Source organism: Treponema sp. C6A8, from assembly GCF_000619925.1.
Lineage (GTDB): Bacteria > Spirochaetota > Spirochaetia > Treponematales > Treponemataceae > Treponema_D.
The window spans coordinates 115344-173014 of record NZ_JHVB01000006.1 but is presented as its reverse complement, the minus strand read 5'-3'; the positions used below and the strand labels follow the sequence as shown (position 1 = coordinate 173014).

General features: G+C 40.7%; 49 protein-coding genes (2 of these 49 cut by a window edge). 12 read left to right on the top strand and 37 right to left on the bottom strand.

What is annotated here, in order from left to right; translation table 11 throughout:
• The 11 genes from T530_RS0106755 to T530_RS0106700 form a co-directional block, all read right to left on the bottom strand.
• Positions 1–3003: the 5' portion of an insulinase family protein gene (locus tag T530_RS0106755; RefSeq protein ID WP_027728354.1), read on the bottom strand. Its footprint begins 3 nt before the window's first position; only the first 3003 of its 3006 coding nucleotides appear in the window; it begins with the start codon at positions 3001–3003; its stop codon lies off the left edge, out of view.
• Positions 3004–3060: 57 nt separating this feature from the next.
• A complete protein-coding gene (locus T530_RS13790) occupies positions 3061–5304 on the bottom strand; it encodes an LA_2272 family surface repeat-containing protein (RefSeq protein ID WP_197018249.1) in 2244 nt (747 codons plus the stop codon).
• A 78-nt stretch (positions 5305–5382) separates the two neighbouring features.
• Entirely contained in the window at positions 5383–6171 is a 789-nt protein-coding gene (locus tag T530_RS14730; RefSeq protein ID WP_051537874.1) for a hypothetical protein, read from the bottom strand.
• A 17-nt stretch (positions 6172–6188) separates the two neighbouring features.
• Positions 6189–6686, bottom strand: a complete 498-nt coding sequence (locus T530_RS0106740; protein ID WP_027728353.1) for an RNA polymerase sigma factor — start codon at positions 6684–6686, stop codon at positions 6189–6191.
• Between the two features lie 106 nt (positions 6687–6792).
• Complete coding sequence (nudC, locus tag T530_RS0106735) at positions 6793–7542, bottom strand: NAD(+) diphosphatase (RefSeq protein WP_027728352.1); 750 nt, start codon at positions 7540–7542, stop codon at positions 6793–6795.
• 23 nt (positions 7543–7565) lie between these two features.
• Positions 7566–8339 carry a DUF554 domain-containing protein gene (locus tag T530_RS0106730; protein ID WP_027728351.1) on the bottom strand — a complete coding sequence of 258 codons (774 nt, stop codon included), beginning with the start codon at positions 8337–8339 and terminating at the stop codon, positions 7566–7568.
• Between the two features lie 91 nt (positions 8340–8430).
• On the bottom strand, positions 8431–9246 hold the full coding sequence (locus T530_RS0106725; RefSeq protein WP_027728350.1) for a glycoside hydrolase family 16 protein: 816 nt from the start codon (positions 9244–9246) through the stop codon (positions 8431–8433).
• Positions 9247–9261: 15 nt separating this feature from the next.
• Positions 9262–10332, bottom strand: coding sequence for a histidine kinase N-terminal 7TM domain-containing protein (locus T530_RS0106720; RefSeq protein ID WP_027728349.1), 1071 nt, complete (start codon positions 10330–10332; stop codon positions 9262–9264).
• Positions 10333–10446: 114 nt separating this feature from the next.
• Complete coding sequence (locus T530_RS13780) at positions 10447–11814, bottom strand: MATE family efflux transporter (RefSeq protein WP_038073918.1); 1368 nt, start codon at positions 11812–11814, stop codon at positions 10447–10449.
• Between the two features lie 267 nt (positions 11815–12081).
• The gene (locus T530_RS0106705; RefSeq protein WP_027728348.1) at positions 12082–13041 is read right to left on the bottom strand and encodes a D-2-hydroxyacid dehydrogenase; all 960 of its coding nucleotides are present in this window, start codon (positions 13039–13041) and stop codon (positions 12082–12084) included.
• A 71-nt stretch (positions 13042–13112) separates the two neighbouring features.
• Positions 13113–13832: a putative ABC transporter permease gene (locus tag T530_RS0106700; protein ID WP_027728347.1), complete on the bottom strand. Its 720-nt coding sequence runs from the start codon at positions 13830–13832 to the stop codon at positions 13113–13115.
• Positions 13833–13911: 79 nt separating this feature from the next.
• Between T530_RS0106700 and T530_RS0106695 the strand changes: the two genes are divergently transcribed.
• Together T530_RS0106695 and T530_RS0106690 are read left to right on the top strand one after the other, a co-directional pair.
• A complete protein-coding gene (locus T530_RS0106695) occupies positions 13912–14451 on the top strand; it encodes a YcxB family protein (RefSeq protein WP_027728346.1) in 540 nt (179 codons plus the stop codon).
• The gene (locus tag T530_RS0106690) at positions 14448–15080 is read left to right on the top strand and encodes a YcxB family protein (protein ID WP_027728345.1); all 633 of its coding nucleotides are present in this window, start codon (positions 14448–14450) and stop codon (positions 15078–15080) included. The genes T530_RS0106695 and T530_RS0106690 overlap by 4 nt, the downstream gene beginning before the upstream one ends.
• A gap of 7 nt (positions 15081–15087) precedes the next feature.
• Here the strand turns inward: T530_RS0106690 and T530_RS0106685 are convergent, their stop codons facing one another.
• The 5 genes from T530_RS0106685 to T530_RS0106660 form a co-directional block, all read right to left on the bottom strand.
• Positions 15088–15876, bottom strand: a complete 789-nt coding sequence (locus T530_RS0106685) for a TIGR02757 family protein (protein WP_051537873.1) — start codon at positions 15874–15876, stop codon at positions 15088–15090.
• A gap of 38 nt (positions 15877–15914) precedes the next feature.
• Positions 15915–16457: a hypothetical protein gene (locus T530_RS0106680; RefSeq protein WP_156011568.1), complete on the bottom strand. Its 543-nt coding sequence runs from the start codon at positions 16455–16457 to the stop codon at positions 15915–15917.
• 249 nt (positions 16458–16706) lie between these two features.
• Positions 16707–16931 (bottom strand): hypothetical protein, encoded by a 225-nt coding sequence (locus T530_RS0106670; RefSeq protein ID WP_027728341.1) that lies wholly within the window; start codon positions 16929–16931, stop codon positions 16707–16709.
• Positions 16932–16990: 59 nt separating this feature from the next.
• Positions 16991–17503: a hypothetical protein gene (locus T530_RS0106665; protein ID WP_027728340.1), complete on the bottom strand. Its 513-nt coding sequence runs from the start codon at positions 17501–17503 to the stop codon at positions 16991–16993.
• 2 nt (positions 17504–17505) lie between these two features.
• Entirely contained in the window at positions 17506–17808 is a 303-nt protein-coding gene (locus T530_RS0106660; protein ID WP_027728339.1) for a hypothetical protein, read from the bottom strand.
• Between the two features lie 198 nt (positions 17809–18006).
• On the opposite strand from T530_RS0106660, the gene T530_RS13775 reads away from it, so the two are divergent.
• On the top strand, positions 18007–19161 hold the full coding sequence (locus T530_RS13775) for a glycosyl hydrolase 53 family protein (protein WP_051537872.1): 1155 nt from the start codon (positions 18007–18009) through the stop codon (positions 19159–19161).
• Here the strand turns inward: T530_RS13775 and T530_RS0106650 are convergent.
• The 15 genes from T530_RS0106650 to T530_RS0106580 all read right to left on the bottom strand — a co-directional run bounded on the left by T530_RS0106650 (position 19158) and on the right by T530_RS0106580 (position 36333).
• The gene (locus tag T530_RS0106650; protein WP_027728338.1) at positions 19158–20123 is read right to left on the bottom strand and encodes a carbohydrate kinase; all 966 of its coding nucleotides are present in this window, start codon (positions 20121–20123) and stop codon (positions 19158–19160) included. The genes T530_RS13775 and T530_RS0106650 overlap by 4 nt on opposite strands.
• Positions 20124–20216: 93 nt before the next feature.
• The gene (pgmB, locus tag T530_RS13770) at positions 20217–23210 is read right to left on the bottom strand and encodes a beta-phosphoglucomutase (RefSeq protein ID WP_051537871.1); all 2994 of its coding nucleotides are present in this window, start codon (positions 23208–23210) and stop codon (positions 20217–20219) included.
• Positions 23211–23462: 252 nt separating this feature from the next.
• On the bottom strand, positions 23463–25265 hold the full coding sequence (locus T530_RS0106640) for an amylosucrase (protein ID WP_027728337.1): 1803 nt from the start codon (positions 25263–25265) through the stop codon (positions 23463–23465).
• Between the two features lie 56 nt (positions 25266–25321).
• Positions 25322–26245 (bottom strand): carbohydrate ABC transporter permease, encoded by a 924-nt coding sequence (locus tag T530_RS0106635; protein ID WP_156011566.1) that lies wholly within the window; start codon positions 26243–26245, stop codon positions 25322–25324.
• Positions 26242–27306 (bottom strand): carbohydrate ABC transporter permease, encoded by a 1065-nt coding sequence (locus tag T530_RS0106630; protein ID WP_027728335.1) that lies wholly within the window; start codon positions 27304–27306, stop codon positions 26242–26244. Before T530_RS0106630 ends, T530_RS0106635 begins: the two co-directional genes overlap by 4 nt.
• 144 nt (positions 27307–27450) lie before the next feature.
• Positions 27451–28740 carry an ABC transporter substrate-binding protein gene (locus T530_RS0106625; protein ID WP_027728334.1) on the bottom strand — a complete coding sequence of 430 codons (1290 nt, stop codon included), beginning with the start codon at positions 28738–28740 and terminating at the stop codon, positions 27451–27453.
• 73 nt (positions 28741–28813) lie between these two features.
• Positions 28814–29821, bottom strand: coding sequence for a LacI family DNA-binding transcriptional regulator (locus tag T530_RS0106620; RefSeq protein ID WP_027728333.1), 1008 nt, complete (start codon positions 29819–29821; stop codon positions 28814–28816).
• 294 nt (positions 29822–30115) lie between these two features.
• Positions 30116–30532: a hypothetical protein gene (locus tag T530_RS0106615; protein ID WP_027728332.1), complete on the bottom strand. Its 417-nt coding sequence runs from the start codon at positions 30530–30532 to the stop codon at positions 30116–30118.
• A gap of 114 nt (positions 30533–30646) precedes the next feature.
• Positions 30647–31915, bottom strand: coding sequence for a beta-ketoacyl-ACP synthase (locus T530_RS0106610; protein WP_027728331.1), 1269 nt, complete (start codon positions 31913–31915; stop codon positions 30647–30649).
• 105 nt (positions 31916–32020) lie between these two features.
• On the bottom strand, positions 32021–33451 hold the full coding sequence (locus T530_RS14725; protein WP_027728330.1) for a GGDEF domain-containing protein: 1431 nt from the start codon (positions 33449–33451) through the stop codon (positions 32021–32023).
• Positions 33452–33603: 152 nt separating this feature from the next.
• On the bottom strand, positions 33604–34356 hold the full coding sequence (gene fabG / locus T530_RS0106600) for a 3-oxoacyl-ACP reductase FabG (RefSeq protein WP_027728329.1): 753 nt from the start codon (positions 34354–34356) through the stop codon (positions 33604–33606).
• Positions 34357–34484: 128 nt separating this feature from the next.
• Positions 34485–35111, bottom strand: coding sequence for a hypothetical protein (locus tag T530_RS0106595; protein ID WP_027728328.1), 627 nt, complete (start codon positions 35109–35111; stop codon positions 34485–34487).
• Between the two features lies 1 nt (position 35112).
• On the bottom strand, positions 35113–35616 hold the full coding sequence (locus tag T530_RS0106590; protein WP_027728327.1) for a 3-hydroxylacyl-ACP dehydratase: 504 nt from the start codon (positions 35614–35616) through the stop codon (positions 35113–35115).
• Between the two features lies 1 nt (position 35617).
• Positions 35618–35992, bottom strand: a complete 375-nt coding sequence (locus tag T530_RS0106585; protein ID WP_027728326.1) for a 3-hydroxymyristoyl-ACP dehydratase — start codon at positions 35990–35992, stop codon at positions 35618–35620.
• A gap of 89 nt (positions 35993–36081) precedes the next feature.
• A complete protein-coding gene (locus T530_RS0106580) occupies positions 36082–36333 on the bottom strand; it encodes an acyl carrier protein (protein ID WP_009107077.1) in 252 nt (83 codons plus the stop codon).
• A gap of 254 nt (positions 36334–36587) precedes the next feature.
• Here T530_RS0106580 and T530_RS0106575 point away from each other — a divergent pair, with 254 nt between their 5' ends.
• Complete coding sequence (locus T530_RS0106575; RefSeq protein WP_027728325.1) at positions 36588–37259, top strand: Crp/Fnr family transcriptional regulator; 672 nt, start codon at positions 36588–36590, stop codon at positions 37257–37259.
• Here the strand turns inward: T530_RS0106575 and T530_RS13760 are convergent.
• Both T530_RS13760 and T530_RS0106565 read right to left on the bottom strand, forming a co-directional pair.
• The gene (locus T530_RS13760; RefSeq protein WP_081773685.1) at positions 37219–37917 is read right to left on the bottom strand and encodes a 4Fe-4S binding protein; all 699 of its coding nucleotides are present in this window, start codon (positions 37915–37917) and stop codon (positions 37219–37221) included. The two genes, T530_RS0106575 and T530_RS13760, sit on opposite strands and share 41 nt — an antisense overlap.
• Positions 37918–37961: 44 nt before the next feature.
• Positions 37962–38741, bottom strand: a complete 780-nt coding sequence (locus T530_RS0106565; protein ID WP_027728324.1) for an RNA methyltransferase — start codon at positions 38739–38741, stop codon at positions 37962–37964.
• Between the two features lie 46 nt (positions 38742–38787).
• On the opposite strand from T530_RS0106565, the gene T530_RS0106560 reads away from it, so the two are divergent.
• The 4 genes from T530_RS0106560 to T530_RS0106545 are packed head-to-tail and all read left to right on the top strand — an operon-like array spanning position 38788 to position 41522.
• The gene (locus T530_RS0106560) at positions 38788–40152 is read left to right on the top strand and encodes a DUF763 domain-containing protein (protein WP_027728323.1); all 1365 of its coding nucleotides are present in this window, start codon (positions 38788–38790) and stop codon (positions 40150–40152) included.
• Between the two features lie 43 nt (positions 40153–40195).
• A complete protein-coding gene (locus T530_RS0106555; protein ID WP_027728322.1) occupies positions 40196–40909 on the top strand; it encodes an AzlC family ABC transporter permease in 714 nt (237 codons plus the stop codon).
• Complete coding sequence (locus tag T530_RS0106550) at positions 40902–41213, top strand: AzlD domain-containing protein (protein WP_027728321.1); 312 nt, start codon at positions 40902–40904, stop codon at positions 41211–41213. The genes T530_RS0106555 and T530_RS0106550 overlap by 8 nt, the downstream gene beginning before the upstream one ends.
• A gap of 18 nt (positions 41214–41231) precedes the next feature.
• On the top strand, positions 41232–41522 hold the full coding sequence (locus T530_RS0106545) for a hypothetical protein (RefSeq protein ID WP_027728320.1): 291 nt from the start codon (positions 41232–41234) through the stop codon (positions 41520–41522).
• Between the two features lie 56 nt (positions 41523–41578).
• Here the strand turns inward: T530_RS0106545 and T530_RS0106540 are convergent, their stop codons facing one another.
• Complete coding sequence (locus T530_RS0106540; protein WP_081773684.1) at positions 41579–43756, bottom strand: methyl-accepting chemotaxis protein; 2178 nt, start codon at positions 43754–43756, stop codon at positions 41579–41581.
• Between the two features lie 102 nt (positions 43757–43858).
• Here T530_RS0106540 and T530_RS14720 point away from each other — a divergent pair, with 102 nt between their 5' ends.
• Entirely contained in the window at positions 43859–46384 is a 2526-nt protein-coding gene (locus T530_RS14720) for a hybrid sensor histidine kinase/response regulator (RefSeq protein ID WP_051537869.1), read from the top strand.
• A 53-nt stretch (positions 46385–46437) separates the two neighbouring features.
• On the opposite strand, the gene T530_RS0106530 is transcribed toward T530_RS14720, so the two are convergent.
• The 3 genes from T530_RS0106530 to gyrB all read right to left on the bottom strand — a co-directional run bounded on the left by T530_RS0106530 (position 46438) and on the right by gyrB (position 53940).
• Positions 46438–48504 carry a GGDEF domain-containing protein gene (locus T530_RS0106530; RefSeq protein WP_027728318.1) on the bottom strand — a complete coding sequence of 689 codons (2067 nt, stop codon included), beginning with the start codon at positions 48502–48504 and terminating at the stop codon, positions 46438–46440.
• A gap of 990 nt (positions 48505–49494) precedes the next feature.
• Positions 49495–52005 (bottom strand): DNA topoisomerase (ATP-hydrolyzing) subunit A, encoded by a 2511-nt coding sequence (gyrA, locus tag T530_RS0106525; protein ID WP_027728317.1) that lies wholly within the window; start codon positions 52003–52005, stop codon positions 49495–49497.
• A gap of 15 nt (positions 52006–52020) precedes the next feature.
• The gene (gene gyrB / locus T530_RS0106520) at positions 52021–53940 is read right to left on the bottom strand and encodes a DNA topoisomerase (ATP-hydrolyzing) subunit B (protein WP_027728316.1); all 1920 of its coding nucleotides are present in this window, start codon (positions 53938–53940) and stop codon (positions 52021–52023) included.
• A gap of 163 nt (positions 53941–54103) precedes the next feature.
• Here gyrB and dnaA point away from each other — a divergent pair, with 163 nt between their 5' ends.
• The 3 genes from dnaA to T530_RS0106505 all read left to right on the top strand — a co-directional run.
• The gene (gene dnaA / locus T530_RS0106515) at positions 54104–55564 is read left to right on the top strand and encodes a chromosomal replication initiator protein DnaA (protein ID WP_027728315.1); all 1461 of its coding nucleotides are present in this window, start codon (positions 54104–54106) and stop codon (positions 55562–55564) included.
• Positions 55565–55813: 249 nt separating this feature from the next.
• Positions 55814–56938, top strand: coding sequence for a DNA polymerase III subunit beta (gene dnaN, locus T530_RS0106510; protein ID WP_027728314.1), 1125 nt, complete (start codon positions 55814–55816; stop codon positions 56936–56938).
• A 78-nt stretch (positions 56939–57016) separates the two neighbouring features.
• Positions 57017–57671: the 5' portion of a DNA replication/repair protein RecF gene (locus T530_RS0106505; RefSeq protein ID WP_027728313.1), read on the top strand. Its footprint extends 446 nt past the window's final position; only the first 655 of its 1101 coding nucleotides appear in the window; the start codon lies at positions 57017–57019; its stop codon lies beyond the right edge, outside the window.

Genomic DNA, 57671 nt, shown 5'->3' with positions numbered 1-57671 from the left:
ATTTATCAAGTCTGTAATTATCAGGTCATACATTTCCTGATTTTCATTAATCTGCTCTGAATTACCAAAGGTTATTCTTGCTCCGTCTTTTTCCAGCATTTCAAGAAGGCGGATAAATTCCTTTGCATCCTCAGTCTTTACCGATTTTACCTGCTTTAATTTTCTCAAAGCCTGATTCTGCTCGTAATCATTGCTAAGATAAGCCTTGATTTTCTTTGACAGGCGTTCAGAATTAGAAACCGGTTTTTGAATGACAGAACAAATCATAGTGATATAGCCGTCCAGTTCCTCCTGAGTTAGAGTAGAATAAACTTCCTTCATATAATCAGGAGCTTTTGAATAAATCTGGTAAGTGCTTTTTATTCCCGGATCGCGATAAGTCCAGTGATAAATTCCTCTTTCTTCAAGCTCACAGTAGGCCATATAAGCACCGTTCTTAAATCTCAGCTGAGGAATAAAGTACTTATCACCAAGCATTAGCGAAAAGACACAGTATTTTTCGTTCAGCTTATCACTAAAAGGACTAAGCGCCAGAGATTTGTAGCAGAAGTTTGCATTGCCAGGAATTACCACTGCAACATTTTTAGGCAGGGCTTCGTGAGTGCCAACTACATTCTGCAGGGGCAGCTCTTCCTGTCCTAAAGTTTTTGCAAAAGCTTTTCCGGCTTCTGCAAACTGATTAATCTGCTTTTTATCTCCGATGCAGACAAGGGTTAGATTCTGGCGATTAAAAACATACTTTAAGCCTGTTTTTATGCTGTCTGTAAGATTTTTAATCTCTGAATCATCCATAGAAGATACCTTTTCAAGGAATCTCCAATAGTCAAAAGTTTCTGCATACAAACTCGCAGAATAAGAAGGATTAGAAGCGACATGGGCCATCTCCGAACTAAGATTCTCGGCAGGCTTTTCCAGAACTTCCTGAATAGCTTCCTGCCGTTTTGATTTATATAATCTGCCGGCAATGCTTCTTATAGTGTCAAAATCATCAAGCTTAGTTTCTTTAAGCATTTCCAGTCCGATTTTCAGCGAAGAGGAAAGATTTTCATTCAGACAGACAATATTTGCCCCCGAATAAATGTCAGTTCCACCACTTTCATACTGACCGCTGAGAGGATAAAACTTTGTTTCGCTCTCGGCGCTGTAAACCGAAAGCATCATTTTTAATTCAAGCATATTGAGACTATGCTTTTGCGTTGGAAGGTTGCCCAGAAGGTCAAAGTAAAGCATAACCGGATGAAGATATTCCTGTGGCAATGTATTCAGTTTGAACAGTACCGAAGCCTTAACGTATTCCGCCCCGGGATTTTCACCGGAAAGCAGTCTGAAACCGTCAATATTCTGGTCTGAGATTTCTGCTTCTGCCGTTTCTTCCGGGATTTCTGCCGCGCCAACAACCTTCACCTTATCAATAAGACTGACTTTTTCATTTTCTGCCATCCACTGGTTATAAAGCCTGTTTTCTTCAATAAGAGACTCAATTTCTTTCTTAGACATTCCGGCTTTCATATCAGCAAAATACTTTTCCTCCTGGGCAGCCTTTTTTTCTGCCAGCCCGGCAACAGGTTTTGTGATTAAAACAATTCCCTGCTCAGGATTGGCAAAATATTTTTTGGCGCTTGCCTGAATTGTTTTTGGAGTAGAAGTTTTTCCGATATTCATCATCTTATTTCTGTATTCTATAAAATAAAGCGGATCATCACTTGCGGCCCAGTTTTTTACAATGCCGGACATTCTTTTTTCAAAATCAGAATTCTCTTCCTCCTGAATGCTCTGGACCTTCATATAATTTGCAAGAACCTTAATATAAGTGCCGTCTAATTTCTTTTTGCAGAGACTTTGCATAGCCTGGTCTATAATTGCCTTGATTTCAGCCCTGTCTTCTTCATTTATGTTTTCTACCATAAAATAGTAATAGGGATGGCGTAAAAAAGGCTCATAACCACAGTAGAAAGTTGAGCCCGGGAATTTTGCCTTCAAGGCCGTCTTTAACTCGGAAGACTCCTGCATGAGATAAACGCTGGCAATATAAAGGTCGTTAAAATCATTCTGATTAGCGCCTGGAAGAGTAAAAACATAGTTAAATATAGAAGAATTTTCAGTCTGATAATCTTTGCTGACAGGAAATTCCGCAGTAACTTCTTTTATCCCGCTGAAAGGCTGGTAATTTTTATCTGATAAATCTGTTTCGCTTCTGTCATAATTTGAAAAAAATGCGTCAAAATAAGTTAAAAAGCGGTCAATATCCAGCTTTCCATAAAGATAAATCACCATGTTGGAAGGCTTGTAATATTTTGCGTGGAAATCTTTTACGCTCTGCCAGCTTACATTAAGGACCTCTTCAGGCTTTCCGCCGTAATTAAAACTGTCAAAACTGCCGGGGAAAAGAGCTCTTTTTGATTCAAAATAATTAAAATTGCGTTTTTCAGCCAAAATACCCAGCATTTCATTATAAACTGCCCCGGTTGGTTTTATCTGACACTCCGGACTTTCCAGAACGAAACGGACAGCTTCCCGCTTAATTTCAAACTCCTGTTCCAGAATAATCGGATTGAAAACCCCTTCCATATAAACATCAAGGCTTGCAAAAAGCTGATCTTCGGACAGGGACGAAAGCGGATAATAAGTTACCAGCTGCTCTGTGAGCGCATTCATATAAGTCTGGTAGGTCTGCATGGACATCTGGAAGAATAAAGTTGAACTTGGATACTTTTTTGAACCGTCCAGGCAGGCATGCTCAAAAATGTGAGGAAGCCCCTGGTCGTCGTAGGCTCTGGTCTGAAATGCCAGAGTACAACCACGGTTGGTATCGTCATTTTTCAGCCAGACAAGATTGGCGCCGGATTTTTTGTGTTCGTAATGAAGGACTTCCGTGCCACTGGTATAAGCAGAAGTCTTAAGAAGATTAAAAACCTGCGTCTCTTTTTCCGAAATGCTTTGCCCTAAACACAATTCAGCAAAAAAGGCGCAGGTAAGTAATGCAATAGTTTTTGAATGTTTCATGTGTCTTCTCCATTTTTGTGATATAAATTAGACACATGAAAGTCAGAATAATGTTACTTATTTGATGATATATTTTACACCGATTTCAATTTCAGGATAAACAGTGAAGTCGTCATCAAACTTGATTTTAAGATTCTTTTCAAAATCATCATAAACATCGTTTGATTCGCCAAAACCCCAGATTAAATTAAGACCGATAAAGAAATTGATGTTTTTGGCTGGCTTAAATCCTGTTTCCATACGTATCTGCGGGATGAATATTTTACAGAAATTAATTCCATAGCTGTCTTCATGGTGAGAATCGTTGTAAACTGTGCGGTAGGCCTGAAGGTCAAAATTAAAGACTCCTGCCTGAAAGCGGGTTCCAAGTCCATAAATTAAGTGAGCTCTTGTTTCTCCATCATAATTATCAAACAGGAAATTTCCGCTGAAAAGTCCGCCTATCATGCCATAAAGATAACGTTTACCAGAATTCATCGTCAGACGGAAATTTCTGTTCGATGAAAATGAAGTACCAATTTCGATAATACCGTCATCACAAATATTTACAAGACCAAACTGAAAACCATGTACATCTTTTGCAACATTCACCAGACCAATCTGAACTCCATGAACATCTTTTGCAACGTTTACAAAACCAGCCAGCTGAGAACCACTGACATTATCAGCCTTGTTTACAAACCCTGCCCACTGAATACCAGAAGTATTTTTTGCACTGTTGAAAATGCCTGCAAACTGTCCGCCAGTAAAATCATTAGCAACATTAAATATACCGGCCCCCTGAATACCCAGATATTCTTTTCCTCTGTTAAAAATGCCGGCAACCTGGGCTCCCTTAAAATTATCAGCTTTATTAAAAATACCAGCTGCCTGAATACCCTTAAAATTGTCAGCCTTGTTAATTGCAAGTGCAGCCTGTGCACCATTAAAATCATGGGCACTGTTCAGACCACATGTAGCCTGAACACCATGTAAGTCATGGGCCGTATTTGCAACCAGTGCAGTCTGAACACCGTTTATAATATCTGCTTCATTAATTCCAAGAGTGACCATTACACCATTAACTCTGTAAACCTTGGAATGCAAAATAGAAATTGAAAGCGGCGTAATGATTTTCTTATGGAAACCACGGGTAATTTCATTAATTACAAAAGAAAACTCAATCGGGAAGAACATTGTATCTTCTGAGAGAGTACCTGAATCCCATTCATCGTCATCATCATCTTCGTCGTCTTCAGATGTCTGAGTGCCGTCTCCCCCGCGCAGGCGGTTGAAAGTGCCGCTTACCGGATGCAAGTTTCCCGGCCCAAGCTGATAAACCTTGCCCGATGTCAGAGAAAAGTTTCCCTGCATTGTCATTGTGTCTGTAATCAAAGTGGCATTGTAATCACCCTCTTCAAGCGCAAGGAAAAGAGCCTTTCCGCCAAACTTATTGATTTCAGAAATCAGCTTTCCGTTTTTTGTGCGAATAATAAGGCGACCGTTCAAATCGCGAGAAAGACTCAGCACGCAGTCAGAATTAGAAATATCAGAAAGTACAAGGTCTCCCGAACCTACAAGAGTAATATTATAGTTCGGATGCTGAGGCCCGGCCGATGTATTTTCAGTTTTAGAAAGAGTTTCATTAAAGGCATAGGAATAAAGTTCGTTCAATGTAACTTTTTTATCACCGGAACTGTCTGCCGCACCACGTAAACCTGTCAGCATGGCATTTGTAAAAAATGATGATTCAATTTCATCAGATTCCTGGGAAGATTCCTGTGACGAGCTTGAAGAAAGATAGGCATGTCCTTTTACGACCGTTGAATCATCCAGCAGGAAAGGCTTTTTCTTCTGACCGCCCTTTGTGCGGATAAAGTTTCCCGAATAGCAGGAATCAAGAATTACAACGTGCACATCACTCGGCACGTTAGAAATTGCTGTCTTAAGCCCTGAATAGTCGTAGGTGGCGTTACCCAAAAGCAGGGCATTTTCATCAGAATGACCAGAATAATAGAAGAGAAATTCCGAACGCTTGGAAGTTTCACGTTTTCGGCGGATTAAATCTGATATTGCTTCAATAGCCTGGTCCAAATCATCCTTTGTAGGATCAAGAAGAAGAATGGCATTTGTCTGAGGAACACCACCAATTTCCTTCATTGTTTTCTGAAATGCAATAGCATCAGATCCCGCATACATAAGCTGCTGATGTTCTCTTCCCCCGTTATTGGAACCAATATAAATTGCATAGCGGTCTACCCCAAAAGATTCAGCTTCCTGAGCCCCACATACAAAAAGGCAGGTAACCGCGAATAAAACCATTACTAAAAATTTCTTATAACATTTTCTCATTTTTCTAACCCTCTATTGCAATTAACAATTCTTCTATAAATCCTTCTATTATTTCTTCTTCAAAACAAAAATTGAGCCGTCGCAGTTTTTAGGAAGATATGAGCCCTTTTTCAAAAAGTCTATGCTGAAATCCTCAGCCTTAATATTCTTTATCTGCGAAAGATCAAATCCAGACTTAGATGCGACAAAAATAAAACACTCATAATCAGGAGCATCGTCCAGCGCATAAGAAAAATCAAGAGGAACTTCTTCTCCTGTTTTTGCAAGCTCATTTGCCTTCCAGCCGGCTTCCGGGAAGTGGCGGGTCACATTGCCATTTCCGTCAACGCTGAAAATCACTCCATATTTATACTGGCCCGGAAGATAGGTAATCTGAATCAAATCGTTTTCAGCAGCCGAATCGCCGTTATTAAGGCGAACAGCCTCATTTCCATTCTGGCGGTATAATCTTATCTGATGATGCTGCTCTCCGCCCTTTATGCGTTCAGTAGGAGTCTGCTTTCCACTATTCTTATAATTCAAAAGGACAGGTCCCGCAAGTAGAAAAAGAAATACAGCCGCAGAAGCATATTTTATAAATCTTGAGCCGACAAAAACTCTCTTTGAAGCAAGGCCTTTCCCCTGAACTTTAGAAAGACCCTTATTTTTCTTTACAAAAGCCTTTCTCAAAATGTCTTCAGAAGCCTTTTCTACAGGATATTTGGCAAGAATTTCTTCATTTGAAGCCTTAAGCTGGCTAAGAGCAGCCTGAATTTCAGATTTTCCATATTTTTCGTAATAATCTCTCTCGTCTTTTTCACCCAAAAGAATCTGTTCTAATAATAACTCTGGAATCATACGCACCCCTTCTACATCTACCCTTTAGCCATAATTTTTAGCGAATATTTCGTCAGTTCCGAAAGCCTTTTCCTGACCCCCGAAAGTGACATTCCCACCTGCTCCGCCGTTTCCTCAAGTGTAAGCCCGTCAACATAATGCAGCGTCGCTATAAGGGAATCCTTTGAATCGCGCCCGGAAAAAATATTTTCAAGAATCATTCCCGCTTCAATTTTTTCCTTTTCGATTTCAGAAAACTCATCAGCAATAACTTCGGAAATTACTTCAAAATCTGGCCCGGACCGCAGCTTTTCGCTTCTGATTTTGTTCAGGCAAACACGAGTTGCCGTCACATAAAAGAGGCTGGAGCACAAATCCTTGATTTTGCATTTTGTTTCCATAATTCTGAGGAAAACATCCTGCATGGCGTCCTGAGCTTTTTCTTCATCTTTTAAAATAGCCCTGCAGCGCCTTAAAACCATTGGAGCAAATTTCTGATAAATCTCCGAAAATTCACTGTTTGTTAAAGTTTTCATGAAATATCCTTTGCTATATTAGACACCTGAAAATACAAATTATGTCACTTTTTTTTAAGGAATAATTATAAAACTGTAAAACGAGGTTAAGTAAAATGTATATTAATTAAATTTCACCGTGAATAAGCTGATAAGCAATCGAACCAGGCTTTGGACTTGCCGGACAGTTATTTCGGTCAAACCACTGGGCATCAGAAAGTTCTTCCTTCTGCAAAACAATATCTCCGCTTTCGTATTCTGCAGTAAAACCAAGCATGATCTGGGCCGGGAAAGGCCAGCTCTGACTGCCGCGATACTGAATATTCTTTACGCGAAGACCGGTTTCCTCAAAAATCTCGCGGGCAACTGCATGCTCGGCAGACTCCCCGGCTTCAATAAAGCCCGCAATACAGGCATAAATATCCTGATTACGCTGAGTATGACGCGCCAGCAAAATCTTTTCGCCCTTAGTAACCAGCACGATAATGCAAGGCTCAATACGAGGGAAAAAGACATTTTTACAGGAAGGACAGATTCTTGCAGTCAGCAGGGGATGTTCATCAAGCTTCTGGCCGCAAAAACTGCAGAATTTTGCCGTAGCCCGCCAGTTCAAAAGGGATTTTGCCCTGAACATCTGGAAGCGGATTTCATCATCAGCATTTTCTGCAAAAAATTCCCGCATAGCCAGCACTTTGTAGGACGACCCCAGTTTTTCAGCCGAAGAAAGTCCCAGCACCTTAATTCCGGTATTTTTTTCTTCAAAATATTCCAGAAGCGGATTGTCAGCCTTAATTTTTTCCAGTTCAGAAAACTCCGGCAAAGTACCGTCCGCCTTCAAAACAATATTTGAATCACACAAAACAAAACATCTATCCATTTGAGGCCCCCTAATTCCTTAATCTAAAAAATCAGTCCCTTTACCAGCGGCTCGCAAAGCACAAAAATCACGCTGAAAAGCACCGCCGGCAGATAATTTGCAGTTTTTACTTTTTTCAAGCCCATCAGGTTAATACCAATCAGAATAATAATCGCGCCGCCGCTTCCCGTCAGTTCCGCCAGCATCTGCTCGCTCACATAAGGCGCAATCAAAACCGAAAGCAGAGTCAGCGCCCCCTGATAGACAAAAATCGTGATAATAGAAAAGGCCGTTCCAACTCCCATCGCAACCGCAAATCCAATCGAAACAAAACCGTCCAGCACCGACTTCAAAAAGATAATCGAATAATCCTTCTCAATTCCCGCCTTAAAACTGCCAACAATCGCCATGGCGCCCACGCAAAAAAGCACCGAAGCGTTCAGGAAGGCATAGGCAAAGTTTTTCTTAGGATGCCCCACTTCAAAAGTTGGATCCTGATCAGAATTTTCAGAGGTGGGGAAAGCCTTCCCCTTAAAATCCCCGGACTTAACAAAAATCTTTTCAAGCCACTTTCCAAAGGCAAGAATCTTTCCGTCAATATCCAGAAGGGTTCCGACAATGCCGCCTAAAATCAGCGCCAGTGCCAGATAGACAACATTCTGATACTTAAAGGCCATCTGAATGCCCATTACAAAAGAAACAAGACCACAGGCCAGCTGAATGGAATCAGTAACTTTTTGTGGAATTTTTCTGGCAAACAGAAGCCCCACAATCGAACCAATCAAAACCGTTGCGCAATTCACAAATACCGCTATCATAAATACTCCACTTTTGTTATTACCTAACTCAATTTACCGTGTCACTATTCTGCCTAAATCCGCGTGTCATTATCAGGCTTGACCCGATAATCTATTGGTAAAGCCTCACGTAGTCCACTTCCATCTGGCAGCTCTTCTGTTTTTCAGGAATATCGCCGCCAAGAGTACCGCCCATAGCAACATTCATAATAATGTAGAAAGGCTGGTCATAAGGCCATGCCTGCCAGGCATCAACTTCATTCCTTGGATTTTTGTATTCCGTCAAAAATTCGCCGTCATAATACCACTTGATAGAATCTTCTGTCCATAAAACAGCGTAAGTGTGCCACTTACGAACGTCAGCAATTTCGCGGTAATCACTGTTCACCGCATTTCCGCCGGAGCCAGCCTTACAATGCACAGTTCCGTAAGCCTTTTTGCCCCAGAAGTTTGTAGCATATTCCATTACGTCAATTTCACCGCTGCGAGGCCACTGACCGTAAGTCGTAAACTGAGGCATCATCCAGAGTGCCGGCCAGGAACCTTTTTCTACAGGCAGCTTTGCCCGGAATTCAACATAACCGTAAGTAAAGTTCTTCTTAAAAGAAGTAATAAGGCGGGCACTGGTCCACTTATTCTTTTCGTTTTTGTGGGCAACAATCTTTAAAGTGCCGTCACTGACGAAAGAGTTTGTCCGGTCGTTAGTATAATACTGACGCTCACCGTTTCCCCAGCCGCCGCCACCGGTGTTGTAATCCCAGAATTCAGGATTTGGCTCGGCATCCTGGTCGTCAAATTCATCAGCCCAGACAAGAGACATGTTTTCCTTTACATAGTCCGGCCGTAAATCCTTTTCAACTTCATTTCCACAGGAAGTTAAAAATCCACCGCCAATCACCAATGCTGCCAAAAATAATTCCTTTTTCATTTTTCCTCACAAACTTTACGCAATTGCATCTTTTAATGCGTGAGCGTATTTTCTGCTTACAAGAACTTCTTCCCCATTAAGCATTTTTACATACAAACGGCTGTTTAATGCCGGCCGTACCGATTCTATTTTCTGCACATTAATTAGATGCGACTTAGAAACCCTTATAATTCCCGCCGGATGCGAAATTTCTTCCACCTGATATAAGCGAAGCTTTACATTGTAAATTTCTTCCCTTGTATAGGCGAAAACCTGTTCCGCATCTGCTTCAAAATACAGAATTTCATTGAGCGGAAGCTTTATCCGCCTGTCGTAATCTCCAAAAGCTTCAATTTTTACAGGCGAAGATTTTTCTTCAGCCGGATTTTCTGTAACGACAACCGCTTCAGACAAATTCCTGACATCAAGAATGCCAAATGCAAAAATAGCAATCTCCAGGAAAAATGCACCCAGAGTAAAGCCCATAACCGACTCATCATAGCCGTGAACCAGATCACAAAGCTTTGCAATATAAGACAGAATTACCGTAAAAACCGCAATACTGACTGCAATAAACTGGCGTCGGCGGCAGCAATCCTTCTCTTTTATAATAGAAAGAATTAAAAGGCGGATAACCACAAAAACATAACCCAGGCAGATGGCATCATAAAAATAATGCATAATGCCCGGCGTCAGTTCAATATGCGGAAAAATTCCGTCCTGCACAAAGTTGTAAGACGAATAAAAGAGCGGATTAAAGCTCATCGTCAAAACCATAAAGTAAACAAATACATGAACATGAGCCAACAAGGAAGTTATTCTTAAATAGCGTTTTCCTGTACACAAATAAAGGCAGAATTTTAAAAGTGTAAAAGGAATCCAGGCTCTGCATATGTAAGTAAACTGCCAGATAAGCAGGGCTTCCCGCTCTGTCTGGGCATTCATAAGAGCAAGATAGCCGGCGTTATTTACTAAAGTTGAAATACAGTAAAAAAATAGCCATCCATGCGCTGGTTTAGACCATCTGCTGCTTATGTAGGCGCATAAAAATATAGAAAGTGCGATGCTGATATATTGAATTATTAGCAAAACAAAATAAAGTGACATTTTTTTTCTCTCTTTTTTATCCTTTAATTATCAATCTTAAAAGTCATCTTGTCCATATTTAGACCATAGAAGAGAGATAAAATGTCACTTTATAAAATTAGAACTTTTAATCAGCTAGGCAGATACAGCTTTTTTTAATTCCGGCTCCTGAAAAGAAGCGCAGATTTTTCTGTAACGCACGTAGTTTATAAGAGCTCTTACACCTTCATCACTCATTACCGCAAGAAAAACTCCCGCAATTCCAAGCTTAAGCCCAAATACAAAAAGGCTGGCCATACTGATTACAAAAACCGTTCCAAAAATCTGGGTAAAGAACATCCATCTTGTGTCGCCGCTTCCACGGATACAGTTACCAACAATGATGTTTCCAGACTTTGAAAAGAGATTAAAGCCAATCATCAAAAGGAAAATTGCCGAGGTTGTAACAATCGATTCATCCTTTGTGAATACGCGTAAAATCTGCTGCGGGAATAAAGCGCCCGCAAAAATCATTCCAAGTGCAATCAAAATGCAAAGACCATAAGCGCAGGTGCAAACGCCCCTGAACTGGCGGATATCCTTTTTTCCTGTTGCCTCAGAAGTAAGCGTCATAGTTGCGCTGCCAAGGCTTCCTACTGCTACAACCGCAAGAACTTCAATTCCAAAAATGATTGAATAAATTCCTGCCGCAAGTTCATTGATTGTATTGAGGATAACAATAAGAACAAGGTTTCCTATATTCCACAAAAAATCCTCAAGCGCAGTGTTTATTCCAAGCTTTGCCGAATGCAGATAGCTTTTTAATTTTGCAGTCTTAATTGCAGCAAATGACGGCTTTGTGCTGAGCGGACTCTTCAAGTAGGCATAGCCAAAGTAAAGAGCCGCTATAAATTCAGCCAGGGTTGTACCCAGAGCCGCACCCTTAACTCCCATTGCCGGGAATCCGAATTTTCCAAAAATCAAAACCCAGTCAAAAATCACATTCAAAACAGAACGGATTAAACTGTAAGTCGCAAGCGGCTTAGTGTAATTTGAAGTCTGGAAGATTGTAATCACAGAGCCAATTCCTACCAGAATAAAAACCGGCGAATAATAGCTGGCATATTCAACGCAAAGCGGAATCAGATTTTCTGAAACTCCCATCAGCTTGAATACTGGTTCAGAGAAAAATCCCCAGAACAAAAATAGCGCGAATGGAATAATACTGTTGTATTTAAGAAGTGAACCCGCATATTCAGAAACTTTTTCTTTGTTTCCTGCGCCCACGTTCTGACTAATCAGAATTGAAGCTCCTGTTCCAATAGAAAAACAGAAGGACATGGTAGTCCACATCGGGAAGGTAGCGTTACCCAAAACGCTCATGTAAAGGCTGTTTGCCTGACCTAAAAAAATACGGTCAATCAGCATTTGAACCTGGTTGATTAACTGGCTCAAAATCATAGGAACTGCAATTATCAGCAGTCTGTTCAAATAGTTTTTATATTTCTTGAATAACTCTGTCATTTTTTCCTCTCTTTTTGACACGACTTCTCACTCTGAATTTTATGTCCGAACATCAACGACGACATAAACATTGCAAACTCTACTGCTTTCACGCAGTCTGCCACCACAAGGTTAGTTTTGTTATTTACTTGTTTTTCCATGAAAATAATCCTCCTTATTTTTCATTTCGACTGCATTTTACGAAATTCAAAATAAAGAGAGAAGTAAATTCAGATGAGATGCATGTTTTTAACGATGAAATGCAATTTTAAGGGCCAGATGCAGCCCTTAATAGCCCAGTTTTCTGTCCACAAGATAACGCATAGGCTTACCGGCGGTAAAATTGCGTAAATCTTCTATAAACATATCAACATTCTTGTCTTTGGTATAAGCAATTGTAAGGTTTCCTGCCATGTGAGGTGTAATCACAAGATTTTTGATTTTCCAGAGAGGACTGTCTTTTGGAAGCGGTTCCTTCTGGAAAACGTCCAGACCAGCCCCACCAAGATGTCCGTTTTCAAGATGCTGGGCGAGAGCCTCCTCATCAATTGCATTGCCGCGGCCCACGTTTATGATGTAGGCGCCGTCTGGCAAAAGTTCAATTCTCTTTCGGGTAATAATATTTGTAGTTTCAGGAGTGGCCGGAAGACTCATTGCAAGAAGGTCAGTTTCCGGAAGGATTTCATCCAGCTGACTTACAGGAAGAACCTTGTCGTAAATGCCGTCAGGAGCCTTTCCGCTGCGGCAAACTCCCACAAGACTTGCAGGCTCAAAAGCACGCGCCCGCTTTGCAAAAGTAGTACCAATATCACCAGTTCCAAGAACAGTAATTCTGCAATCCTTCAGCGATTTCTGGTCACGCATAGAGCCCCAGAAGCCAGAACGAGTTTCATCAAAAAATTCATTAAGACGTCGAAGCAGCACCAGCGAAACCGCAATCATATGCTCGGCAATTGAAACGCCGTAAGAGCCAGCACCGTTTGTAAGAAGACAGTCTTCATTGGCAAAGTAGCCAGGCTTCATCAGCGAGTCTACCCCCGCCCAAGGCACGCAGAGCCACTTAAGATTTTTATTCACCTTTACAACTTCCGGCGCAAATCCGTAAATTATATCAGCATCAAAATCAGCCTGCGGAATATCCTTGTCTGACTTAAAAAAATGAACTTCCGCCCCAGCTTCCGCTGCCGCCTTCTTTATAGCCTCAAAATGCTTCTCTTCAAACCGATCGTTAATTACCAGAATTTTCATACGCCTAATATACGCGAAAAGCTGGTAAATGGTAAGGGGAAAAAAGCTCAGATAATTAAGCTAACAAAAATTTACTTCCTTATCCTTTCTATAATTTCTCTCAGCTGGTCTGGAAGGGGCAATTCTTCGGACTTCATTGTCAGCCAGAAGTGGAGTTTTTCCTTGTTTTCTTCGTTCTTCAGGCGGATTTGCTGCTGGAGTTCGACAAGGTGAATGATGGTTTTGTTTTCGCGGGCAAAGTGGCGGATTCGGGTCATAATTCTCAGGGAATATGTAAGGTCGACGCAAAGGACGCCGTAGAAGAAGCCGACAACAAAGCTGAACTCGATGTGATTCGTAAACCAGAAGAGCCATTCCAGGATTTTCGGGTGAATTAAAAAGTAGTAGACGGCGCTCAAAAGCCACCAGAAAAAGGTAAAGAGCGGGCAGACAATTCCCTTGATGTTGCCCCAGTTTTTTGAATAATCCCAAAGGCGGATTTTCATACCGACAATAAAAATCATTCCGGCGATAAACTCAAAAAACGTGATGCAGAGAGCCATGAGGGCAAACAATACAAGCTTCTGCAGGTGCGGATTTGGAATAAAACTTACGTCGATAAAAGAAAGCAAAAATAGAATCACAAGGCTGAAGCCGTAAAGGGGAAGATAAGGTCCTGTCAAAAAGCCCGGATTAATCCACTTACGCTCGGGATTGTTTGCTGAAAAAAAGCGGCGGAAAATCAGCTCAATTCCCCAGCCAATCAGGCTGCCTGCAAAAAACAAAAATGTGATTACAAGAAAAAACTTCATAAAGATATTATGCACCATAAATGGTGAAAGCCCAAGTAAATAATTGACAGCAGCCGCCCATATAAACTAATTTAAAGCCATGGACACCATAACTTTTGACGCGCCGCCTTACACCCTGAAAGACTACAGGGATTTCTGCTGGGCATCATATCCTAATTCGAAAAAATCTGTCTATATCACAAGTACGGTGGCCTTTGCCATTTTTATAGCGGTTTTTTGTGTAAAAATCTTTCTTCCCCTCGATGCAATCATATATTTTTCACTTTTTCTTTATGTAATTGCTTTTATTGCAGCCTTAGTTTTTCTAAAGCCCTTTTTTTATAGAATGGCGATTAGAAACACATACAAAAGTTTTAATAATTCAGAAAACTCTCTCATCGAACTTTCTGAAGATTATGTAAAATGCAGCTCTCCATCAGAAAAAGTAAATCTTCCAAAAAATCAGATTACAAAATTGCGTTTTACTCCGGAGGCTGCCTACATTTATTATCACAACAAGGCAATTCTCATTTTTAAAAGATGCTTCAAAAGCGAGTCAGAATGGGAAAATGTTCTGCGCTTTATAAAAGAGAATTATTCAAACAGCAGCGAAATAGAAAAGCAAGGGGAGACTTTATGAGTTTCAGCATAAAACGAAAAATCTCAGAAGAAGATTTTGCAAGATTTCACAGAGATTTTATCTCATCAAGACGAATAAATGTTTTTCTTGATGTAATAACATTTACCATTCTGGCAACGACATTTTTAATTACTACAGGCGTTATGATTTATTTGAAGGCCTTTCAGCTGGCAGGAAATTCAATAATAGTCCTGGCTCTCTCAATCTTTAAATTTTATCTGATGAGCAATAAAGAAAAGCGCGCAGTACAATGGGCTAAAAGAGTTTATCCGCTCTACGGAAAAAACATCCCGGAAACAGAAATGACTTTTTACGAGGACAAAATCATTTTCAAAAACGATGTTGAAGAAAATACTGTTTCAGTGGAAAAGCTTTATTCAATTTATTTTTCTGATGAAACTGTAAATATATATCTAAATAAGATTTCCGTTTTCTTTGTTACAAAATCCGATTTTGCTTCTGATGAAGAATGGAAGGCCTTTTATAATTTTGCAAAGGAAAATTACTGCAAAATAAAAAAGGTATATTTCAAGACTCCTGTCCTCAAGCGTGATTACTTTTTCAGCATTCTTATTTCGCTTGTTATTATTGCCCTGATTTTCTGGCAGACCTTCTTTAAGTTTTTATAAAAGCAAATCACTGGGAAACCCCAAGTCCAAAAAGGGCGAAATCGGCGCGGGACGGATCTTCAGGAAAAACTTCTGTCATTTGTGATGTGAGGGCAAGGGCTGTTTTTCGGTTGGCGCTTGCATTTTCCGGCAGAAGCCCCAGCTTTACTCCTTCCTGCATAACGTGAACATCAAGCGGGATCAAAAGATTTTTTGCCGGATACCAGGACCAGAGACCTATGTCTACCGGCGAGTTCTGACGGACCATCCAACGTAAAAACATGTGAATTCGTTTATTTGCGGAAGTTTTTCCCTTTGGCACAATTTTTGATTTAGGAAAAGCTTCTGATATCAAATCTGCAAGAATTCCGGGCTTTTTTTCATTTTCCGGCAAATTTTCGTATTTTTTTCGCAAAAATTCGCCAAAATTTCCGTATTTTTCAAGAATTTCTGAAAGTTCAAAAAACAGCGAATTCATATCAGAAAATGAATAAAATCTGTAGAATTTTGGCAAATTTTCGCATTTTTTTTCGAAATTCGGTGAATTTTCGTCAAATTCTTTTTCAAAATCACGCGATTTTAACCATTTTTCCATTCCGCCAGATTTATCAGCAAGCTGAAAAATTCCTCGAATTTTGGGGATAAACTGAGACCTGCTGCCAAAGGAAAGCATAGCCGCAATAAAGCTCGCAGGCTCAATATCTTCTGCCCTGGAATACCAGCGGATAAACTGACTTGGGTCAGCATCCATAAAAGAGGAAGTTTCATATTTTTGGGCAAGTTCCCGCAGATTTTGTTTTAATTCTCCAGTCATCATTTTCTTTTCTCCAAAAGTTTCTCACTGACATTCCTTTTCTAAAACTTTATATTCGCCCGGGAATATTCGATTTTATATCCTGTAAGTTTTTCAAATTCTTCGTTCACCTTTTTGTAATCAAAATAATCAGCATGAATCTTGATTTTTTCTTTGCCACGATGATTTGAAATCTTCCATATTAATTCTGGGTGCCCGCCCCAGGTTGGATAACACTCACCCATTTTGATTTTTGTATCCGCCGTAGTTTTGATTTTATGATGGAAGAAAAAGAAATTCTGGTAATCAATATCATTTCCACAAATTGTGATTTTCTTCCCCAAAGGAGCAAATAAAAAACCGCCGCCGACAACAAAACCTAAAAAGTAAAAACAGAAACCGATGATTAAAATAGGTAAATCTAGCATGGCCGGTTGTTTTTTGTATGCAAGAAAAAATTGTATCAAAAGGCAAAAAAATACCACAAGAGTCATTATTCCGAAACAAATGTAAAAAATGTTTGTGAAGCTTTTTAATTTTGGTCGTATAGTGATTTTATTTTCATACATTTTCTGCCTCACGGAATTTGTATTTGTATCAACCAAATTGTAAAAATTATATTAATTACAACCTGAAATATAAAGTAAGCTTTATAACGCCTGCTACATTTTGTCTTTATTATCAGATATAAAATTGAACACAAAAGCAAGGTAATATAAACTATAGACACTGTAAAAAATGCATAAAAACTGTCATACCCTTTCATCTTTAGATGATCTATGATTTCCATAACCAACAAAGGAATAAAGATTGAGAAAAATAATACTAAATATGCTATAAATTTTTTCATTTTTTTAAAACTTCAATTCACCTGAAAGAAAATATCCAAGGAAACAGCTACCAGTAATTATTAAAATAGTTAAAATCACATCTAGGCCAGGTCTTTTTCTTTCTTCAAAGAAAATCAATTTACTTGCAAATTTAAAATCCTCGCCAAAGAGTTTTTTATAAAATATGTTAACTATTTTATAACTGATAATTATAAAAATGATAGTGATTGCAAGAGTTTGAAATTTCATACCTAAAAATCATATCATACTTCATAGCAAATGTAAGGGAATCTGAATGCAATTTTTATTTACGGTGCAATCGAGGAAATAAATAACAATTCAAAAAATGCAATTCTGAGCGGATTTGCAAGGCAGGCATAATATTTTATTAGTTTTATCACCGGACTTCTGATAACAGTACGCTCCCAGGCAAGCTGCCCGAAAACCAATATCAGAATTATGATTGAAGACAGAAGGAAAAGCAGGCAGGAAATAATATCATTTGAAAAACGAACAAATGAATCTACGGTAAAACCAATCGTTACAATAAGGGCAAAAAACAGAAATATATTCTCAAGATACATAGGAAGCAGCCAGTTCTTCGAAATCGGAAGTTCTTCCAGCTGGTTTTTATGCTTTTTATCACATATCATTCCGACAAGAGAATTTATCGCAAGATAAATAGAAGAGGCAAAAATATAATTAATGAGAATTACATAAAGATTAACGCTGTGCCTGAAGCAATAAAAAAGGACAATCGGAGCAAGAGAAAGGCATAAATCAAAAATCCAGTAAAAAGTCAGAAGGAATTTATGCTTCATTTTTAAACCGACATTACACCCATAAACATAATAATAAACCATAAAACAGAAATAATAATATCTACAACGGAAAAGACCATGTATTTTTTTATCTTTTTTCGAGTAGAAATTATTATTGCTGCAAGAGAAAGACAAAAAGCTGGAAGCCAGCCAATAAAAAACAGGACGATTCCAATAATAGCAAAAAAATCATATATACCTGAGCCATTTAATGTACTCTCAAAAATTACTATCACTATCAGAGAAAAAATACAAAAACCGAAAAGAATGACAGGTATAAAACAAAGAATTTTAGGAGATTTCATTTACACCACCTCAACCTAGTCTTCCTAATTCACATTACATTTTTGGAATACCACGGGTTTATTATAGAATAAATGAGAAACGAAATTAAACTGTCTCAAATCAATTTTGTTCTCTAAATATATAAAAGTTTAGTTTTGCATTTACCGATTGCCGTGCTATAATTTTATTGACACGTGTTGACAAACTCAGGAAGACTTATGAAAATCAAAAATATAATTTATGTCAGTCTGCTGGCCCTTATGCTTGCAGACTGCGACAGGAAATCTATGGAAAATGACTTTATCCGCGGCTTTGATGCCAGCGCAGTAAATGATGAATGGAACAAGGACAAATACTTTGATTTTGACAGACAAAAAAAGGACGTCTTTGAAATCCTTAAAAATAACGGAGTAAACTGGATTCGCCTTAGAATATGGAATGACCCGGATAATCCGAACAATCCTGAAAAACCGGGAGCTTCAAATCTTACGACAGTTTTGAATCAGGCTGTCCGGGCAAAATCTTTCGGCCTGAAATTTCTTCTGGATTTCCACTACAGCGATTACTGGGCAGATCCCGGCAAGCAGGCCATTCCCCAAAGCTGGCTGGACTGCAAGACTTCCGATGAAGTAAGTCGCAAGCTTTACGACTGGACAGAAAAAGTCCTAAAGGCTTTGAATGATGCCAATGCCTCGCCGGACATGATTCAGATTGGAAACGAAATCAATACAGGAATTCTGACAGGTTATTATGAAAATGGAAAACTAAAGCCTCTGTCATCAGTTATTGGAGGAAGCTCAACACGGTCAAAGGAAAATTACATAAAATACCTGGCCGCTGGAATTAAAGCAGCCCGCAAGGTCTGTCCACAGTCAAAAATCATGCTCCACGTAGCAGAAGGCGGCGGTAAAATCGAATGGCTTCTGGATATGTATAAAGAAGCAAATCTTGATTATGATGTCATCGGTCTTTCTTACTATCCTTTTGAAAAGACTCACGGTAGTATCGAAAGCCTGGGCGAAAACATCAAATTCTTCCGCAAGAAATACGGCAAAGAAATCGTAATTGCAGAAACCGCTCATCCCTGGTATGCAAAATCCGCCCTTGATGCAGACTTGAAAAATGCTACGGCAAACCTGACTCTAAAAAACGGCAAAATCTACCCTGGAATCACAGAAAATAAAGGAATCGTAAGCGCTTCAGTTCAAAATCAGGCAGCCGTAATCAGCGCCGTTGCAAAAACAGCAAAAGACGCTGGTGCCAAAGGATTTTTTACCTGGGGCGGCGAATACCTGGGCAGCTGGCGTTACGGAATGTTTTCCGACAAGGGAAAAGCTTTTGAAAGCCTGAAATTGTTTCAGGCTGACTTTTAGTAATTTGCCTTCACAAAGGCTTCTGTTTCTTCCAGTGTCGGCAGCGCCGGAATTGCACCACGTTTTGTTACGCAAAGTGACGCTACGGAGTTTGCAAAATTTATATCCTTAATCAGTTCCTCTTTGGTAAAGTTGAGAGGTTTTTCCCGGCGGGTAAGACGGAAGAGAAGACCGCCGTTGAAGCTGTCGCCGGCGCCGGTTGTGTCAGCAACCTTTACCTTTGGCACGCTGATTGTTCCGCTTGCAGTACAGCCTTCTGTCTTTGCAGAATAATAAACGCCCTTTGAGCCCAGGGTAATCATAATAAGCTTTACGCCTTCTGCATGGATTTTTGCAGCTCCTTCCTCGCAAGACACATCACCTAACAAAAGTGCAAGCTCCTCATCAGAAACTTTGACAATATCTGCGTATTTAAAAAGGCTTTTAAGTTCAGACATAGCGTCGCTGCGGCCACGCCAGAGGTTTGCCCGCCAGTTAGGGTCGTAGGAAATGAGTCCGCCGGCCTTTTTTACCACATCAATTGCCTTCAAAGTAGCTGATTTTGCAGGCTGGTCTGTAAGTGAAAGGGAGCCAATATGCAGGATTTTTGTGCTCTGCAAAAGCCCCATATCCAAGTCAGCTTCGCTAAGCTGAGTGTCCGCTCCAGGATTTCTGCAGAATGAAAAATGACGCTCACCGTTTGCGTCCAGAGAAACAAAAGCAAGAGTTGTGTGCTGCTTGTCAGTTGTTCGCATTCCGCTAACCTCAACATTCAAATCCTTGAGGGTATTTTTCAAATCCTCGCCGAAGGAATCGCAGCCTGTCATACCCACAAATGCCGCCTTTCCACCAAGCTTTGCAACGGCGCATGCACAGTTGGCAGGTGCTCCGCCCGGGTTTTCCTCATAAATATTTTTCCCATCCGCAGTTTTTCCCGCGAAGGTAAAGTCAATCAAAATCTCGCCTAAAGCTGTAACATCCATTTAAATCCCCTTATCTTAATTAGCCACAGATGGGACACAGATTCACACAGATAAAATATCTGCGTCCTATCTGTGTTTATCTGCGGCTATTCTCTATTTCATCACGTTAATTAAAACGTCGTATGTTAATTCGCCAGTTCCCTTAACCTGCACGTCAGCTTCCTTCAGAGAACCGTCCGGGCTGATTCCTACTGCAGTCATACCGCCTTTTTTAATCGCAGCTACTCCCGCCTCGGCATCCTCAACGCCCACGCAGTCTGTGTACCAGGCGCCCGAAAGTTCAGCCGCCTCAAGGAAGATGTCTGCCTCAGGTTTAGCCTTCTGAACGCGGTTTGCATCAGCAATTCCTGCAAACATATCCCAGATTTTCAGCGCATCAAGAATGGCAGGTGCATTTTTACTTGAACTTGCAAGCACAGCAGGAACCCCGTGCGCCTTCAGCTCGCCAAGCAAAGTCTTAATTCCCGGGAGAATATCGTCCGGAGTCAGCGTCTTCAAAAGTTCCTTATAACGCTCGTTCTTCCAGAAGCATTTTTCCGCCTTCTTTTCCGCCGTCCAGCTGGCACCATTTTCGCGCAAAATCACCTCAAGCGACTCTTCGCGGCTGATTCCCAGCAGCATTTTGTTCATTTCCTCGTCAAAACGCAGCCCCTCAGCGTCCGCCATCTCCTTCCAGGCCTTATAATGAAGCGGAGCAGTATTTGTAATCACGCCATCCAGATCAAAAAGAACGGCACCTAATTTCTTTTTCAAAGAGAATGAAAGGGTGTCTTCCTGGCCAAGTTCAAACTTTTCATTCCTATGGATTAATACGAGTTTTTCCGCGCCGTGTTCAGACACCAAGGTCTTATCATCAGAGCACTTGCCGCATCCCTTTCGCACCGAATATTTTGCCTCGTCATGTGTCAGACTTACATCAAGTACAAATCCCTTAATCGCTAAAGAGAATTCCAGTCCTTTCCAGCTTTCCGGCAGCTTTGGATCAAAAGAGAAAAGACCGCCGTAATCACGGAAGCCTGCAAATCCATAAACCGTACTCATCCAGCTTCCGGCCATACATGCAGTGTGGATTCCGTCCCGGCTGTTTCCGTTTACGTCGTCAATGTCCATACGGACAGTCTGATTGTAATAATCAAAGGCTTTTTTTGTATCGCCCGCTTCATTTGCCATGATGCTCATAATCGAATAGCTGAGTGACGAATCGCCCGTCGTATATTTCTGATAATACTTGAAGTTGCGGATTTTTTCTGCCTTGCTAAAGCGGCCGCTCAGCAAAAAATGTGCCAGAACTAAATCAGGCTGCTTCAAAACCTTGTGGCGGTAGATTTCCAGCGGATGATAGTGCATCAAAAGCGGATACATAGATTTTGGTGTATTTTCAAAATCCCAGTCAGCCTTGTCCAGGAAGCTGTCATCCTGAGGGTAAATGCCAAGTTCTTTATCAAAAGGAATGTACATGTTCTCGGCGATCTTTTTCCATGCCGATTTTTCTTTATCACTTGCCTGGCTGCCTGAACGAGCCGCACTGATTTCAAGATTTTCTCGCGCCATAAAGTTTGTAAAGGCATTGTTGTTTACGATTGCTGTGTATTCATCAGGACCCGTTACATCATTAATGCAGAATTTATTTCCCTTATGAGGAATAAAAGCGCCGAGGCTTTCCCACATGCGGGCTGTCTGAGCACACATCTTTTCTACGGTTTTCTGATCAAAACCAAGGTCGTCGCCGTGGGCATTCAAAAAACGGTTGAGGGCAAAAATGATGTCCGCATCAATATGATACTGGGCAGTTCCCGCCGGGTAGTAGGCGCTGGTTTCTTCACCGTCGATTGTGCGCCATGGGTAGAGGGCACCTTTCAGATTAAGCTCTGCCGCGCGCTCTTCTGCCTTTGGCAAAATACGGCCGCGATATTCCAGGAGCTTTTTTGCAACTTGCGGCATTGTGTAAGTGAAAACCGGGCAAACGTAGCTTTCTGTGTCCCAGAAAAAGTGACCTTCGTAGCCTTCGCTTGTAAGTCCCTTTGCGCCAATACTTGCCTTTCCCGTTCTGCTTGCAGACTGTAAAAGGTGGAAAAGACTGAAGTGAAGTGCTTCTTCCGATTTTTCGTCGCCGTCAATTTTTATTTTTGCAACCTTCCAGAAGTCAGAAAGGAAGTCCTTCTGTTCTGTAACAGCCGCATCAAAACCAGCATCTGCAAAAGCCTCACATTCTTTTTCTGCCTGCTTTGCAAGGGAATTTATATCGCCACCGTCAGCTTCGCTTTTCCAGCAGTATGTGATGTATTTTTCAAGAATTATTTCTTTTCCGGGCTGTAAAGTAGCCTTTGTAAAAACATACAAAATTTCAGAATTTTCTAACAAAAATCCTTCATTTTTAACGAATTTTTGACAAATTCCATCGATTTTTGCTGAATTTCGCACATTTCCAGCTAAAAAAAGTCCCGATTTTGCTGTTTTTTCGGTAAAGCTGATAATGCCGTTTTCTGCAGAATTTCCGTAAATTTCTACGTTTTTTGAAAGAATTTCCAGCGGTTTGTGGCGGAATTTTGCCCCGATTCTTGGATCATCTTCCGCAAGAATATTTCCCGCAGAAATATCTACGGCGCTGGCAATTTCAATTTCAACTGCCGCATTTCCTATGTTTTTTACGCAATATCTGATTGCGGCGCAGTTTTCATGCTTAAAGGAAACAAGGCGCTCGCTGTGCAGATGGATTTTATCCTGACCATTTTCCCAGTCACATTCGCGGGTAAGAATACCTTTTTCCAAATCTGTGCTCAGGCTGTTAGATTCGCATTTTCCGCTGCTTCCGTCGATTGCAAAAGCCGCTCCATTCACGCGCATTTCAATTCTTTTTGCATCAGGAAGATTCAAAATTGTTTCGTGATTTTTTGCGTATCCATAGGCTGTTTCACCGTATAAAATGCTTTCCTTATCAAAAAATCCGTTTATGTAAGTTCCTTTATGAAAGGTGCCGGCCTTTTCTTCCGTATCGCCGCGCATACCAATATTTCCGTTGCCCAGCGTAAAAAGAGTTTCGTTACGCTGGACGCTGTCTTTTCCAAATTTATCTGTTTTAAAAATCATATAATCTACCTTCCGAAAAAATGATTCCGCAGGGAACCGTAATTTGTTCCGCGGCTTTGCGCTCGACGCAAGCTACGCTTGCTCTGTAGGCACAGTTCCGCGTTGTATGCCATGCATCGCGCAAAAAGCTACACAAATCACGAACCCGCGCTCCGCATTTTTTCTGTATATTTCTTCTTGTTATTTACTATTTCAATTAACTAAAGACAGCGTCCATCGAACTTGCCGGCCAGCTGCCTTCCATTGTATTACCTACAGAACCTCGCTCAGCCAGCGAACCTCGTAAGGTCCAAGTTCCTGCGAAAAATAGTTTTCGTAAATTTTTCCTGTAAGCAAATCCTTGCTTTCTTTTGACCAGGCATCAATTTTTGCACTTGCCGGTCGCTCACTGAAGTTTGCAACAACGTGAATTGTTCCGCGTCTGAAAGCAAAAACTGCAGGATCCTGTACGTCGTAAAAGAAGATTTCTGTACCGCCCAGCATTTTTTCCTGCTTACGAAGTTTAATCACTTTCTTCAAGAAGTCATTAACTTCCTTCTGAGCAGGCAGAAGCTTCTCCTTCCAGTCGGTTTTAATTCTGTGAACCCAGCGGGAATCATCCTTCTGTTCGGCCCGGTCGCGGTAAGAATAATCGTTGAAGACTGCCTTTTCATCATTCGCATACAAAAGCGGAATACCAGGAAGGGCAAAAACAACCGCATACATCATCTGAAGACGGGCTACAGCCATCTTTTCCAGAAGTTCATTTTTAAGCTTTTCAGCCTGCTCAAGACCTGCAAGACTGGCCATTGTTCCGCAGATACGGCAGTCGCCAGTTGTAGGATTCAGCTGGAAAGGCTCACCAGATGCAAAAGTTCCGTCAAAGCGGCCTGTGAAAAATCGGTTTAAGAACTGGCGGTGAGTAAATCCGTTAATTCCAAGGCTGGATGCATCTTCATCACTGAAAGTCCAGCCGATATCATCATGGCAGCGGATATAATTTACCCATGAACAATCGCCCGGAATATACCAGCGTTTTTTAAGAGAAAGATTTAATAAACGTGTATCGCGGGTAGCAACCGTTGACCACAAAAGCGCCATCTGAAGAGGGTTATAGCTGATGGCACATTCGTCCTTGTGAATATACTGTACAACCTGGTCAGGATGAACAATCGCCTCACTCTTGAAAACAAGTGAAGGACAGGCAATGCGAGCTACATACTGAAATGCCTTAATCAGCGTATGGGCCTTTGGAAGGCTTTCGCAAACAGTGCCCTTTTCCTTCCATACGAAAGCAAGAGCGTCCAGACGAAGAACATCCACACCAAGGTTAGCAATTGCAAGCATTTCCTCGCACATTGCCAAAAATACTTCCGGGTTAGAGTAGTTCAAATCCCACTGGAAGGAATTGAAGGTCGTCCACACCCAGATATCCTGTTTTTCCAAGTAAGTAAAAGAGCCTCGGCGCACGGTCGGGAAAATCTCGCGTAAATTGCGGTTCCAGTCGTCAACCTCAGCCTTGTCCTTGTACATGTAATAATAATTCATGTACTTTTCTTCACCCTTTTTAGCCTTAAGCGCCCATTCATGCTCATCGCTTGTATGATTGAAGACAAAATCCAGCACCAGACGGATTCCTTTTTTATGGAATTCGTCCGCTACGAATTTCAAATCTTCAATAGTTCCCAGGCGTGGCTGAACCTTGCGATAAGAAGAGATGGCATAACCGCCATCGTTTTCGCCCTTCGGACAGTCAAAAAGCGGCATAAGATGAACGTAATTAACACCCAGCTCTTCAAAATACGGAATTTTTTCTACAAGCGCGCGTAAGTTTCCGGCAAACAAATCAACATAAAGCATCATGCCTACTGTTTTTTCGCTCTGATACCAGAAATCTTTCCCTTCAGCAGCTTCTTTATCAAGCTTTAAGAGAGACTTATCTCTTGCTTTATTCGCTTCTGACATGATTTTTTCCAGACGGTCAATAATCTGGTAAAAATCCCATCGCTTACCGTACAGAGTAAAAAGCAGCTCTGTAAGGTTTGCCATATTATTTTCAAGTTGAGTGTTATACATAAATAATCCCATAAATTGTCATAGATTATCGGGTCAAGCCCGATAATGACATTTAATTAACCCTTAACTGATCCAGCCAAAAGTCCGCGTACGAAGAATTTCTGCAATCCTAAGAATACACAAAGAGGCAAAATCAAAGAAACGAAGGCACCGGCAGTAAGAAGATGCCAGTCTGTTCCTCGTGTTCCGGCCATGTTCATCAAACGTACGGTTACAACTTCCAGAGTCTGACCAGCGCCGCCACGGGCACCAGAAAGGAATACCAGGGCAACAAGCATATCATTCCAAACCCAGATGAACTGGAAGATAGCGAATGATGCAATTGCTGGCACAGAAAGTGGCAAAATCAGGCGAACAAAAGTTGTAAAGTGGCTTGCACCGTCAATAAATGCTGATTCAAGAATTGAGCGGGGCAGGCTGGAAATATAGTTGAACATCATGTAGGTAGCCAAAGGAAGACCAAAACCCGCATGTGCCAGCCAGATACCCAGGTAAGAACCGTTCAATCCGATTTTGTTGTAGTCACGCAAAATTGGAATCAAAGAAATCTGAAGAGGAACAACCAGCAAAGCGATAATCATTGCGAGTAAAATTCCGCGTCCCTTGAAGTTAAGCCATGCAAAACCGTAAGCAGCGGCAGCGGCAATAAAAATCGGGATGATAACTGCCGGAACAGTAACTGTAATTGAAGAAAGGAAAGCGCTGAGCATTGTAGCACCGCGGATTGCGCTAGTACCGCCAGCAGCATTTCCTACGCTGTAACGCTGACCAAGAAGAACCTGGTTATAGTTATCCATTGTAAAATTCTTCAAAGTAGAAAAAGCCTTCCACCAGCCGGTTGAGTTTGTAGCATCAGCAGTTCTGAAAGATGTAATGAAAATACCAATTGTAGGAATTGTCCACATCAGACAAATCAAAACTAAAACTGCTGTAATTATAATTCCATTTAATGAAACTCTAGTTTCTTTATCCTTCATCATTTGAATACCTCCTTATCTTTGAATTCCTTGAGGTTATAGTAAATTACAGGGCTAACGGCAATCAAAATCAAAATAGCAATAGCCGAACCACGTCCATAATGCAGGAATTTGAACATCTGTTTGTACTGCTGAGAAGCAAGAACTTCTGTTCCGTACAAACCGTTTGTCATAGAGAATACAATATCAAAACACTTAAGGGCTGCAAGGAAAATTGTTGTAGAAACACTGATAAGTGATGAACGGATATTAGGAATAATAATCTGAACAAGGATTCTGAATTCGCCTGCTCCGTCAATTCGGGCAGCTTCAATCATATCTTCTGGAACGGCCTTCAAAGCGGCAGAAAGAACAACAAGGGCAAAACCTGTCTGAAGCCATACGAAGATTACAATAAGGAATAAGCTGTTCCAGGGAGCTTTACCCAACCAGTTCTGCGGCTGTCCTCCCAAGGTAACAACAATTGAGTTCAAAAGACCAATCTGCTCACTTCCAACCGGGCGGAAAGCGTACATAAACTTAAAGATTACGCCAGCACCTACCATTGAAATAGCCATTGGCAGGAAGATGAAAGTTTTAGCAGTTTTTTCGATATAACTTCTTTCAGCAAGGATTGCAGTAATCAAGCCTACAAGAACACTAAAGCCGGTTCCGAAGAAGAGCCAGATTACAGTATTTCTGATAGAAGTAAGCATTGTTTTATCAGTAAAAAGATATTTGTAGTTGTCAAACCATACAAAATGCTCTGATTTCTTATCCATAAAACTGAGTCCAAGGGATCGTACAGTTGGAATAAGAAGATACCATGCCATAATCAGAACAGCAGGTCCAATAAAAATATAAGGAACAATCTTGTTATAAATCTTTGTATTAAAATTCTGAGCAATAAGGTTCAGAGAATAAAACAAGAGTCCAACACTGGCAACGCCCCAGATAACAGCAACAAAAGTTGTCAGGAGCTGATTTAAAACATTGGCACGTAAGGCAAAAAATCCGCCCAGCATAACGAGCGCAGTGCAGCATACAACGCCAATGGTTTTTGTAATTCCAGATTTATCTGTCATACTACCTCACTAAAATAAACCCGCGCACTGCGAGCATTTTTTGAAAAAAATCCCTGCCATACTGTTTTAAGAAAGGCAGGGATGCGTTATTAGAGTTTTTATAAGGCAGCCTGACGTATCACCAGACCACCTTACGCCCGCCACTTAGTTTGGCCAGCTTTCTTCAATGTTCTTAAGACATGTAGCAGAGTTTTCAGCGCCACTTACGTAGTTAACCATGCCTGTCCAGAAAGTACCTGCACCAACTTCAGCTGGCATCAAGTCAGAAGCATCGAAGCGGAATACAGTAGCATTAACCAAAATCTTAGCGATTTCGCGTTCAAGGCTGTTACCATAGTCATCAAAGTTCTGTGTTTTGTGTGGGAACAAAGCACCACCAATTCTTGCCCAAGGAGCACAAGCTTCCCAAGTTGTAAGGAATTCAAGGAATTCATCTACACCAGCTTTGTCGCTGAATTTAACGAACTGGTCACCACCACCAAGAACTGGTGTTCCCCATTTTGAATCAACAGCTGGAAGAGCGAACAATCCAACGCGGTTTTCAAGATCAGCCTGAACATCTTCCTGCATAAATCCAGTAATGAAGTTACCCTGCATGTTCATCATAGCTTTTGGAGGGTTTTCATAGATAGGTTTTACAGAATCACCATAGTTGCTTGTAAGGATGTTTGTTGATCCACCGTAAACATATTTGTTGTTGAGCCAGATTTCACCACAAGTATCCAATGCCTTCTTTACAGCTGGGTCATTGAATGCAATTTCGTGATTTACCCATTTGTCGTAAACATCAGGACCAGCAGTGCGGAGCATCATGTTTTCAAGCCAGTCTGTTCCAGGCCAACCAGAAGCAGCACCAGATTCAAAACCGATTGTCCAAGGAGTATCACCATTAGCAACCATCTTTTCCATCAAAGCCTTGAGCTCTGGCCAGTTATTTGGAACTGTATATCCTTTTGATTCCCAATATGGCTTGTTGTACCATACGAAACTCTTGGCATTTACACGATGGAATACACCGTATGTTTTTCCGTCTTCAGCAGAACCAAGGTCCTTCCAAACTGGAGCATAATTCTTTTCAATTGCCTTAAGTACGTTTGTTCCGAGCGGTTTGATATAACCTTTTGCAGCAAAGTTCTTCATCATACCTGGCTGTGGCAAAGCAGCGATATCAGGTGGAGTACCAGCTTCTGCCTGAACCTGAATCTGTGTTTCGAACTCAGGGCTTCCTTCATAAACTACGTTGAACTCAGGATGTTTCTGATTGAAGAGTTTTACAATTTCTTCAAAGCGAGCCTGTTCCTCACCACGGAAAGCACCAAAAACAAGAATAGTCTTGTCAGCTGCTTTTCCACTTGAACCTGCTTTCTTAGAACATCCCATAAAAGATGCCAGCAAAGCAGCGCCACATAAACCTGCTAGGGCTAATTTTTTCATAATCCGACCTCCTAAAATCTTGCGGATAAACTTTAATAAAATATGTAAAGAACAGCCTTCCTCTGTTCATTCACTAACAAGTTGTATTCCTTTCCACCACGTGCAAAGGCAATTTTATCGAAATAGCCGACTTCTCCGGATTTGAAATGCGCTCCAAAATCTGCTGAGCCGCCTGCCTTCCCGATTCTTCCAGATGCTGGTCAATCGAGCTCAAGCCCACATACTGCGAAATATCAATGTCATCAAAACCAAGGATTTTAATTTTATCCGGGCATTTAATTCCCTTCTGACGCGCCAGATAGTAAAAACGGGTAGCAATCAAATCACTGGAACAGAAAACACAGTCCAAATCTTCAGCCTGATTTAAGAATGCGTTAATTCCCACATCAAGCTTATCCTCAGTAAAATCACCAAGCCAGACATTCTGAGGTTTTATATCAATGCCCTTCTGAGCAAAGAATTTCTTATAACCCTCAAATCGGTCTTCAGTTGCCGGCACCGAATAATCAAGATATGAACTTTCGCCAATAAAACCAGGATTTCGGCAGCCCAGATTGTAAAAATATTCAGCCGCAGTCTTTCCGCCCTTCTTGTTATCAATCACGATGCAGTCAAAATCGTCATAAACGTTTTCAACAAAGCAAACCGGGAAAGAAGCCGATTTCAAAAACTCCTGCATTTCTTCGCTAATCTTTACGCAGAACAAAATCAGTCCGTCCACACGTTTCTGAACCACCAGGCTGGTAACGTAGTTGTTCAAATCTTCAGTTGTGCTGATAGAATAAATCACAAGCTCATAGTGCTCTGGGGCAAGAACCTCAGTAACACCGCGGAGACGCTGCATAAATGAAGGCTGAGTAAAAAATGGTGCAATTACGGCAATTTTTTTGTAAGTTTTTCGCGCATTGATAACCGCATCGGCCTTAGGAACAAAGTTCAGCTCTTTGATAACCTCAAGAACCTGCTGACGTTTCTTTTCGCCAACCAGTTCCGGCGAGTTCAGGACACGACTAACTGTCGCAGGGCTGACACCCGCTTTTTTTGCAACATCATAAATTGTCACCTGTCCCGTAGCTATCAAGTTAAAACTCCTAAAAGTTTCAGAAAGCTGTTTCTGAAACCGCTTTCATGTTATTAATTTCATTTTAACTCGATTTCTTTTTTTGTCAAATTTATTTTGAAGAATTTGTGAAAATTTTTTCAGAAATTTTTGTTTTTAGAAAAATTTGTCGCCAGCCAAGCTACCTGCTCGCATTTCGCAGTTCCCTGACGGTCAGTTCCCGCCCCCTAGGCGGTAACCGCTTCGCGCTGCTCAATTCTCGGGCGTAGTGCCCCGTTAAATATTTAAGGCGCCCTTCCCAAGGACGCCTTTTTTCTATTCAATTCGTAAACCTTCAAGTTTCGCCTTTAATTCGTAAAGTTTGCCTTTCAGCCTTCTAACCTCGTCCAGGCTCTGCATGATTTTACTCACCATGTAAACGTCAGCAAAAACACCGTCAAAGAAGAAATCCGCAAAAGTTGCAAAATTTCCAATCTCCATGCGGTAATCCGCCGGCATCTGAATGCTACCCAAAACCTGCTGAAGACGCTGCATAAGGTAATTTACATCGTCCATAGCACTTCTCGCCCGGTTGAGTTTTGAATGCTTAATCAAATCAGTTATAAAACCGCCGCCCAAAACGTCAAAAAAGCCCCAGTTCCGCGCGCTTGAAAGAGAACGCTCCGCCTGTTCAACATATCCCAAAATCTGGTTAGTAAGATTAATTGCTTCCGAAACCTGAACATTTGCCATAGCGAACTCCTTATAAATAACTTACTAAAAATTAAAAGCAATCGTCAAGAAATAAAAAAGCGCGGAACTAAAAGTCCCACGCTTCTTCCTAAGTATTAGTTTACTTATTTTATCCTATTCATTATGCCACTTTTTAAATACTAAAGAGGTATTAACACCTCCAAAAGCGAAGTTATTGCTCATTACGTATTCAGCATCAGCTTTCAAACCGTCGCCGGTAATGTAATTCAATGGCGCACATTCAGGATCTACGTTTACAAGGTTGCAGTTAGGATGGAACCAGCCTTCGTTCATCATGTGAATTGTAAGCCATGCTTCAACCGCACCGCATGCACCAAGAATATGACCGATATAAGATTTTGTAGAACTGATTGGAACATCACGCTGGAAAACCTTATAAACAGCCTGGCTTTCAGAAATATCACCGTGGTGAGTACCAGTTCCGTGAGCATTTACATATGCAATCTGATCAGCTGTAATTCCAGCATCATCCAAAGCCATCTGCAAAGCATAAGCCTGAGTTTCAGCATTAGGGCTAGTGATGTGAGTTCCGTCCATGTTTGTACCAAAGCCGGCAATTTCAGCATAGATTTTAGCACCACGTTTTACAGCGTGCTCAAGATCTTCCAGAATCAAAGTACCAGAACCTTCACCAATTACAAGACCATCACGATCCTTATCCCAGCATTTTGGAGTCTGTTCAGGAGTTTTATTCATTACCGAAGTTGCACCCAGAGTATCAAAAATTGCAGCATCAGGAGCTGAAAGCTCTTCTGCACCACCAGCAATCATAATGTCCTGGCGACCGTCTTCAATAGCTTCGTAAGCATAACCGATTGACTGTGAACCAGAAGTACAGGCAGTATCAGTTACGATAACACGACCGCGAATCTGATAGTAAACCGAAAGGTTACATGCGTTAGTCTGAGGCATAGCCTTGATGTAAGTCTGGCTGTTCAAATGTGATGAATCACCAGTTCTCATCATTTCTGCAAGGTCACCAATAGCATCCATACTTCCCATACAGGTTCCGTAGGCAATACCAGTGCGTCCGTTTTTCAATTCTTCAATTACGTCTTCCCCGTCTTCAGTCAAAAGTCCGGCATCCTTCAAAGCTTCACTTGTAGTTACAAGAGAAAGAAGTGCAACACGTCCCATACCGCGAATCTTTTTACGTGGGAATGTAGGCAATTCTCCGTCATAAGGACAAGCCAGACGGGTATTCATCTTTGTAAAGCGTTCCCATTCCGGCATATATCTGATTTTATTCTTTCCAGCTTTAAGGTTTGCATAAGCTGTTTCCCAATCACGGCCAAGACCAGAAATCATACTGCCGCCAGTAATAACAACACGGCGCTTTCCATTAGGTTTTGTAAAATTCATATCTATTCCTTCTAAAAAGATTTTCTATTTAATATCCCAAATTTACACAAATTTACTATAAAATGCAACGGAAAGAGATATTTTCAAGATTTTTCGATTTTTAGACTAATTCCGTCCGCCGTGCATGGCAATTTTGTTGTCATACATAATCTTATCAGCTTTTTTGAAGACGTCATCTGCGGATTTGTCTGTGTCAGGATTAAAAACTGCAAGTCCGGCAGCAGCGGAGTATTTCAGCCAGGGCTCTTTTCCTTCATAAAGGCTTTCATTTCCTAACAAATCGGTAAGATTCTTGAAAAGCTTATCACGTTCAGCATAATCGCGGCGTTCAAGAACAGCAACAAATTCATCACCACCAATTCGGAAAACCGGCGAATGCTGGTAAATATCACAGATTATGCTGCAGGAACCAGTAATATAATCGTTGCCGCGTTCGTGGCCGTAGGTGTCGTTAATCAGTTTAAGGTGGTTCAAATCTATCATGACGATTGCAAAGCGGGCCGTTTCACCCTTAATTTTTGCATTCAGAATTTCTACATATTTATCATAGGCAGTCTTATTTTTAACGTGAGTCAGCGAATCCTGATGGGCAAGAACGTTGAGTTTTGTAACGTTTTCCTTAAGGTCGGTAACTTTATGCTCTGCAGCAATCAGATTTTCGGCATAAGCTTTGATGTCGGAAGTCATCTTTGTAACGGCTCGTGAAAGGAATTCAACTTCATTATTTGTCTGAATGTCCGGCTCATTGTAAATCAATTCGCTCGGATTTGCCTGATTATGGCTGATTTTTGCAAATTCAGATACGCTTTTTTCCAGTTTTTCAATCGGCTCAACAATATAAACCTGTCCCCAGGTGATGAAGGAATAACAGAAAACAAAACCGCAGATGATAATCAAAATCAAAACAAGTCTTGTGTGATTGGCAATCGAATTCTTGATGTCACTGATAGACATGTCAGCGCATAAAAATCCTAAAACTTCCTGGTCAGAGCTAATAAGGGGCGTGTAGGCGGTATAATAATTGCCGTATTTAGCAGAATCGCTTTCGTTATAAAATTCAATTCCCTGAGGATGCTTTTTTGACCAGATAAGTTCCTTCATCAAATCCGGCGAAAAAGAAGAGTAAAAAACATCGCCAAGATAATAGATTTTATCGTGATTATCACGCGGCTTGCTTTTGGAAATTCCGTTTATAATGCAGAGGGCATTTTTTGTGGAATCAACATTCAGCGGATCAATGATATAAATATTATCAATATTATAATTAATCAGGATGTTTCTGAGATTATTCTGCAAATCATTGAATTTATCTGATGTTTTTAAGGTGCGCTTACATTCTGCAAGGTCGTTGGTATCAATATTCTGTTCAGCAAATTTCAGGATTTCAGTAAGGTAAATCTGGTTCCTCGCATTCATATTACGCTGAAAAGCTTCATAATTTACAAAAGTAATTATTGCCCCCAGAATGATGACGAAAAAAATACATCTGGCGGTAATGCTTTTCTTCAGAGGACTGGATTTTATTACAGTTTCCATGCGTTAATTATAGCTTAGATTTGAAATAACGCTATTTTTTTATTTTAAAATAAAAAACGCTGGCCGCATAGTCGGCCAGCGAGATGATTTTCATGTAGAAGCTAAAATGACCCGCTGTCGCAGCTCATTTTTTAACGCTTCTGCTATTATCATCACATACCGCCATCAATAACTAATGTCTGACGTGTAATATATCCTGCACCTTCGCTGAGAAGGAATACAGCGGCACTGGCAATTTCTTCCGGCTTTCCGGCGCGGTTCATTGGGATAGTTCCCATAATCATCTGGTAAACATCAGGGTCAATTGCCTTAGTCATTTCAGTTTCTATTACACCAGGGGCAATTACGTTACAAGTGATTGCGCGACGGGCAAGCTCAACAGCCAACGCTTTTGTTGCACCGATAATTCCGGCCTTTGCAGCAGAATAGTTTGTCTGACCGCGGTTTCCGTTCACACCACTTACAGAAGAAATAGTGATAATTCTTCCTCCGCGTTTGTTTTTGCGGCTTGCCATAGGCAAAATCAGCGGATTCAATACGTTGTAGAAACTGTCCAGGTTTGTGTGAATAACCTTATCCCAGTCTTCACCGCTCAAAGCAGCAAAAGTATTATCACGGGTAATTCCCGCATTATTTACAACACCCCACAAAATTCCGTGGCGCGCAGTCAAATCATCAAGTTTAGCCTTGCAGTCATCGCGGTTTGAAACATCAAACTGAATAAGTTCGCCCTGTCCACCGGCAGCCTGAATCTGAGCCAAAGTTTCCTCAGCCTTTCCCTTGCTTCCGTTATAGTGACAGATTACATAATATCCGGCCTTAGCAGCCTCAACAGCAATCGCGCGACCAATTCCGCCGCTCGCACCAGTTACCAGAACTTTTTTGTCTGCATTAACATTTTCCATTTTATTCACTCCTTGCAGGTTCCCCTCGCTTCGCTCGGGTCGGGCTTTTCGGGGTTCCGCTATCGCTACATTGCACGCAGCAAGCTGCTTACCAACAGCTCCGCTGCCCCTACAATCCCTAACCCTTTTTATTTTACAAGGTTTTGCCTGAAAACAAAAGTGTAATAAGGCTCCTGCGGACTGGAAAAAGGCTCATAAACCGCTTTTTCAACAAGTTCAAAACCATGCTTAAAATACCAGTCATAATTACACTCGCAGTCAGTCCACAAATACATGTTTTTAAAACCCTGACCAGCCAGATCTGCCTTAAACCGCTCTAAAAGAGGATTCCCGCAGCCTTTTTTTAGGCTTACAAAAAGAGCAAGCTTTATATCATCTTTTTCCATAAGCTCATAAACTCTGGAATCCATTAAATCTAAAAATGTACGTGAAAGTTTAAAAGAATACTTCTGCTCTTCCGTCAGATTTTTTCCATTGCAGGTGGCCTCATTAAACCATTTATCAAGCTGCTTTTTTTCTGAATCAAAATGTTTTTTTGTGGCAAAAGCCGCAGCTGCAAAAGGATTTTCCTCTGCAACCTTTGCTTTTTCTTTCAGCCCCTGAATGGAATATTCATACTCGCTGATGTTGCTTTGCACAACAAATTCAGCATAAAGGCGCCTAAAGCTTTTTTCAGCCTCTGGCGGCGCCCACATTGTCTCAACTAAATCAACAATTCGTGGAATATTTTTTAAATCAAATTCCGAATAAATCATTTTAGTTAGAACCGAACAACGCCTCAGCGTCCTCAGTTTCCATAACCGAAATCTTCGCTGTCACCTTAGGCTCAGCGGCATCAACTTCTGTAAAAAGCTCACAGATGTATCTGTAAACATGATTTTCTTCATCACGAAAATCTTCGCTTACCTTCATCTGAACAGTTGTGCCGTTCTTAAAGTAATCAACGTCAGCCTTAAACTCCATTACAGAAAGAATAAATCCAGGAAGCGGAGTTCTGCCTTTTTCAGTATTTGTAATACCAGTCAATGCAGAAATACCCTGAGCCAGGAACTCAAAACCAGCCCAGCTAGGAACGCCGTCAGCATCAGCTTCATAGAAAATGCAGTCCGGAGTAATATCAGTTTCAGCTGTCAAAGTGTGATTATCAGTATCGTGAGCAGTAGAACGGCTCAAAAGAAACATTTTACCACGGTGAGGCAGCATAACTTCCAGTTCATCATGATCCAAAAACTGCGGAATAATTTTTACTTTTTCTGCCATATTATGCCTCCACCTCATTCAAAGCATTAAAACTTCCAGACGAATAAACCTTTCCTTCCACCCTAGCATCGCCCATAGTAAAAGAAACCAGGCCCTTTTCCTTCTTATAAGTCATTTCCAGCTTAATCAAAGTATCCGGCTTAATAGGAGCCGAAAACTTCATGCGTTTAATAGTTGGTACATAACGCTGAGTCTTAAAATACTTCTTAGAAAAACGGGTGATAATTTCAAACTGAGCTACAGCCGGAAGCAGCTTGTACTGAGGAAAATGTCCGTCAAAAAAATCACAGGAAGCCGGAATCACAAATTCCAGAACGATTTTATTATCTTCCTGCAAAACAATCTTTTCATTCACGATATCATGCTGATTATTCATTACTAATTCCTTAATATCCTTAAAAAAGAAAAAACCGGCTGCATATCTATACATCCGGTTTTGCTAAAAATGCAGTTTCTGTCCCGCGCTTAGTTCATATAAGGAACAAGAGCGTCAACTACATCCTGAACTGTCTTAACTGATTTGAAAATTGAAGGATCAACATTTCCTTTATCAGCAGGCATAAATTCCTTCATTTTTACAATCAAGTCAATTGAGTCAATAGAATCCAAGTCAAGATCATCACCAAGAAGTGCGTCTGGAGTAACATCTCCCTCATCCAATTCAAATTCGTTTACAAGAATGTTCTTGAGTTTGTCAAAAATTTCGTCTTTAGACATTTATAACTCCTGTGGAGGCTCGCCGGTCAGAGCGAGCCATGTTCTATATTTAGATAATATTTTATTTAAAATCACGAAAAAAGTCTAGCGTACAATATGGCGCAAGTCTCCCAGCCTACTCGCACTTCCGGGTTCGCTGACGCTCAGCCTCCTCACTTCGTTCCGGTGGCCGGCAAGCCGCCCTGCAGTTCTCGGGCGTTGCGGCTCTTAAAATTGTTTTTTCAAAACTCCCAAATATAAGATATAATTTCCTTATGACTTCATCCGACATAAAAGCCTTAATTCCTTTTTTCGAAGAGCTAACCCCTCAGCAAATAGATTTAATTTTGCAATCTGCCCAGGAAAAAACCTTAGATGCGGGGAATATCATTTCCACCGGCGGCGGTTCCTGCCAGGGCTTTATAATCGTAAAAGACGGATTGATTGGCGCCAGCATGGTCAGTGAGGATGGCCGTGAAGCTGAACTTTTTGAACTGAATGTCGGGGAAACCTGCATTTTGTCTGCCAGCTGTATTTTTTTGCCTAAGGCCTTTCACGTTCAGATGACGGCAGAAAAAACTTCCCGGGTCATTATAATTCCATCATCAACTGTGGAAAAACTTCGCGAGCAGAATATTCATGTTGAACTTTTTGCCTATAAAACGATGACTGCCCGCTTTGCAAATGTAATGCAGGCTGTGGAAGAACTGCTTTTTGTGCCGGTGGAAAAGCGGCTTGCCAAGATGCTTTTGAGGCTGGGGAAAAGGGAACCATCCCCGACGGCAATCCTAATAACCCAGGACGCCCTGGCCAAAAAACTGGGGACTGCGCGCGAAGTTGTTTCCCGCACGCTTTCCTCATTAAAAGACCGCGGAATTCTTGAAGTTGGCCGCGGTCAAATCAGAATTACAAAGCCTTCCTTGCTTCAGGAGCTGGCTCTAAAGTAGCGTAATTCTTGCTCTGTTTTAGCATATAAATTGCACTTTTTGGACATGCGTCGGCACATACACCGCATCGCAAACAGTCGCTTTCTTTTACAATACCGCCCTTGAACCTGGCAGGGTGCAGCTGCATGGGGCAGGCGCGGGCGCATTTTCCGCATGAAATACATTTTTCGGTAACAGTAATAGGGTTCGGGTGCTTTCTGAAGTGAGAAATCATAGCGGCAACGCTTCCCATCGGACAGAAGGAACACCATGTACGCTCATTCCAGATAAAGCTGAAAACGATTCCGACAAGAGTTGTAATGACTATCATGCGGTAAAATACAAAACCAATTCCCGCCAGATTTCCCCAGTTTTTCCTGATTCCCAGGGCAAACATAGTCATCATAAAGGCGAAAACTGCAACGCGGAAGGGGATGCTCTTAAAAAGACGGGGCACAGGGCGTTTTGCGGCAAATCTTTTCATCACGCGGTCAAAAAAATTTCCCCGCGGACAGAGATTTCCACACCAGAAGCGGCCTGCAAAAAATGAAAGGAAAATCGGGCTTACCATGCAGAAAATTGCCGCAAGCGCAAATCGAAAATCAAAAAGGCTGGCGATAATCATTGCCAGCAAAACAATAAACGAATACTTCTTCCAAAAACTAAAAATTGCTTTCATACTGCCCATTTTACGCGGGCAGGAGAAATATGTATGTGACAAAATCACACATTCATAAGTTCGTAAAACAAAACGCTCGATGCTTGTGCCACGTTCAGGCTGTCTACAAGGCTTTCCTTAACGCCGTCTTTCATGCCGCCCCATGGGATAATCACAAGTTCATCGCAGTTTGAACGCACAGTGTCACTGATTCCGTGCTCCTCGTTTCCAAGCACCAGTAGAACCGGCTTTTTACCACCGTCAGAAATCTTTTTTAGCTCGCTCACCTGCTTTCGTGCCTTCAAATCGGTACCCACGCGAACCATTTTGCCCGCAAGAGCCTCCAAAAGCCGAGCCGACGACCGCACCGAATAAATATTAACATATTCCATGCCGCCTTCCGCCACACGATAACTGCTTGTGGTAATGGAAGACTGCGCCTCATCAAGCGGAATAATGATATTTCTGATTCCAAAAAAAGCCGCACTGCGCACAATAGCGCCAAAATTAGCCGCGTTCCCTATTCTATCCAGAAGAACCGCATTTTCGCCGTTACTAACCCAGCTGTCCGTAATATCCGAATCAAGCGGTTGAATATCCGGCATATCAATCATCGCAACAACACCCTGATGGTGCACAGTTCCGCTCAGTTTTTCCAGATCCGCTGCCGGCTTCTGATTATAAATCCCATGATTCTGTGCCAGCTTCTTACAAAGTCCGCCAAACTTGGGCGCAACCTCTTCCGTAAAAAAAAGTCTCTTTATCTTCTCCGGATGATTTTTCTCCAGCTTTTTTACCGTCGCAAACCCGCACACCGCAAGTTCGTTGTTTTTCTTGTTCTTCATGCTGAACATTATGCACTTAATAGCAGTTTTATGCTATATTCTTCCTATGATTCGTAATTCCGGACATGCTGATCTGCCTCTTCATACGGGAACCGTTCCGCGCTGGCTTGCCGACCGAATGATGGTCATGGGCACGCTGATTGTGGAATCCCTGGTGCAGAATTACGGTCCTGACGAGGTTCTCGTGCGCCTTTCCGACCCCCTCTGGTTTCAGTCCTTTGGCGCCGTTATGGGAATGGACTGGCACAGCTCAGGAATTACGACCAGCGTTCTCTATGCTCTCAAACGCGGACTCAATCCACGGGCAAAAGAGCTTGGCATTTACGTTTGCGGCGGCCGCGGAAAATATTCTCGAATGACTCCCGACGAGCTTCTTGGCATTTCCGAGCGCGAAGGCCTCAACGGCGACTCCCTTGTCCGAAACAGCAAACTTGTCGCAAAGGTAGACAACAATGCCCTTCAGGACGGCTTCCAGCTCTACCAGCACAATTTTATTTTGACCCGCAACGGCAACTGGACCGTCGTTCAGCAGGGCATGAATCCGGCCTCAAAAACAGCCCGCCGCTATCACTGGTGCTCCGCCGACCTCCACTCTTTTGTCGAAAATCCTCACACCGGCGTCGTTGGCGAAAACCGCGGCCAGATTCTAAATCTTACTGATCCCGCCGCCCAGGGCACCCGCTCGTCAATCCTGGAACTTTCGCAGGAAAATCCCGACCGCATCATCAAAGAAATCCAGCAGATTGGAAAAGAGCCGTCGCAGATGATAATTATGCAGAATGGGGGAAGTTCCCCCCTCGCTACAGCCAGCAAGCTGTCTTCCGCTACCCCCTGTGCGGGGGACACCCCCGCAACGCCCCCGGCTCAGCCTGAACTTTTTGAAGGTCTCCCTCCGCTCTCTTCTGAAATTCCAGATCACATCCAGATTCAGACTACCGGCCGTTCACTTGTGATGCCTGCCCACCATGAAGTCCGCGCAGAAGACATAGACCTCAAACGCCTTGGCGGTGTTCTTGCCACAGCCTATGAAAATCAACCACAGGATTTTGAATCCCTGCTGCTTACACCAGGACTCGGTCCTCGTACCCTGCAGTCGCTCACCCTTGTAAGCGAAGTCATCTACGGAACACCTTCGCGATTTACCGACCCGGCACGCTTCAGTTTTGCCCACGGCGGAAAAGACGGCCATCCATTCCCGGTTCCCCTTAAAATCTATGATGAATCAATCAGAATTCTTCGAGACAGCATAGAAAAATCAAAACTCGGCTACCGCGAAAAATCAGACTGCATCCGTCGCCTTCATCAGACCGCGCTTAATATAGAACAACACTGCGCGCCTCAGGTAGACTTTGATGCCGCCATCGCGTACGAACACGAACATTCTAATGACTGGGACGGCAAAACTGTTTAGAGTGGTTGCTCAAACCTCAGTAAAGTTATATTTTTGAGTACCTATGAAACACAAAACTGTTTTTCTAGAAGGCTTCCGGGACGGAATTCCAATCGGGCTCGGATATTTTGCCGTATCATTTTCACTCGGAATCGTTGCAAGAAACGCAGGTCTCAACGCCATTCAGGGATTTTTTGCAAGCTTTTTCTGCGTTGCCTCTGCCGGTGAGTACGCACTTTTCACCTCAATTCAGTCAGCCGCAACCTTTGTCGAAATCGCAATTATCACTCTGGTAGTAAACGCCCGCTACCTGCTTATGAGCTGCTCATTAAGCCAGAAGTTTTCTCCGGACGCAGGATTAGTCCAACGCCTTTTTGTAGGCTTTGGTGTTACTGACGAAATTTTCGGAATCTCTTTTGGCCGCCGGGGTCAGCTGGAGCCTTTCTACAATTACGGTGCCATCGCCGTTGCCGTGCCTCTTTGGAGCATCGGAACTTCCCTTGGAATAATCGCAGGAAACTTCCTTCCAGCCCGCGTTGTAAGCGCACTTTCGGTAGCACTTTATGGAATGTTCCTTGCAATCATCATTCCGCCGGCAAAACGCAGCCTCACAATCGCCGTTGCAGTTACAGTAAGCTTTGCCGCAAGTTACGTTTGTACACTTCTCCCGCTCGTTAAGGAATTGTCAGGGGGTACAAGAACAATCATCCTCACAATCCTGATTTCCGCAATCTGCGCAATCTTAAAACCGCTTCCACAGGAGATAGAAAATGAATAAAAACCTTTACATCGCCCTAGCAGTTTTCACCGCCGCCGCAGTTTCCTATATAATCCGAGTTTTACCGCTCACTCTTATCCGAAAGCCAATCAAAAACCGTTTTATCCGCTCCTTTTTGTATTACGTTCCCTACGTCACCCTGGCAATCATGACCTTCCCGGCCATTGTTCAGGCAACCCAATCCCCAGTTGCAGGAATCGCCGCCCTCGCCATCGGAATTATTCTTTCCCTCTTCGGTGCCGGTCTATTCCCAGTAGCCTGCGTCTGCTGCGCTGTCGTTTTTGTGATTGAGTTATTCATATAAGAGATGTAACATATTTATATGTGTAAAAAATGTGGAAAACCAATGCCGGAAGGCACAATCTATAGAGATTCAACCTGCCAAAACTGCGGCGCAGACTTACATTCCTGTATCAACTGCAAATTTTATGCCCCAGGCAGCCACTACGACTGTCATGAAACTATAGAAGAACCCGTGCGCGATAAAGAACGCTCAAACTTCTGCGATTTTTTTAAGCCCGCAGTAACAGGCACTAGCTCGGGCTTGGCAGGAGGCACACCCGCTGACAAAGCCCAGAAAGCCCGCGACGCCTTCAACGCACTATTCAACTAGCATAAAAAAAGTGCCTGACTTAAAATCAGGCACTTTCTATTTAACCGTATGTTTTATTAAACCTTAAACTGATCAACCTGGTCGCCCATAGACCTAATAGAAGCTTCCATTTTTCCTGAAATATCGGAAAGGTTGGCGCTTGTCATATTGATGTGCTTAGCACCTTCTGACATTTCGTCCATGCCCTGTTTCATGCTGTATGTTGCATCCTGCAGGTGCTTGATTTCGCTGAGAATTGCCTTATTTCCTTCAGCCATTTCAAGAGAAGCTGTTTTTACTTCAGAACTGCTGTCATTCATATTGTGCAAAGCTTCGCTGATCTGCTTAGAACCTTCTTCCTGTTCCTGCATAGAATTAGAAATTTCCTGAACAAGATTATCAGTATTCTTAATTCCAATAGAAATCTCGCTCAAAGCCTTCTTAGCATCCTGAGAAGAACTTACAATCTCTTCAATTCCGTGTGTAATCTTAGTGAGCTGGTCACCGATTGTCTTAGACTGAGCAGATGATGTTTCACTAAGCTTTCTGATTTCGTCTGCAACAACACTGAAGCCCTTACCAGCTTCGCCGGCATGCGCTGCCTCGATTGCCGCATTCATTGCAAGAAGATTTGTCTGCTCTGCAATATCAGAAATTACAGTGTTTGCGTCCTGCAAAGCCTTAGATTCAGATTCAATCATCTCAATCTTATTGTTTACATCATCCTGCTTCTGAACACCAACGATAGCGCGCGATTGAAGAGTAGAGAATTCCTGTGCCATTCTCTGAACTGAATTATTAACCGAATTGATGTTTCCAATCATCTGCTCAACAGCCGCACTAGCCTGTACAACCGAAGAAGACTGAGATTCAATCATCTTGTTCAATGAATCAATATTCGAAGCAATCTGATTTACGGCGCCTGCAGTTTCGTTAACGCTGCCAGTCTGAGTAGCAATACTTGTACCGATGCTTTCAATATTTGCAGTGATTTCTGTTACCGATGAAGCTGTATCATTAATGCTAGACTGCAAAGTTTCACCCGCATAAACAAGCTCATCCTTAGAAGCCTTCATAGTAGAAATGATTTCCTGAAGCTTCTGACTGAAAAGATTAAATCCTTCAACTACGCGGCCAACTTCATTATTAAGCTTCAAATTAATTCGTTTAGTCAAATCAGCATTACCTGTAGCAATTTCAAGAATAGCGTCTTCTACCTTCTTAAGAGGCTTAAGAGCCTTATAAACTGTCAGTGAAGCAATTATGAGTACAAGAATAACCAGAACTACAGCGCAGACAATCATAATTTTTGCTACGTTGTGAGCCAGGGCTGTAACCTTTCTTCCGTCAAGCATAACTGAAAGTGACCACTTTGTTTTTGCAATCGGAGTGTAAACGCAGAGAACTTCTCCAAGCTCAGATTTAACCCAAACTGAATCGCTGATTCCGATGAAAGTATCGCTTACAATCTGTTCTGTTACTTCTTCACTCTGAGGGCTTTCATTAAAGGCATCCATAATATAATCTTCGCCCAGAACATTGATTCGTGAACCATTTCCTGCGCGGAGTACAGCGGCACCTAAATCCTCAAGAGCAATATCTTCAAGAAGCTTTGTAATATTATCAACCTGAATTACACCGCAGAAAAATCCGACTGTGTGGCCGTTTGCCTTTGCAGCCTTACAAACATGAACAATTGTCTGGCCGGTTGATTTAGATGTAGTAGGGTCATCAATGTAAACTTCCTTACCCATCTGCATGATAGCCTGCCAGTAATCACGGTCCCTGATTCCTACCTGGCTTCCCTTATCAGAATAAAAAACAGCGCTTGAATCACTGTAACCGATATAGTCAAAAACTTCAGGACGATGATCAATATGGTCACGCATCCATTCAACAATCTGCTCACCGTCTTCAGTTTCAATTACGTCAGCCTCTGTGTAATAAGACAAATAAGCAAGATACTGATCGATAGTATGTCTGATTCCGTCAGCATATTCTTTAGTAACTTCCTCATAGCGGTCAACAGTTGAATGACGCAAAGCAGGACGTACATATCCTTCTATTAAGCCTATTGTTTCCAGAACATTCAGCAAAATAGTTGTAATACCAATTATGAGAGTAATTTTGACAAAAAGATGCCCTTTAGATTTTCCTTTTGCCTCTTTTACTTTCTTTTGTTTTTTAGTTTTCTTTTCGTTTGTAACATTTTCATCAGAATCTGACATATTTTTACGAACTCCTAATTTTTTCATTTCATGTTTATTAATTATATTTTATACTTAGTATATAGAAATACTATTATAAATTTTTTCGTCAGTTAATATAGTTTTCTTTAAATTATAAAAATAATTAATATGGATACACTTGAAGACTTCACTAACGTATTTTCTCTGAATTCTATAAACCTAAATCTGCTTGGAAAAGCTTTAAAAGCCTGGTCTCTGGAAAATTACTGCGCGAATATTTCAAAAGATAAATTCATTGGTGATATAGTTTATTTCGATCAGGGTGAAACAAAAACCCTTACGACCTTTCAGGATTTGAAACCGCCATTTTCTTTTACTTCCTTTCATAAATGGTGGGCAGATACCATGCTTTTATCAAATTCTGTTCTTTATCGAAAATTCAACAATATTGAATATCTGAAAGAGCAGTTTGAAGCAGGCCATACCAAAATTGATTTTATCTATAATACCCAGCTTATAGACGGAAGCTTCAGCAATGTGCGCCAGGTTTCCTATCTTACAAAATCTGATAATTCTGATGATCTGCTCATGTTCACAATGCTCATGCCTATTCCAGACAGAGCAATCAAAGATGCAGATTTCAAATTCAATAAATCTATCATCCAGTCTCTTTCATCAGATTTTGAAGCCGTGTTTTATGCAGACCTTAAAAATGACACGATTTCTCAAATCCGATTAACTCCAGAATTTCAGAACCGAAATAAAAAAATAAACGACGTAGTTATCTATTCTGTTTTCTGCAAATATTTTGCATCCAATATAGTAAAAGATGATTTTGAAACTACCCTTCTTGCCCTGAACAAAAAAAATGTTTACCGCGAGTTCTACTCAAAGGATATGTTCACAATCAATTACAGGCTGCAGAATAATAACGAGTCCAATTCGCATTATCAGATTAAATTAGTAAAAACTAATGACTGGGATACCCGAAATACCTTCATTCTGGGAATTCATAATATTGATGAAGAAAACAAAAAGAACCTGGAACAGGTAGAAAGAATTCAGCGGCAGACAGAACTTAACCTTCAGCTTAACGCCGTTATCAACACAATGTCAGATGACTACACAAGCATCTTCTACATTGAATTTGATAAAGACCGCGTATTTGAATATCGAACCAGTGATTTCTACCGCCGAATGCAGCCGATTTCATCAGATTTGTTTGTCTCGATTCCAAAGTTTATGGATATTTTACGCCATATCTGTCTGACAAAAATCGACCCGGAAAATCAGGAAAAAATCCTGGAAATGCTTTCGGCATCAAAAATCAAATCAACTCTGGCTGCAAATCCTTTCTATTATTATGATTTTAAAATCAACCTGCCGGAAGTTGGAGAAACCTGGTATCAGTTAAAAATGGTTCGCGATACAAGATACAAACGCGAGCTCAACGTCGTGCTGGGCTATCGAAACATTGATAAACAACGCCGCCAGGAAATGTCGCAGAAACAGGAACTTGAAGAGGCAAAACTGAAAGCCGAAGCAGCAAACAAGGCAAAATCAACTTTCCTCTTTAATATGTCTCACGATATCCGAACGCCAATGAACGCCATCATCGGTTATTCTTCAATGGCAGAAAAATATCTTGATAATCCGCAAAAGGTTCATGACTGCCTTGAAAAAGTTAAGATGAGCAGTGAGCACCTTCTTAAACTGATTAACGACGTTCTTGATATGGCCCGAATCGAAAACGGAAAAATCACGCTTGATGAAAAGCCAATCAACATCCGTGAAACAATTAATAAAATTGTTGAGATGGAATCAGTTAATGCCCAGATGAATCAACTTGACCTGGACGTTACTTTCAAGGATTTAGCAAATGAATTTGTTATTGCTGATGAATTCCGCCTCAGCCAGATATTTTTGAATATCGTTGGAAACTCGCTCAAATACACAAAAGCCGGCGGAAAAATTCATATTACAATCTCAGAGCTTAAAAGTAAAAAAGAAGAAACTGCAGCCTATGAATTCATAATCGAAGACACAGGTATCGGAATGAAAAAAGAATTCATTTCGCATATTTTTGAAATGTTCTCCCGTGAACGCAACATGACTGATACAGGAATTCAGGGAACAGGTCTTGGAATGGCAATTGTAAAAAATCTTGTTGACCTGATGGGTGGAAAAGTAAAAATCGAAAGTGAACTTGGAAAAGGAACAAAAGTAACTTTCCTCTTTAATTTTAAAATCCAAAATCAGCAGCAGATTAAGCAGACCAAAGAACCGGCCAAGAAGAAGTCTAAAATCAACCTTAAAAACAAACGCGTTCTTCTGGTTGAAGATAATGAACTCAACCGGGAAATTGCCCGCGACATTCTGGAAGATGAAGGCCTGATTGTAGAAGAAGCTGTAAACGGAGCTGTAGCAGTTTCACAGGTTCAGAAATCAGAAAACGAACCTTACGACTTTATCCTTATGGATGTTCAGATGCCTTATATGGACGGCTATGAAGCAACACGCCTGATTAGAAAAATGAAGAACAAAAAGCTGGCAAATCTTCCTATTATTGCCATGACTGCCAACGCTTTTGAAGAAGATAAAAAACGAGCTTTGGAAAGCGGAATGAACGCTCATCTTTCAAAACCAATTCACCGCGAAATTCTTTTTGAAACAATTTCGCAGTTCTTTAACTAAGATTTTAATCAATTTTGTCTGCAAGAAGTTTCCAATACACCTGTATAGATTAATTACTTCAGACCGCCTTCTGAGCAGACAATCACATTCTTTCCTTTCATCTTTCCTTCATAGAGATTTGCTTCCGCATCAATCAGCATTTCTGTATATTCAATTCCCGGCTGATAGAAACTTAAACCGCCGCTAATAGTAACTTTGAATTTTTTACCATTATCTACAAAAACCTGACCGGCAATATTTTCGCGTATTCGATTTGCAGCAGCCTCTGAAGTTTTTTTATCAGCCTGAAGCAGAACCAGGAATTCTCCGCCGCCCCATCTGAAAACCTTGTCTTTTGCAGAAACTCCCTTCTGAATAATTTCCGATGTAATGCGCAAAACCTCATCACCAACATCATGGCCAAAGCCTTCATTAATCTGCTTGAAATCATCCAGATCAAAAATGATAACAGAAAAAATTTGATTTTCTTCAACAGCCTGATTCATGAATTCCTTAATGTGAGTCTTAAGACTGTGCCGCGTTAAAAGGTGGGTTACGCTGTCGAAGTTCATCAAAACCTGAATGTATTTAAGTGCAGCCACAAGAGCTACAATCAGAATTATCAGAAGAAGAATGCCGGTGATGATAAATACAGAATAATCATCCCAGAAGTCATAAAAGGAATAACTCTTATCCGCAATCGAATATTTGATAAGTTCGGCATTCAAATCATTTTTATTAATTATGGAAATCAACTTATTCACTAAGGGAATGACGGCTTTATTGTTATTATCCGAAGCAAAGCAGAGGTCAGCAGAAGAATCCATATTTACCATTGTCAGGCTGCGATATTTTTCCCGGCCGAATAAAAATGATGAAGCGGCGCTGGTGTTCACAACAACGCTGTAGATTTCCCCAGTAAGAAGAGCATGCAGACACTCATCCATTCTGTCGTAATAGTGAATTTCTGAAAGCCGGGAAGTTTCTGTATTTTCAAAATATTCAGCAGCTCGCTTGCCTCTTAATACTCCAACCTTCTTGATAAACTTTTCGTAAGACATTCCCTGGATATAAACGTATGAAAAACTTGCAGAAAGACATGGCATGGAAAGAGCGATTTTATTTTCTTCAGCAGAATAAAGGTCATACAAAAAAGGAAAAGCAATATCAATTTCCCCGGATTTGAGGGCATTTATAATATCTTCTTTCTCTTCGTAATAAGAATATTTAATCGGAAGGTCGTATAAACCAAACTGAGTTTTTAATCTGTTCAAAATAAAGCTAACGACGCCGGAATTATCATTCAGGCGATTTTCAGGCGAAAACAAAAAATCATTTGTAAAACAGCCTACATTCAAACTTGTTTTTGTAGAAAGCCAGTCCATTTCATTCTGCGAAAGGCGTTTTGTAATAGATGTGCTGGAAAAGTATTTTCCCCAGAGATTATTGTTGTAATAAGGATTAGAAATATAAAGCGTTGTCTGAGCCTCGTTCAATTCCTTAAGCAAATCAGGACGGGCTTTAGAAACAGCAACGAAAATGTCAGAAGATCCTATTTTTGCCACCGGTTCCCAGTCAAAGTTAGAAATTAAATCAATTGCCAGAAACAAATCATAATTTCCCTTATTAAACTCTTCTTCGTTAACTTTATCAAAAGGAACAAGGGAAATATTAAGATTTACGTCGTGGCGCTTAAGCCATTCCATCAAAAGTCCGTACTGATAGGTTCCTTTTCCCAGCGCAATAGTTTTTCCGTTTAATGAAGAAAGATTTTCTGCCACTACATCCGGATTATGCTTATTTACGTACAAATAATAATTTTCCTGCGCCATCGGGAATTCCGAATAACTGAAAAGCTTACTGCGGGCCTCAGAATAAGAAACATCTGTAAGAATATCTATTTCTCCCGAAATAAGTTTCTGGTAAAGTTCATCCCAGTAGCCGTAAACATATTCAAAATCCCAGTCCGTATAAGAACCAAGCGTCTGAAGATATTCATAAGAAAAGCCGGATTTCTTTCCCGTGTCAGAAGTGTATTGCATTACCCTTCCGCCGTCCTTGAAATACCCTACCCTTACAGTTTTCGCATTCAGGCAGAAAAGACTCATAGAAATAATTAAAGTCGAAAAAATCTTCTTCATATCTAATATTCTAAAACTGAATTCAATATTTAGGAAATTTTATTTTCATATATTCCGTGCTCATCAATGAAAACTCATTATAAACTAAGGAAGTTAAACTGGCGCGAGGTTACAGAGTGTGGGGCAAAAACACTCTGGTTGTGGCGGTCGCGAAAGCGACCATATCTATAGTTTCTTTACCACAAACAGCGTGTAGCGCGATATCGCGCGGTTTTGTTCCATACTCTGTAACCGGGAGTCATATGTAAATAATTTATTTATATTGGTTTTATTTCTACTAACTATCTTTCATTAAAAAGTTAACTAACTATCGATTGTTATAAATTTCTAGAGATGATGTTTCACGTGGAACATGAGAGAAGTTCGCTGGCGAACTTCTTGATTGATAGCAAAGCGTTAAGAAAATTGCGAGAGCAATTTTTAGCTTTACTTATCTGATGTTAATATTTTGGTTCCACGTGAAACTTTTACAAATGAGCGTTCCACTGTGTTTCATGTGAAACTTTGTTTAATTATCCATTTGGGTACGTTTCATGTGAAACATAAGAGAAGACGCCCATTCTCTTTTTACACAAACAGATTATCTGGTCAAGCCAGATAATGACATATTACTCATGTTTCACGTGGAACAATCCCCCACACAACTTATCCACATCATGTGGAGAAATTGTGGATAACTTTCAGACTTATCCACATAGTTAACAAGCTATCCACAATATGTGTATAACTGTTTATTCTGTTTCACGTGGAACATCAGCTGGAAATTTTTACCTGGATTTGTAATAAAAAGATAAGTTAAAAATAAAAGGGCTAATCAATCCGTTGATTAGCCCTTCGCCTGATTAATATCACCCTTAAACTATTTGAAATAGTTGTTACCCTTAATATAATTATCAGTTATTTAGCATAATTTGTCAACAAAATATACCAAATTACTGAATAATTTTTAAGTTTTATCAATATCTATGTAATTCTATATATTATATAGAATTACTCGTCTTTATCCTGAATTTTGTCAATTCCAACAAGATAATCAGGTTCATTTACCTTTACAAGGGTTACACCAGAAGCTCCTGCTCCCTGTTCCTTAATATCTGTTGCTTTAAGGCGCAGAGTCTTACCCTGGCTGGTCATAAACACAAGTTCATCCTTAAGTTTAATGTCCAGAGCTCCAATAATTTCACCCTTAGAATCAGTGTTTCCAAAGATTTTCTGACCGCTTGTTCCTCGACCGTGAGTATTAAAGTTATCGAATGAAACTCGTTTTCCAAATCCTTTTTCTGTTACAAGGATGATACTTGAGTCTTCTTCAACTTTAACGGCAGCGGCAATTTCATCACCTTCAGAAAGCTTCATTCCCTTAATACCGCAGCTTGCGCGTCCCATCTCGCGGACAGAATCTTCTGTAATGCGGAGGGCCTTACCACGGCGGGAAATCATCATTACTTCAGCATTACCACTTGTCTGGATTGCGCTTACAAGTTTGTCTCCTTCGTGGAGTTTAATTCCGATAATTCCCTTAGCACGGGCATTTGTGAATTCACTTGTGCAAACGCGTTTTACAGTTCCTTCAGAAGTAATCATAAAGAGGTACTGACTGTCGCTGAATTCCTTGAGTGAAACAACAGTTGTAATTTCTTCATCCGGCCCGATTGAAAGGAGTCCCTTGATATGAGCACCACGGCTTGCTTTTTCTGACTCTGGAATTTCGTGAAGACGGATCCAGTAAGCGCGACCCAGGTTTGTAATGAACAAGAGATAATCTTTTGTAGAACCAATGAAGAGCTGTTTGATGTAATCATCTTCAAGGAGGTTTGTACTGTTACTGCCGGCCCCTCCCCTACCCTGCTTCTTGTATTTTGAAACAGAAACACGTTTGATGTAACCAAGGCGGGAAATCATTACAACCATGTCCTCGTCCTTAATCATATCTTCAACGTTGATTTCTTCTACTTCATCAGCAACGATGTCTGTGCGGCGGTCGTCACCATATTTTTCTGCAAGTGCATTTGTATCAGATTTAATCAGCTGCAAAATCTTTTCATGGTGATCAAGCAGATCCTGCAGGTAATCAATCCATGCCTGCAGCTCTTTAATTTCCTTCTGCAAATCTTCAATAAGAAGATGTGTAAGGCGTTTGAGCTGCATATCAACAATTGCCTGTGCCTGCTCATCATCAAAGTCAAAACGTTTTTCCAGAGCAAGTTTTGCCGCTTCTGTATCCCGGCTTTCCTTGATGATTTTAATTACTTCATCAATATTGTTGATTGCGGTAATCAAAGCTTCAAGAATGTGCATACGGTGTTTTGCAATCTTCAAATCATAAATCGTGCGGCGGGTAATTACTTCGTCGCGGTGATTTACAAAGTGCATGATAAGCTGCTTAAGGTTCAGAACCTCAGGCTTAAGGTATTCAGGTTTAAGTGTAAGAAGACCCGGCTCATCATAACGTGGAGCTCCTTCCTTTTCCTGTGGAACCAGGGCAAGGTTGATTACACCAAAATTCGACTGTAAATCAGTTTTTGCAAAAAGCTGGTTGAGGACAATCTTTGTGATTGCACCTTTTTTCAAATCTACTACAAGGCGCATACCTGAACGGTCAGATGATTCATCGTTGGCATTTGTTACACCTTCAATCATCTTGTCGCGGATAAGCTCTTTTATGCGGCGGATAATGTTTGTTGTGTTTACGCCGTAAGGCACTTCTGTAAATACAATTGATTCACGCCCGTGCTTGTCAGTTTCAATTGTGAACTTAGAACGGATTACAATTTTTCCGCGGCCTGTTGTGTAAGCCTTTTTAATTCCAGCCTTACCGTAAATAATACCGCCGGTCGGGAAGTCCGGACCTTTGATATGATGCATCAGTTCATCAATTGAAATATCAGGATTATCAATATAGGCAGAAATAGCTGCGGCTACTTCGCGCAGGTTATGGGTTGGCATGTTTGTTGCCATACCAACGGCAATACCTGTAGTTCCATTACAAAGAAGAAATGGGAAAGCAGCTGGAAGAACTGACGGCTCCTTTGTGGTGTCATCAAAGTTCGGAATCATATCAACCGTATTTTTAGAAATGTCCGCAACCATCTCTTCGGTGATTTTAGACATCTTGGCTTCGGTGTATCGGTAAGCAGCGGCAGGGTCACCGGCGATTGTACCAAAGTTTCCCTGTGGAGTTACTGTTGTATAGCGCTGAGCAAAATCCTGACCAAGACGAACAAGTGCATCGTAAACAGAAGCGTCTCCGTGAGGATGGTAATGTCCCAATACTTCACCGACGATTGTCGCACACTTTTTAGTCTTTCCACCGCTTGCAAGATGAAGTGTATCCATTGCATACATTATTCGTCGGTGAACCGGCTTAAGTCCGTCACGAACATCCGGCAGGGCACGCTGAACAATTACCGACATAGAATAGTCGATGTATGCCTGTTTTACTTCATCCTCAATTGGAATTTTTATAACTGTTCCACCTTCAGGTGTTTTAATTTCTTCCATTTTTTATTTCCTTTACTAAATATCCAGGTTTGCGTAACTTGAGTTAGACTCAATGAATTCACGGCGAGGTTCAACTTCCTCACCCATACATACGCTGAAAATTTTATCTGCAGCAATTGCGTCTGGAATTGTTACAACGCGCATTTTGCGGTGGGCAGGATCCATTGTTGTTTCCCAAAGCTGTTTTCCGTCCATTTCACCAAGACCTTTATATCGCTGAACTTCAGCCTTATTTCTCTGCTCTCCAAGAGCATCCAGAGCGGCATCACGTTCTGCATCACTGTAACAGTAAACAGGATCTTTCTTTCCAAGCTGTACGCGGAAAAGAGGAGGCATAGCAAGATAAACATAACCGTTTTCAATTAGCTGCGGCATATAGCGGAAGAAGAAAGTCAAAAGCAGAGTACGGATATGTGAACCGTCGACATCGGCATCGGCCATGATGATGATTTTGTGATAGCGCAGTTTGTCTATATTGAAATCTTTTCCAAAACCCGCACCCAAAGATGCAATTACAGGTTCAAGCTTATCGTTGTTCATTACCTTTTCAGGACGAACCTTTTCAACGTTAAGCATTTTTCCCCAGAGAGGAAGAATAGCCTGAGTTTTTGGATCGCGGCCTTTCTTTGCAGAACCACCCGCAGAATCTCCTTCGACTATGTAAACTTCACAGAGTTCAGGATTTTTCAAAGAACAGTCAGAAAGTTTTTCAGGAAGACCAAAGCCGTCGCTCATTGTCTTTTTGCGCATATTGTCTTTTGCCTTGCGGGCTGCAATACGTGCCTTGGCTTCATCAATTCCCTTTTTAAGAATTGCTTCCAGAGCATTTGGATTCTGTTCAAAATAAACTGTCAGCTTTTCCTTAAGAATCTGATCTACAATTGTTCTTACTTCTGTGTTTCCAAGCTTTTCCTTTGTCTGACCTTCAAATTCAGGTTCAGGAACCTTCATGGAAATTACGGCTGTAAGACCGGAGCTCAAATCTTCATAAGTAAGCTTTTCGTCCTTATCAATCAACTTTTTAAGCTTTTCATTTGATTCAAAGAATTTATTCAATACAAAACGAATGGCAGATTTAAATCCTTCAAGATGAGTACCACCATCACGGGTATTAATGTCGTTTACAAAAGTATGAATGTTTTCTGCAAAAGAATTGTTGTATTGAATTGAAACTTCTGTAATTACATCATTGCTTTCTTCGTTGATGTAAATTGGATCTTCAGGAACAACTCCCTTACCCTTATTCAATTCCTTTACAAACTCGTTTATACCGCCTTCAAATTTGAGAATTTCTTCCTTTGGATTTTCCAGGCGTTCGTCGCGGAAAATAATCACAATACCGCTGTTCAAAAAAGCCAGCTCTCGGAGACGGGTCTTTAAAACATCAAAATCATACTGAGTCGTTTCTGTAAAAATTGTCTTGTCAGCCTTCCAGCGGATTGTAGTTCCGTGCTCATCAGATTCACCGATAGTTTCAACCTTAGTTTTTGGAACACCAATTTCAAAACGCTGGCGGTAAATATGTCCGTCACGTTTTACGGTTGCTTCCATCCAGTCAGAAAGAGCGTTTACGCAGGAAACACCTACACCGTGCAAACCACCCGAAACTTTATAAGAACCCTTATCAAACTTACCGCCGGCATGAAGTCGGGTCAAAACAAGTTCAAGGGCACTTACGTGCTCGGTAGGATGCATATCAACAGGAATACCGCGTCCGTTATCTTCAACGCGTACAATATCGTTCTGTTCAAGGGCAACTGTAATCTGAGTACAATATCCAGCCATTGCCTCATCGATTGAGTTATCAACTACTTCATAAACAAGGTGATGAAGTCCACGTGGTCCGGTAGAACCAATGTACATACCCGGGCGCTTTCGGACTGCTTCAAGTCCTTTCAAAACCTGGATATTACCAGCATCATAACTATTAGCCATTACTTTTTCCTTTGTATGATTTTTTCAGCTGTTTGCCGTGTATAAAATACTATATATATGAGAATTTCATTATATTAAATTTTATAACAACTTTCTATAACTAATGCTTGTTAGGTTTAATAATTTGCTTGAAGAAATTGATGTTCTTTAAGATAATAAAAGAATGTCAAAAAATATGTATCAGGAAGCATGGAATTATGCTTTAGAAGAACTCCACAATCAGTATATTTCTGAAGATAGAGAGAACGAGTTTATTTTTAATTTTAACATAAATTACGTAAGTGATGAGAATAATGTAATTACAGTTTGCGTTCCTTCTCCATTTATGAAAAATCAGGTTACTTCAAAGGGGTCTCTGGAAATTATTCAGAATAAACTTCGTGAAGTAACAGGATTAAATGATTTAACTTTAGACTGCATTGTAAATAAGGATTTTAAATCAGCTGAAATTCCTTCGGATGATGATAAGGAAGGGTCTAAAGCTGCGGAATCCTCATCAGCGCTAACCCAATCTAAACCTCAGTCAGCCACCGTATCCAATTCTAAAATCGAAAATGAAAATAATTCGCCAAAGCAGACTCCAGTAAAAAAACATCCTCAGCTTAGCGAAAACTTTATTTTTGAAAACTTCATTCCCGGTGATAACTCTATGTTTGCCTACAATGCAGCAATTTCTGTAGCAAAAGAACCGGGAAAAGCCCGCAACCCTATTTTGTTTTACGGCGGTTCAGGTCTGGGAAAAACTCACCTTATGCAGGCAATCGGAAACTACATTTATAATCAGAATCCAAAACTTAAAATCTGCTACATTTCTGCAGAAAGTTTTACAAATGAATTTACCGATTCCATCCGTACTAAAAAAACTCAGGAATTTAAAAATAAATACCGCGGACTTGATATTCTTCTTCTGGACGATATTCACTTCCTACAGGGAAAGGAACAGACACAGGAAGAGCTCTTCTATACCTTTAATGCTCTTTTTGAAAAGAAGGCTCAGATGGTATTTACCTGCGACCGTCCTATTCGTGAAATTAAAAACATGGCAGACCGCCTTGTAAGCCGTTTGAACAATGGTTTAAGTATTGATATTCAGATTCCAAAGTTTGAAAACCGCTATGCAATCCTTCAGAAAAAAATTGAACTTCAGGGAAAGCAGCTAAGTCCGGAAATTATTGAATACATTGCTAAAAATATTGAAACTAACGTCCGCGAACTTGAATCAGCTTTGACTACAGTATTCAGTTACGAAGAGCTTACCGGCCGTCCTCTTGATTTGGATTCTGTAAAAACACTTTTGCACGACCTTATTCAGACAAATAATGCAGAAAATATTTCTCTGGAAATTATTCAGAAGGTTGTAGCAGACGCTTATCAAATTTCTGTTACAGATTTGAAGGGTAAAAAGAAAGATAAAAAGTACGTTATTCCACGCCAGATTTCAATTTATATGGCACGTGAGATGACAGAAATGTCTTTTATGGAACTTGGAAACGAATACAGCGGAAAAGATCATTCTACAATTATGTACGCCTACAAAAAAATTGCAGATTTGATGAAAACAGATCCAAGCCTGGAAAGCAGAATTGAAAATCTTATGAGGGAAGTTAAAGAGTATAAAAAGTAGAAAAATTGTGCATAACTTAATTTTTAAAGTGGATAAACTAACGAATATTAAGTAAAATGTGGAAAAGTGGAAAAAATGTGATTTAAAGTCTTTTACTAATCTACATTTTAAAACCTTAATTTATAAAGAATTAAATTGGTTATCCACAATATAAACAGGGCTTATTATTACTATTACTAAATTTATAAATTTTAATAATTATTAAGCTCATTGAATTTGTATAAAAAGTAAAAGGAGACTTTAAATAAAATGAGATTTACATTCGATCGCGATGCAATGATTAAGGAAATCGCAATTGCTCAGGAAGTTATTACAAATAAAAGTCCTGTTTCAATTCTTTCAAATATTCTGTTGATTGCAGAAAACAATTCTTTAGTAATTAAAGCTACTGATTCAACAATGAAATTTACTACTACAGTTCCAGTAGAAATTCAGCAGGAAGGAAGAACTACAATTTACTGTGATAAGTTTATGCAGATTCTTTCTCAATCTCCTGCAGGTGAAATTGAATTTGTTCAGGAAGATATTAAAGTTACAATTAAGCCTGTAGCTAAAAAAGTAAAATTCGAACTTAAGAGTCAGACAAGCGATAAATTCCCAGAAATAGGAACTTCTGAAAATCTTCCTTTCTTTGAAATTTCTTCAAAAGATTTTAAGGAAATGATTCAGCATACAATTTTCGCAGTTTCTGATGATAAGAACCGCTACTTCATGACTGGTTCTTACTTTTTGAAAAATGGTGAAAATCTTACTATGGTAGCAACTGACGGTCGTCGTCTTTCTTGTGTAAATAAACCTGCATACGAAACTGGTGATTTTACTCCTGCAATCATCCCTGTTAAAATTCTTTCTTGTATTCTTAAAAATGCTCCTGAAGAAGGAAACATTCAGATTGCAGTTGTTGATAAATCAATTTTTGTAAAATTTGCAAATCACGAATTCTCTTCAGTTTTGATTGACGGTCAGTTCCCTAACTATCAGAAAGTAATTCCAGAAGGACTTACTCAGTCAATTATGGTAAACAAGGCTGATCTTGATGCAGCTCTTAAACGTACAACTATCATGGTTGATAAAAAAGTAAGCCGCATTATCTTTAAGATTTCTTCAGGTGTTCTTAAACTTATTTCTCCAGAATCTGATACTGGTGCTGCTGATGAGGAAATTCCATGCCGTTACGACGGTCAGGATATTTCTATGGCTTTGAACTACACTTACGTTACAGATCCTCTTAAAGTAATTGAATCTGAAAACGTAGTATTTGATTTTAATGTGAATGAAGAAGCTGGTGGCGAAGCAAGTATTACAAAAGCTGTAATTATGAGAAGCGAACCGGCTGGTGACTACATCCACGTAATCATGCCGATGAACTACTAGATTATGTCCTTCCCGTGCTCGACACGGGAATCTATTTGCAGATTATCGGGTCAAGCCCGATAATGACACAAAGATTTTATGCCTTTTTTATATCAGACATTTTATAACTTCCGTAATCTTAAAAATGACACTATAGACCTTTCTAACCGGGAGGTCTATTTTGTTGGAGAAAACGGACAGGGTAAAAGTAACATTCTGGAATCTCTTTATTATGCGGCTTATGGAATAAGTTTTAGAACTCATGTTGACGGTCAGATTGTAAAAAATGGCGAAAAAAATTTTAGTGTTAATTCCTTATATAACAAAGAAAACAGTGACACTCAAAAAGTTGCAGTAATTTTTGAAGACAACAAAAAGCGCATAGAAAAAAACGGAAAAAGAATTCACGACAGAAAGGAACTTATAAACACAATTCCCTGTATTTTGTTCTGTCATGATGATTTGAGGTTTGCGACCGGTGAGCCTGAATGTCGCCGTTTTTTTATTGACCAGTCGCTTACGATGTACGATTCAACTTACATCGACGATATGCGCAATTACAAAAAAATTTTAAAGAGCCGCAATCAGATTTTAAAGAATCACGAATACGAAATGCTTGATGTTTACGATTCTCAGCTGGCTCAGCTTGGACTTGTAATTCAGGATAAGCGTAAAAAAGCGGTCTTCCAGTTTAATCAGATTTTTGGAAAAATTTACGAAGAAATTGCAGGTATTCAGGGGCTCATAATTTCTT

Coding starts and splice junctions, on each gene's coding strand:
- T530_RS0106540 (WP_081773684.1), bottom strand. CDS start 43,756: ATGAAAAAATTAGGAGTTCGTAAAAATATGTCAGATTCTGATGAAAAT.
- T530_RS0106665 (WP_027728340.1), bottom strand. CDS start 17,503: ATGAAGCATAAATTCCTTCTGACTTTTTACTGGATTTTTGATTTATGC.
- T530_RS0106625 (WP_027728334.1), bottom strand. CDS start 28,740: ATGAAAAAATTAGCCCTAGCAGGTTTATGTGGCGCTGCTTTGCTGGCA.
- T530_RS13780 (WP_038073918.1), bottom strand. CDS start 11,814: ATGACAGAGTTATTCAAGAAATATAAAAACTATTTGAACAGACTGCTG.
- T530_RS0106555 (WP_027728322.1), top strand. CDS start 40,196: ATGAAACACAAAACTGTTTTTCTAGAAGGCTTCCGGGACGGAATTCCA.
- T530_RS0106740 (WP_027728353.1), bottom strand. CDS start 6,686: ATGAAAACTTTAACAAACAGTGAATTTTCGGAGATTTATCAGAAATTT.
- T530_RS0106610 (WP_027728331.1), bottom strand. CDS start 31,915: ATGAATTTTACAAAACCTAATGGAAAGCGCCGTGTTGTTATTACTGGC.
- gyrB (WP_027728316.1), bottom strand. CDS start 53,940: ATGGCTAATAGTTATGATGCTGGTAATATCCAGGTTTTGAAAGGACTT.
- T530_RS0106705 (WP_027728348.1), bottom strand. CDS start 13,041: ATGAAAATTCTGGTAATTAACGATCGGTTTGAAGAGAAGCATTTTGAG.
- T530_RS0106615 (WP_027728332.1), bottom strand. CDS start 30,532: ATGGCAAATGTTCAGGTTTCGGAAGCAATTAATCTTACTAACCAGATT.
- dnaA (WP_027728315.1), top strand. CDS start 54,104: ATGTCAAAAAATATGTATCAGGAAGCATGGAATTATGCTTTAGAAGAA.
- nudC (WP_027728352.1), bottom strand. CDS start 7,542: ATGGATAGATGTTTTGTTTTGTGTGATTCAAATATTGTTTTGAAGGCG.
- T530_RS0106635 (WP_156011566.1), bottom strand. CDS start 26,245: ATGATGAAGGATAAAGAAACTAGAGTTTCATTAAATGGAATTATAATT.
- T530_RS0106650 (WP_027728338.1), bottom strand. CDS start 20,123: ATGGATGTTACAGCTTTAGGCGAGATTTTGATTGACTTTACCTTCGCG.
- T530_RS13760 (WP_081773685.1), bottom strand. CDS start 37,917: ATGAAAGCAATTTTTAGTTTTTGGAAGAAGTATTCGTTTATTGTTTTG.
- T530_RS0106590 (WP_027728327.1), bottom strand. CDS start 35,616: ATGGCAGAAAAAGTAAAAATTATTCCGCAGTTTTTGGATCATGATGAA.
- T530_RS0106550 (WP_027728321.1), top strand. CDS start 40,902: ATGAATAAAAACCTTTACATCGCCCTAGCAGTTTTCACCGCCGCCGCA.
- T530_RS14730 (WP_051537874.1), bottom strand. CDS start 6,171: ATGATTCCAGAGTTATTATTAGAACAGATTCTTTTGGGTGAAAAAGAC.
- fabG (WP_027728329.1), bottom strand. CDS start 34,356: ATGGAAAATGTTAATGCAGACAAAAAAGTTCTGGTAACTGGTGCGAGC.
- gyrA (WP_027728317.1), bottom strand. CDS start 52,005: ATGGAAGAAATTAAAACACCTGAAGGTGGAACAGTTATAAAAATTCCA.
- T530_RS0106660 (WP_027728339.1), bottom strand. CDS start 17,808: ATGAAATCTCCTAAAATTCTTTGTTTTATACCTGTCATTCTTTTCGGT.
- T530_RS0106730 (WP_027728351.1), bottom strand. CDS start 8,339: ATGATAGCGGTATTTGTGAATTGCGCAACGGTTTTGATTGGTTCGATT.
- T530_RS0106565 (WP_027728324.1), bottom strand. CDS start 38,741: ATGAAGAACAAGAAAAACAACGAACTTGCGGTGTGCGGGTTTGCGACG.
- T530_RS14725 (WP_027728330.1), bottom strand. CDS start 33,451: ATGGAAACTGTAATAAAATCCAGTCCTCTGAAGAAAAGCATTACCGCC.
- T530_RS0106545 (WP_027728320.1), top strand. CDS start 41,232: ATGTGTAAAAAATGTGGAAAACCAATGCCGGAAGGCACAATCTATAGA.
- pgmB (WP_051537871.1), bottom strand. CDS start 23,210: ATGATTTTTAAAACAGATAAATTTGGAAAAGACAGCGTCCAGCGTAAC.
- T530_RS0106700 (WP_027728347.1), bottom strand. CDS start 13,832: ATGAAGTTTTTTCTTGTAATCACATTTTTGTTTTTTGCAGGCAGCCTG.
- T530_RS0106670 (WP_027728341.1), bottom strand. CDS start 16,931: ATGAAATTTCAAACTCTTGCAATCACTATCATTTTTATAATTATCAGT.
- T530_RS0106595 (WP_027728328.1), bottom strand. CDS start 35,111: ATGATTTATTCGGAATTTGATTTAAAAAATATTCCACGAATTGTTGAT.
- T530_RS0106530 (WP_027728318.1), bottom strand. CDS start 48,504: ATGAAGAAGATTTTTTCGACTTTAATTATTTCTATGAGTCTTTTCTGC.
- dnaN (WP_027728314.1), top strand. CDS start 55,814: ATGAGATTTACATTCGATCGCGATGCAATGATTAAGGAAATCGCAATT.
- T530_RS0106585 (WP_027728326.1), bottom strand. CDS start 35,992: ATGAATAATCAGCATGATATCGTGAATGAAAAGATTGTTTTGCAGGAA.
- T530_RS13775 (WP_051537872.1), top strand. CDS start 18,007: ATGAAAATCAAAAATATAATTTATGTCAGTCTGCTGGCCCTTATGCTT.
- T530_RS0106725 (WP_027728350.1), bottom strand. CDS start 9,246: ATGAAAAAGGAATTATTTTTGGCAGCATTGGTGATTGGCGGTGGATTT.
- T530_RS14720 (WP_051537869.1), top strand. CDS start 43,859: ATGGATACACTTGAAGACTTCACTAACGTATTTTCTCTGAATTCTATA.
- T530_RS13790 (WP_197018249.1), bottom strand. CDS start 5,304: ATGGTTTTATTCGCGGTTACCTGCCTTTTTGTATGTGGGGCTCAGGAA.
- T530_RS0106580 (WP_009107077.1), bottom strand. CDS start 36,333: ATGTCTAAAGACGAAATTTTTGACAAACTCAAGAACATTCTTGTAAAC.
- T530_RS0106685 (WP_051537873.1), bottom strand. CDS start 15,876: ATGATGACTGGAGAATTAAAACAAAATCTGCGGGAACTTGCCCAAAAA.
- T530_RS0106695 (WP_027728346.1), top strand. CDS start 13,912: ATGGACACCATAACTTTTGACGCGCCGCCTTACACCCTGAAAGACTAC.
- T530_RS0106560 (WP_027728323.1), top strand. CDS start 38,788: ATGATTCGTAATTCCGGACATGCTGATCTGCCTCTTCATACGGGAACC.
- T530_RS0106575 (WP_027728325.1), top strand. CDS start 36,588: ATGACTTCATCCGACATAAAAGCCTTAATTCCTTTTTTCGAAGAGCTA.
- T530_RS0106630 (WP_027728335.1), bottom strand. CDS start 27,306: ATGACAGATAAATCTGGAATTACAAAAACCATTGGCGTTGTATGCTGC.
- T530_RS0106690 (WP_027728345.1), top strand. CDS start 14,448: ATGAGTTTCAGCATAAAACGAAAAATCTCAGAAGAAGATTTTGCAAGA.
- T530_RS0106640 (WP_027728337.1), bottom strand. CDS start 25,265: ATGTATAACACTCAACTTGAAAATAATATGGCAAACCTTACAGAGCTG.
- T530_RS0106720 (WP_027728349.1), bottom strand. CDS start 10,332: ATGTCACTTTATTTTGTTTTGCTAATAATTCAATATATCAGCATCGCA.